Origin of the sequence: Cognatishimia sp. (genome assembly GCF_049116455.1) — a bacterium.
In the GTDB taxonomy this organism is placed as follows: Bacteria; Pseudomonadota; Alphaproteobacteria; order Rhodobacterales; family Rhodobacteraceae; genus Cognatishimia.
Window position 1 is genome coordinate 54,494 of the sequence record NZ_JAGDYW010000002.1, and the last position, 55,939, is coordinate 110,432.

The 55,939-nt window shown below is 52.3% G+C and carries 60 protein-coding genes and 1 tRNA gene (2 of these 61 cut by a window edge); 42 read left to right on the plus strand and 19 right to left on the minus strand.

All coding sequences use genetic code 11. The features are described from left to right. The 3 genes from secY to JXQ85_RS03790 all read left to right on the plus strand — a co-directional run. Positions 1-436, plus strand: partial view of a preprotein translocase subunit SecY gene (gene secY / locus JXQ85_RS03780; RefSeq protein WP_421747529.1) — the 3' end only. It extends 929 nt beyond the left edge of the window; 436 of the gene's 1,365 nt are visible here — the last part of the coding sequence; its start codon lies off the left edge, out of view; its stop codon occupies positions 434-436. Continuing rightward, the gene (locus JXQ85_RS03785; protein WP_421747530.1) at positions 433-1,008 is read left to right on the plus strand and encodes an adenylate kinase; all 576 of its coding nucleotides are present in this window, start codon (positions 433-435) and stop codon (positions 1,006-1,008) included. The genes secY and JXQ85_RS03785 overlap by 4 nt, the downstream gene beginning before the upstream one ends. Positions 1,009-1,158: 150 nt before the next feature. Further along, positions 1,159-3,051, plus strand: coding sequence for a cation:proton antiporter (locus JXQ85_RS03790; RefSeq protein WP_421747531.1), 1,893 nt, complete (start codon positions 1,159-1,161; stop codon positions 3,049-3,051). Positions 3,052-3,065: 14 nt separating this feature from the next. On the opposite strand, the gene JXQ85_RS03795 is transcribed toward JXQ85_RS03790, so the two are convergent. Then, positions 3,066-3,515, minus strand: a complete 450-nt coding sequence (locus JXQ85_RS03795; RefSeq protein ID WP_421747532.1) for a DUF3291 domain-containing protein — start codon at positions 3,513-3,515, stop codon at positions 3,066-3,068. 84 nt (positions 3,516-3,599) lie between these two features. On the opposite strand from JXQ85_RS03795, the gene JXQ85_RS03800 reads away from it, so the two are divergent. From JXQ85_RS03800 to rplQ, 5 genes are all read left to right on the plus strand, one after another. Then, on the plus strand, positions 3,600-4,142 hold the full coding sequence (locus tag JXQ85_RS03800; protein ID WP_421747533.1) for a CGNR zinc finger domain-containing protein: 543 nt from the start codon (positions 3,600-3,602) through the stop codon (positions 4,140-4,142). Between the two features lie 223 nt (positions 4,143-4,365). Beyond that, the gene (rpsM, locus tag JXQ85_RS03805; RefSeq protein ID WP_421747534.1) at positions 4,366-4,734 is read left to right on the plus strand and encodes a 30S ribosomal protein S13; all 369 of its coding nucleotides are present in this window, start codon (positions 4,366-4,368) and stop codon (positions 4,732-4,734) included. Positions 4,735-4,748: 14 nt separating this feature from the next. Then, complete coding sequence (gene rpsK, locus JXQ85_RS03810) at positions 4,749-5,138, plus strand: 30S ribosomal protein S11 (protein WP_421747535.1); 390 nt, start codon at positions 4,749-4,751, stop codon at positions 5,136-5,138. Between the two features lie 114 nt (positions 5,139-5,252). After that, positions 5,253-6,269 carry a DNA-directed RNA polymerase subunit alpha gene (locus tag JXQ85_RS03815; RefSeq protein ID WP_265019732.1) on the plus strand — a complete coding sequence of 339 codons (1,017 nt, stop codon included), beginning with the start codon at positions 5,253-5,255 and terminating at the stop codon, positions 6,267-6,269. Positions 6,270-6,431: 162 nt separating this feature from the next. Beyond that, entirely contained in the window at positions 6,432-6,851 is a 420-nt protein-coding gene (gene rplQ, locus JXQ85_RS03820) for a 50S ribosomal protein L17 (protein WP_421747536.1), read from the plus strand. Between the two features lie 62 nt (positions 6,852-6,913). On the opposite strand, the gene JXQ85_RS03825 is transcribed toward rplQ, so the two are convergent. Continuing rightward, positions 6,914-7,330, minus strand: coding sequence for a thiol-disulfide oxidoreductase DCC family protein (locus JXQ85_RS03825; protein ID WP_421747537.1), 417 nt, complete (start codon positions 7,328-7,330; stop codon positions 6,914-6,916). Between the two features lie 224 nt (positions 7,331-7,554). Between JXQ85_RS03825 and JXQ85_RS03830 the strand changes: the two genes are divergently transcribed. The 11 genes from JXQ85_RS03830 (at position 7,555) to JXQ85_RS03880 (ending at position 19,363) form a co-directional block, all read left to right on the plus strand. Next, a complete protein-coding gene (locus JXQ85_RS03830) occupies positions 7,555-8,883 on the plus strand; it encodes a ferric reductase-like transmembrane domain-containing protein (RefSeq protein ID WP_421747538.1) in 1,329 nt (442 codons plus the stop codon). 127 nt (positions 8,884-9,010) lie between these two features. Continuing rightward, the gene (locus tag JXQ85_RS03835) at positions 9,011-10,393 is read left to right on the plus strand and encodes a trypsin-like peptidase domain-containing protein (protein ID WP_421747539.1); all 1,383 of its coding nucleotides are present in this window, start codon (positions 9,011-9,013) and stop codon (positions 10,391-10,393) included. A gap of 2 nt (positions 10,394-10,395) precedes the next feature. Continuing rightward, positions 10,396-11,709 (plus strand): replication-associated recombination protein A, encoded by a 1,314-nt coding sequence (locus JXQ85_RS03840; RefSeq protein ID WP_421747540.1) that lies wholly within the window; start codon positions 10,396-10,398, stop codon positions 11,707-11,709. A 109-nt stretch (positions 11,710-11,818) separates the two neighbouring features. Further along, complete coding sequence (gene crcB / locus JXQ85_RS03845) at positions 11,819-12,196, plus strand: fluoride efflux transporter CrcB (protein WP_421747541.1); 378 nt, start codon at positions 11,819-11,821, stop codon at positions 12,194-12,196. Next, positions 12,193-13,239, plus strand: coding sequence for an RluA family pseudouridine synthase (locus tag JXQ85_RS03850; protein ID WP_421747542.1), 1,047 nt, complete (start codon positions 12,193-12,195; stop codon positions 13,237-13,239). Before crcB ends, JXQ85_RS03850 begins: the two co-directional genes overlap by 4 nt. Next, positions 13,236-13,910 carry an HAD-IA family hydrolase gene (locus tag JXQ85_RS03855; protein WP_421747543.1) on the plus strand — a complete coding sequence of 225 codons (675 nt, stop codon included), beginning with the start codon at positions 13,236-13,238 and terminating at the stop codon, positions 13,908-13,910. The genes JXQ85_RS03850 and JXQ85_RS03855 overlap by 4 nt, the downstream gene beginning before the upstream one ends. Before the next feature lie 3 nt (positions 13,911-13,913). Beyond that, the gene (locus JXQ85_RS03860) at positions 13,914-14,627 is read left to right on the plus strand and encodes an ATP12 family chaperone protein (protein ID WP_421747544.1); all 714 of its coding nucleotides are present in this window, start codon (positions 13,914-13,916) and stop codon (positions 14,625-14,627) included. A gap of 207 nt (positions 14,628-14,834) precedes the next feature. After that, positions 14,835-15,851 carry an amino acid ABC transporter substrate-binding protein gene (locus JXQ85_RS03865; protein WP_421747545.1) on the plus strand — a complete coding sequence of 339 codons (1,017 nt, stop codon included), beginning with the start codon at positions 14,835-14,837 and terminating at the stop codon, positions 15,849-15,851. Positions 15,852-15,982: 131 nt separating this feature from the next. Beyond that, positions 15,983-17,251: an amino acid ABC transporter permease gene (locus JXQ85_RS03870; protein ID WP_421747546.1), complete on the plus strand. Its 1,269-nt coding sequence runs from the start codon at positions 15,983-15,985 to the stop codon at positions 17,249-17,251. A gap of 1 nt (position 17,252) precedes the next feature. Next, positions 17,253-18,560, plus strand: coding sequence for an amino acid ABC transporter permease (locus JXQ85_RS03875; RefSeq protein ID WP_421747547.1), 1,308 nt, complete (start codon positions 17,253-17,255; stop codon positions 18,558-18,560). A gap of 11 nt (positions 18,561-18,571) precedes the next feature. Beyond that, on the plus strand, positions 18,572-19,363 hold the full coding sequence (locus JXQ85_RS03880; protein ID WP_421747548.1) for an amino acid ABC transporter ATP-binding protein: 792 nt from the start codon (positions 18,572-18,574) through the stop codon (positions 19,361-19,363). Positions 19,364-19,414: 51 nt separating this feature from the next. Here JXQ85_RS03880 and JXQ85_RS03885 read toward each other — a convergent pair whose 3' ends face one another. The 15 genes from JXQ85_RS03885 to rpmH form a co-directional block, all read right to left on the minus strand. After that, complete coding sequence (locus tag JXQ85_RS03885) at positions 19,415-19,843, minus strand: GNAT family N-acetyltransferase (RefSeq protein WP_421747549.1); 429 nt, start codon at positions 19,841-19,843, stop codon at positions 19,415-19,417. A 183-nt stretch (positions 19,844-20,026) separates the two neighbouring features. Then, entirely contained in the window at positions 20,027-20,515 is a 489-nt protein-coding gene (locus JXQ85_RS03890) for a SixA phosphatase family protein (protein ID WP_421747550.1), read from the minus strand. Further along, complete coding sequence (locus JXQ85_RS03895) at positions 20,512-21,114, minus strand: ferredoxin (protein ID WP_421747551.1); 603 nt, start codon at positions 21,112-21,114, stop codon at positions 20,512-20,514. The genes JXQ85_RS03890 and JXQ85_RS03895 overlap by 4 nt, the downstream gene beginning before the upstream one ends. Positions 21,115-21,140: 26 nt before the next feature. Beyond that, on the minus strand, positions 21,141-21,935 hold the full coding sequence (locus JXQ85_RS03900) for a sterol desaturase family protein (RefSeq protein ID WP_421747552.1): 795 nt from the start codon (positions 21,933-21,935) through the stop codon (positions 21,141-21,143). 56 nt (positions 21,936-21,991) lie between these two features. After that, positions 21,992-22,861, minus strand: a complete 870-nt coding sequence (argB, locus tag JXQ85_RS03905; RefSeq protein WP_421747553.1) for an acetylglutamate kinase — start codon at positions 22,859-22,861, stop codon at positions 21,992-21,994. 80 nt (positions 22,862-22,941) lie between these two features. Further along, positions 22,942-23,595, minus strand: a complete 654-nt coding sequence (gene yihA, locus JXQ85_RS03910; RefSeq protein ID WP_421747554.1) for a ribosome biogenesis GTP-binding protein YihA/YsxC — start codon at positions 23,593-23,595, stop codon at positions 22,942-22,944. Beyond that, positions 23,595-24,338, minus strand: coding sequence for an MOSC domain-containing protein (locus tag JXQ85_RS03915; protein WP_421747555.1), 744 nt, complete (start codon positions 24,336-24,338; stop codon positions 23,595-23,597). The genes yihA and JXQ85_RS03915 overlap by 1 nt, the downstream gene beginning before the upstream one ends. Further along, the gene (gene yidC, locus JXQ85_RS03920; RefSeq protein WP_421747556.1) at positions 24,338-26,152 is read right to left on the minus strand and encodes a membrane protein insertase YidC; all 1,815 of its coding nucleotides are present in this window, start codon (positions 26,150-26,152) and stop codon (positions 24,338-24,340) included. The genes JXQ85_RS03915 and yidC overlap by 1 nt, the downstream gene beginning before the upstream one ends. A gap of 203 nt (positions 26,153-26,355) precedes the next feature. Further along, positions 26,356-27,900, minus strand: coding sequence for a putative bifunctional diguanylate cyclase/phosphodiesterase (locus tag JXQ85_RS03925; protein WP_421747557.1), 1,545 nt, complete (start codon positions 27,898-27,900; stop codon positions 26,356-26,358). Positions 27,901-27,967: 67 nt separating this feature from the next. Next, positions 27,968-28,840 carry a tRNA 2-thiocytidine(32) synthetase TtcA gene (gene ttcA / locus JXQ85_RS03930; RefSeq protein WP_421747558.1) on the minus strand — a complete coding sequence of 291 codons (873 nt, stop codon included), beginning with the start codon at positions 28,838-28,840 and terminating at the stop codon, positions 27,968-27,970. A gap of 70 nt (positions 28,841-28,910) precedes the next feature. Beyond that, entirely contained in the window at positions 28,911-29,141 is a 231-nt protein-coding gene (locus JXQ85_RS03935) for a hypothetical protein (RefSeq protein ID WP_421747559.1), read from the minus strand. Between the two features lie 102 nt (positions 29,142-29,243). Next, positions 29,244-29,474, minus strand: coding sequence for a hypothetical protein (locus JXQ85_RS03940; protein ID WP_421747560.1), 231 nt, complete (start codon positions 29,472-29,474; stop codon positions 29,244-29,246). 301 nt (positions 29,475-29,775) lie between these two features. Continuing rightward, complete coding sequence (gene yidD / locus JXQ85_RS03945; RefSeq protein WP_421747561.1) at positions 29,776-30,045, minus strand: membrane protein insertion efficiency factor YidD; 270 nt, start codon at positions 30,043-30,045, stop codon at positions 29,776-29,778. Further along, entirely contained in the window at positions 30,042-30,515 is a 474-nt protein-coding gene (gene rnpA / locus JXQ85_RS03950; RefSeq protein WP_421747562.1) for a ribonuclease P protein component, read from the minus strand. The genes yidD and rnpA overlap by 4 nt, the downstream gene beginning before the upstream one ends. A gap of 26 nt (positions 30,516-30,541) precedes the next feature. Further along, positions 30,542-30,676, minus strand: a complete 135-nt coding sequence (gene rpmH, locus JXQ85_RS03955) for a 50S ribosomal protein L34 (RefSeq protein WP_037911188.1) — start codon at positions 30,674-30,676, stop codon at positions 30,542-30,544. Positions 30,677-30,966: 290 nt separating this feature from the next. On the opposite strand from rpmH, the gene JXQ85_RS03960 reads away from it, so the two are divergent. The 14 genes from JXQ85_RS03960 (at position 30,967) to proC (ending at position 44,580) form a co-directional block, all read left to right on the plus strand. Next, on the plus strand, positions 30,967-31,692 hold the full coding sequence (locus JXQ85_RS03960; protein ID WP_421747731.1) for a TVP38/TMEM64 family protein: 726 nt from the start codon (positions 30,967-30,969) through the stop codon (positions 31,690-31,692). Positions 31,693-31,704: 12 nt separating this feature from the next. Continuing rightward, positions 31,705-33,123 carry a dihydrolipoyl dehydrogenase family protein gene (locus JXQ85_RS03965; RefSeq protein WP_421747563.1) on the plus strand — a complete coding sequence of 473 codons (1,419 nt, stop codon included), beginning with the start codon at positions 31,705-31,707 and terminating at the stop codon, positions 33,121-33,123. Positions 33,124-33,151: 28 nt separating this feature from the next. Beyond that, on the plus strand, positions 33,152-34,540 hold the full coding sequence (locus JXQ85_RS03970) for a sensor histidine kinase (RefSeq protein ID WP_421747564.1): 1,389 nt from the start codon (positions 33,152-33,154) through the stop codon (positions 34,538-34,540). 64 nt (positions 34,541-34,604) lie between these two features. Further along, a tRNA-Arg gene (locus tag JXQ85_RS03975) sits at positions 34,605-34,681 on the plus strand. Positions 34,682-35,155: 474 nt separating this feature from the next. Next, positions 35,156-35,884, plus strand: coding sequence for a GntR family transcriptional regulator (locus JXQ85_RS03980; protein ID WP_421747565.1), 729 nt, complete (start codon positions 35,156-35,158; stop codon positions 35,882-35,884). Next, positions 35,881-37,005, plus strand: coding sequence for a mandelate racemase/muconate lactonizing enzyme family protein (locus tag JXQ85_RS03985; RefSeq protein ID WP_421747566.1), 1,125 nt, complete (start codon positions 35,881-35,883; stop codon positions 37,003-37,005). The genes JXQ85_RS03980 and JXQ85_RS03985 overlap by 4 nt, the downstream gene beginning before the upstream one ends. A 59-nt stretch (positions 37,006-37,064) precedes the next feature. Further along, a complete protein-coding gene (locus tag JXQ85_RS03990; protein WP_421747567.1) occupies positions 37,065-38,099 on the plus strand; it encodes a transporter substrate-binding domain-containing protein in 1,035 nt (344 codons plus the stop codon). Between the two features lie 54 nt (positions 38,100-38,153). Further along, positions 38,154-39,287, plus strand: a complete 1,134-nt coding sequence (locus tag JXQ85_RS03995; protein ID WP_421747568.1) for an amino acid ABC transporter permease — start codon at positions 38,154-38,156, stop codon at positions 39,285-39,287. A gap of 1 nt (position 39,288) precedes the next feature. Next, positions 39,289-40,368, plus strand: a complete 1,080-nt coding sequence (locus JXQ85_RS04000; protein WP_421747570.1) for an amino acid ABC transporter permease — start codon at positions 39,289-39,291, stop codon at positions 40,366-40,368. Then, positions 40,361-41,098, plus strand: a complete 738-nt coding sequence (locus tag JXQ85_RS04005) for an amino acid ABC transporter ATP-binding protein (protein ID WP_421747572.1) — start codon at positions 40,361-40,363, stop codon at positions 41,096-41,098. The genes JXQ85_RS04000 and JXQ85_RS04005 overlap by 8 nt, the downstream gene beginning before the upstream one ends. Next, the gene (locus JXQ85_RS04010) at positions 41,095-42,033 is read left to right on the plus strand and encodes an ornithine cyclodeaminase family protein (RefSeq protein ID WP_421747573.1); all 939 of its coding nucleotides are present in this window, start codon (positions 41,095-41,097) and stop codon (positions 42,031-42,033) included. The genes JXQ85_RS04005 and JXQ85_RS04010 overlap by 4 nt, the downstream gene beginning before the upstream one ends. 11 nt (positions 42,034-42,044) lie before the next feature. After that, positions 42,045-42,800 carry an amino acid ABC transporter ATP-binding protein gene (locus JXQ85_RS04015; protein ID WP_421747575.1) on the plus strand — a complete coding sequence of 252 codons (756 nt, stop codon included), beginning with the start codon at positions 42,045-42,047 and terminating at the stop codon, positions 42,798-42,800. A gap of 17 nt (positions 42,801-42,817) precedes the next feature. Further along, complete coding sequence (locus JXQ85_RS04020) at positions 42,818-43,771, plus strand: aminotransferase class IV (RefSeq protein ID WP_421747577.1); 954 nt, start codon at positions 42,818-42,820, stop codon at positions 43,769-43,771. Continuing rightward, positions 43,768-44,580: a pyrroline-5-carboxylate reductase gene (gene proC / locus JXQ85_RS04025; protein ID WP_421747579.1), complete on the plus strand. Its 813-nt coding sequence runs from the start codon at positions 43,768-43,770 to the stop codon at positions 44,578-44,580. The genes JXQ85_RS04020 and proC overlap by 4 nt, the downstream gene beginning before the upstream one ends. 387 nt (positions 44,581-44,967) lie before the next feature. On the opposite strand, the gene JXQ85_RS04030 is transcribed toward proC, so the two are convergent. Together JXQ85_RS04030 and JXQ85_RS04035 are read right to left on the minus strand one after the other, a co-directional pair. Next, positions 44,968-45,843: an amidohydrolase family protein gene (locus JXQ85_RS04030; protein WP_421747580.1), complete on the minus strand. Its 876-nt coding sequence runs from the start codon at positions 45,841-45,843 to the stop codon at positions 44,968-44,970. Beyond that, positions 45,840-46,856, minus strand: coding sequence for an ester cyclase (locus JXQ85_RS04035; RefSeq protein ID WP_421747582.1), 1,017 nt, complete (start codon positions 46,854-46,856; stop codon positions 45,840-45,842). Before JXQ85_RS04035 ends, JXQ85_RS04030 begins: the two co-directional genes overlap by 4 nt. 171 nt (positions 46,857-47,027) lie before the next feature. Here JXQ85_RS04035 and JXQ85_RS04040 point away from each other — a divergent pair, with 171 nt between their 5' ends. The 9 genes from JXQ85_RS04040 to JXQ85_RS04080 form a co-directional block, all read left to right on the plus strand. Continuing rightward, on the plus strand, positions 47,028-48,080 hold the full coding sequence (locus tag JXQ85_RS04040) for an ABC transporter ATP-binding protein (RefSeq protein ID WP_421747583.1): 1,053 nt from the start codon (positions 47,028-47,030) through the stop codon (positions 48,078-48,080). Between the two features lie 82 nt (positions 48,081-48,162). After that, a complete protein-coding gene (locus JXQ85_RS04045) occupies positions 48,163-49,398 on the plus strand; it encodes an ABC transporter substrate-binding protein (protein WP_421747584.1) in 1,236 nt (411 codons plus the stop codon). A gap of 73 nt (positions 49,399-49,471) precedes the next feature. Then, positions 49,472-50,500 carry a carbohydrate ABC transporter permease gene (locus JXQ85_RS04050; protein ID WP_421747585.1) on the plus strand — a complete coding sequence of 343 codons (1,029 nt, stop codon included), beginning with the start codon at positions 49,472-49,474 and terminating at the stop codon, positions 50,498-50,500. Further along, positions 50,500-51,381 carry a carbohydrate ABC transporter permease gene (locus JXQ85_RS04055; RefSeq protein ID WP_421747586.1) on the plus strand — a complete coding sequence of 294 codons (882 nt, stop codon included), beginning with the start codon at positions 50,500-50,502 and terminating at the stop codon, positions 51,379-51,381. The genes JXQ85_RS04050 and JXQ85_RS04055 overlap by 1 nt, the downstream gene beginning before the upstream one ends. A gap of 137 nt (positions 51,382-51,518) precedes the next feature. Then, positions 51,519-52,049, plus strand: a complete 531-nt coding sequence (locus JXQ85_RS04060; protein ID WP_421747587.1) for an ester cyclase — start codon at positions 51,519-51,521, stop codon at positions 52,047-52,049. A gap of 10 nt (positions 52,050-52,059) precedes the next feature. Then, positions 52,060-53,391: a histidinol dehydrogenase gene (gene hisD / locus JXQ85_RS04065; protein WP_421747588.1), complete on the plus strand. Its 1,332-nt coding sequence runs from the start codon at positions 52,060-52,062 to the stop codon at positions 53,389-53,391. Between the two features lie 13 nt (positions 53,392-53,404). Further along, on the plus strand, positions 53,405-54,457 hold the full coding sequence (locus tag JXQ85_RS04070; protein ID WP_421747732.1) for an ester cyclase: 1,053 nt from the start codon (positions 53,405-53,407) through the stop codon (positions 54,455-54,457). Continuing rightward, entirely contained in the window at positions 54,454-55,218 is a 765-nt protein-coding gene (locus tag JXQ85_RS04075) for an SDR family NAD(P)-dependent oxidoreductase (protein ID WP_421747589.1), read from the plus strand. Before JXQ85_RS04070 ends, JXQ85_RS04075 begins: the two co-directional genes overlap by 4 nt. After that, positions 55,218-55,939, plus strand: the 5' portion of a protein-coding gene (locus JXQ85_RS04080; RefSeq protein ID WP_421747590.1) for a LacI family DNA-binding transcriptional regulator. The gene runs 322 nt beyond the window's last position; the window shows 722 of its 1,044 coding nt (coding positions 1-722); its start codon is at positions 55,218-55,220; its stop codon lies beyond the right edge, outside the window. Before JXQ85_RS04075 ends, JXQ85_RS04080 begins: the two co-directional genes overlap by 1 nt.

The window sequence follows — 55,939 nt, forward strand, 5'->3', positions numbered from 1 at the left end:
TCCGGGTCAGCCGCTGTATCTGTTGTTCTTCACAGCGATGATCGTCTTCTTTGCTTTCTTCTATACGTTCAACGTGTCTTTCAAAGTCGACGAAGTGGCGGACAACCTGAAAAACCAAAACGGTTTTGTGCCGGGCATCCGTCCGGGCAAGAAAACTGCCGAGTATTTGGACTATGTTGTGACGCGCATTCTGGTGCTGGGTTCAGGTTACCTTGCGGCAGTTTGTCTCCTGCCTGAGATTCTCCGTGGCCAATTGGCAATTCCTTTCTATTTTGGCGGCACTTCGGTTCTGATCGTCGTCTCCGTGACGATGGATACGATCCAGCAAGTTCAGAGCCATCTGGTGGCACACCAATATGAAGGCCTGATTGAGAAATCGCAGCTGCGTGGAAAGGGTTCTAAGAAGCGCGGGAGAAAGGGAGCTGCTCGTCGATGAATATTATTATTCTAGGCCCTCCGGGGGCCGGTAAAGGAACGCAGGCCAGCCATTTGGTTGAGACCCGCGACATGATCCAACTTTCCACTGGAGACATGCTGCGCGCAGCAAAGACCTCTGGAACAGAAATGGGCAAAAAGGTTGCGGCCATCATGGACGCAGGCGAGCTGGTCACAGACGAGATCGTAATTGGTCTGATCCGTGAAAAACTGGAAGGCGACAAAAAGGGTGGTTTCATCTTTGACGGCTTCCCGCGGACTTTGACCCAAGCGGACGCTTTGGAAGAGCTGCTGGAAGAGACCGGTGAAAAACTGGACGCGGTGATTGCTTTAGCTGTGAACGACGAGGTGCTGGTGGACCGCATCGTTGGGCGCGCGGCAGAAGCGGTTGCAGCGGGTGGTACAGCCCGCGCAGACGATAACGAGGAAAGCCTCAAGATCCGTCTGATGGAATACTACAAAAAGACCAACGCCCTGATCGGCTATTACCATGCAAAAGGTAACCTGAGTTGGGTCGACGGTCTGGCAGAGATCGACGCTGTAAAAGCAGAGATCGCAGACGCTCTGAACTAACCGTCAGTAGTTTGTTTTCAAAGCGCCCCGCCTTTTGTGAAAGGCGGGGCGCTTTGCGTATGTGCATTCGCGCACCGATCATCCCCTTTACTTTCAGCCTTCCCCTGTAAATGCTGTGGCTTGGGAACTGCTTTAGGGGACGCGCAATCCATGACCGATTTTCTACTTTTGGCTTTTGTCTTTTTGATTGCAGGCGTGATTGCGGTGCCAATTGCCTCGCGACTGGGGCTTGGATCGGTTCTGGGCTATTTGATCGCCGGTATCATGATCAGCCCAATCCTTGCTTGGCTGCATGTGGATGTGGTTTCCATTCAGCATTTCGCCGAGTTTGGCGTGGTCATGATGCTGTTTCTGGTCGGTTTGGAACTTGAGCCAAAACTGTTGTGGTCCATGCGGGCCAAACTTTTAGGGCTCGGCGGTGGGCAGGTCGGAATAACAACCGGGTTGGTGATGACCGTGGCAATGCTGTTTGGTCAACCTTGGACCGTTTCCTTGGCCATTGGCCTCGTTTTCGCACTGTCCTCAACGGCGATTGTCTTACAGACCTTGGGTGAAAAGGGACTGATGAAAAGTGACGGCGGCCAGTCGAGCTTTTCTGTGTTGTTGTTTCAAGACATTGCCGTGATCCCCATGCTGGCTTTGGTGCCGCTACTGGCGATGCCTGAGATCATGGAGGCCATGAGCCATGCCGCTGATCACAGTGGTGACCATGGCGCCCACGGCGGCGATGATCATGGAGATGGTCACGGATCATCTATGAGTTTGGTAGACGGGCTACCGGGCTGGGGCGTTGCGCTTGTAACTTTGGGTTCGATTGCAGCCGTAGTCGGTGGCGGGATGTTCCTGACCAGCCCTATCTTCCGTTTTATCGCCGGAGCTAATCTGCGGGAGCTGTTTGTCGCGACCGCATTGATGATGGTGATCGGCATTGCATTGCTGATGTCTTTGGTTGGCCTTTCACCTGCGTTGGGTACTTTCCTTGCTGGTGTTGTTCTGGCCAACAGCGAATATCGGCATGAGCTCGAAAGCGATATTGATCCGTTTAAAGGTCTGCTTTTGGGTCTGTTCTTTATGACGGTTGGAGCAGGGATCAATTTTGGACTCTTGTTTGACAACCTTGCTTTGATCGTGGCTCTAACCTTGGGGTTGATGGTTCTGAAGTCTGCAGTGCTGTTGCTTTTGTCGTTCATTTTCAAAATTCAGGGTGCAGACCGTTGGCTCTTTGCCTTGGGGCTCGCGCAGGCCGGTGAGTTCGGCTTTGTGCTATTGTCGTTCACCGTTGCAAATGCCGTTATTCCTGCCGAGTTGGCGGATCGGCTGTTGCTAGTTGTGGCGCTGTCTATGCTGCTGACGCCTGCATTGTTCATCATCTACGACAAGGTCATCGCACCGCGGTTTTCTGAAGCTGAAGAGCGCGAGATGGATGAGATTTCAGAACGCAGCGATATCATCATTGCGGGGCACGGTCGTGTCGGCGGAATTGTCAGCCGTATTCTTGGGGGTTGTGGTCATAATCCGACGGTCATTGATTTCAGCTCAAAGCAGCTAGAGATGCTGAAAAAGTTTAGCGTGCAGGCCTATTACGGTGACGCAACGCGCCCTGATCTATTGCATGCGGCTGGCATTGCCGAAGCTAAGCTGTTTGTCGTTGCGATTGATGAAAAGGACCAGATCACTGAATTGGTCCACTACGTTCATCACCATTATCCTGACCTGCATATCGTGGCGCGCGCTGTTGATCGCCAACATGTGTATGACCTTTGGCACGCAGGCTGTAAGGACATTATTCGTGAAACCTATGACAGCTCGTTGCGCATGGGGCGCTCGGCGATTGAAGCTTTAGGCCAGTCGCGAGATCAGGCCGCGCGTATGGTGGATGCATTCAATGAATTGGATCGTCGCAGCATGTTGGCCTCTGCGGATCATTATGACCCGGCCATTCCGGCCCTTGAGAACGAAGCTTATCTGCAAAGCATTCGGGAGAGCCGAGGGGACTGGGAAGCCGAGCTTGAAAAGCGCATGAAAGGGATCATGGCTGAATAGTAAGCAGTCGAACTTTAGTCCGGCTGAGTGAATGTGTGTTTGAATATGAATGCACTTGGAGTTGGACCATGTTTCTCCAGATGTGCCAACCGGTTCTTGGCGTCGCTGATCGTCGGAAGTGTGCCCGCTTCGATCCACCACAAGGCAAATGAAATACGCTTAGGTTCAAACCACTCAGCACGGCGGCGCATTATTTGACGGTGTCCCAAAGACCGGTAGACGAAAGCACTTAGGGCTTCAATGTCGGTCCATACAGACATGTTGATGGCGATCTGTGGGTCGTTGTATGCATCGATATCCATCGCGCTGTTTCCATCACCCATCAAACGCCAGACAAAACCTGGTTGCGCTTCTGCAATTGTGTTCACTCGATCTAAATTGTTGATGAAATCGAGGTTTGCTGGATCCTCCACAGGGTGGGTGAAGCGAGCAATGTTTATTTGTGCGAGATGATAACGAGACATGTTTACCAATCTTTGTTTTGATTCTGTGCTCACCATGGTTTATAGAATGTAACGAGTCAAATTAGTTTAGATGGTTACATTGACGTGATCTTTATTGAGTTGATAAACAGCGAACATATTCATGGGCCGGATCATGTTGATGACCATCTGGACAAAGCTGAGTGGCTGTATGAGGCGCTGAAAGCCTGGGGTTTTGAAATTAGGGACATTGCGCCTTGGGTGGGCCCTTTACGGGAGCTTCGTATTGTTCTTAGGGCGGCGGTTGCGGAACTTATGGAGTTTGGTCAGCTGAACGAAGCTAACATTTCGCAGCTTAATTCGTTCTTAGGGCCAATCACGTACAGATACCGAGTTGATCTTGATGCCGAAGGGAAGACAGCATTACGGGGCACGTTTGAGGATCAATCACCCACTCACGTGATTGCCTTGGGGTTTTGCCGCTATCTTGAAAACGAAGATATGAAACGCTTAAAGCTTTGTGAAAACACTCGTTGCCGTGAAGCGTTTATTGACCCGACACGGAACAAATCTAAGAAATGGTGCGCGTCAAACGCCTGCGGTAACCTGACTAAAGTACGTGCTTTCCGAGCTCGAAAAGCTGTTCAGGTTAAGAATGAAAAATCTTAGAACGAAAGCCATAAGCTTCGTTGTGCAAGACCACTTGACCCACCCCTAAATCCCCCGTATTCACCCCTATCTCTATTAGAGAATCAAATTCTCGTTTTTCGGGTCGCACCCGCAAAACAGATCACCTGAATCAGCTACGGCCCGATGGCAGAAATGTCTCGGGCTTATGTTGTGAAAAAAGGTTCTGGAGCTACGGAACCGCAACTATGAAGGACTATGACACTTGGCACGTATCGCCGGCGTTAACATCCCGACCCACAAACGGGTCCCGATCGCCCTCACTTATATCACTGGCATTGGCCATACTTCTGCTGCCGCAATCTGCGAAGCAGTTGGTATTGAAGCCACTCGCCGCGTAAACGAACTGTCTGACGCCGAAGTTCTGGCTGTTCGTGAGCACATCGACGCAACTTACACCGTTGAAGGTGACCTGCGTCGTGAAGTTCAAATGAACATCAAACGTCTAATGGACCTGGGCTGCTACCGCGGTCTTCGTCACCGTCGTAACCTACCGGTTCGCGGTCAGCGTACCCACACTAACGCTCGTACTCGCAAAGGTCCTGCAAAGGCCATTGCTGGTAAGAAGAAATAAGGGGGTCTGATTAGATGGCACGCGATAAAAGAGCGCCTAAGCGCAAAGAACGTAAGAACATCGCCGCTGGCGTTGCTCACGTGAACTCCTCGTTCAACAACACCAAAATCCTGATCTCTGACGTTCAGGGTAACGCAATTTCTTGGTCCTCTGCCGGTACCATGGGTTTCAAAGGCTCTCGTAAGTCTACCCCATATGCGGCTCAGATGGCTGCAGAAGATGCCGGCAAAAAAGCACAAGACCACGGTGTGAAGACACTGGAAGTTGAAGTGCAAGGCCCAGGTGGTGGACGTGAATCCGCACTGCGCGCATTGGCTGCAATTGGTTTTAACATCACATCTATCCGTGACGTGACGCCAATGGCACACAACGGCTGCCGCCCACCAAAGCGCCGCCGCGTATAATTAAAGAATTAGTGCCTGGGGCCGCGTGTTTTTCACGGCCCCAGTTCGTCATTTTGAAACCTCGGGAGTCGAACCCTGATTGATCGTGGGGGTTTGACAAGAATGGAGGGACGCATGATCCACAAAAATTGGGCAGAACTGATCAAGCCAACCCAGCTTGAAATCAAGCCGGGCAATGATCCTGCACGCCAAGCAACTGTTGTTGCTGAGCCACTGGAACGTGGTTTTGGTCTGACAATGGGTAACGCGCTACGCCGCGTTCTGATGAGCTCGCTTCAAGGCGCAGCCATCACCTCTGTTCAGATCGACAACGTTCTGCACGAGTTCTCTTCTGTTGCGGGCGTTCGTGAAGACGTCACCGACATCATCCTGAACCTTAAGCAGGTCGCATTGCGCATGGAAGTGGAAGGCCCTAAGCGTCTTTCCATCAATGCAAAAGGTCCTGGTGCTGTAACTGCGGGTGATATCTCTGACTCTGCAGGAATCGAAGTTCTGAACAAAGATCTGGTTATCTGTCACCTTGACGATGGCGCAGACCTGTTCGTTGAACTGACTGTGAACACTGGTAAGGGCTATGTCTCTGCAGACAAGAACAAGCCAGAAGACGCACCAATTGGCCTGATGCCAATCGATGCGATCTACTCTCCGGTCAAGAAGGTCTCTTATGACGTTCAGCCGACCCGTGAAGGTCAGGTTCTGGATTATGACAAGCTGACCATGAAGATCGAAACAGATGGTTCAATCACACCAGAAGACGCGGTTGCTTTCGCTGCTCGTATTCTGCAGGACCAGCTGTCTATCTTCGTAAACTTCGACGAACCAGAAGCTGCTGGCCGTCAGGACGAAGACGATGGTCTCGAGTTCAACCCACTTCTGCTGAAGAAAGTGGACGAGCTGGAACTGTCTGTACGTTCTGCAAACTGCTTGAAGAACGACAACATTGTTTACATTGGCGATCTGATCCAGAAAACCGAAGCAGAAATGCTGCGTACACCAAACTTCGGCCGCAAGTCTTTGAACGAGATCAAAGAAGTGCTGTCCGGCATGGGTCTGCACCTTGGTATGGACGTCGAGGACTGGCCACCGGACAACATCGAAGATCTGGCGAAGAAATTCGAAGACGCGTTCTAAACACGTCTTGATAAATTCGAGCGGGGCGTTTATATGGCCCGCTCAAATGCTCGGAATGCCGAGGAAAACAAGGGCGATCCTGCCCCAAGGAGAGCGACCGACACGCATCGGAAGCCAGACAAAGCACCGGCCAACCAAGGCCACCAAAGAAGGATTGAAATTATGCGTCACGCACGTGGTTACCGCCGCCTGAACCGTACACACGAACACCGTAAAGCGATGTTCGCAAACATGGCAGGCTCTTTGATCGAACACGAACAGATCAAAACAACTTTGCCTAAAGCAAAAGAACTGCGCCCGATCATTGAAAAACTGATCACTCTGGCGAAAAAGGGTGACCTTCACTCTCGTCGCAACGCAGCGTCTCGTTTGAAGCAAGACAAATACGTTGCAAAACTGTTTGACGTTCTTGGCCCACGTATGGCTGAGCGTAACGGTGGTTATGTTCGCGTATTGAAAGCTGGCTTCCGCTATGGCGACATGGCACCAATGGCGATTATCGAATTCGTTGACCGCGACGTTGATGCAAAAGGCGCTGGCGACAAAGCCCGTCTGGTTGCTGAAGAAGCAGCTGCAGAATAAGAATTCTGATCCTTAGGATCGCGAAAGCCCGCCAGTTTGGCGGGCTTTTTTGTTGTTGGGGTTTATCTCTTATCCGTGGCCGCCTGTTCAGCAGTCTTTCCATTCAGGCCACGCGCTTTGCGCCGCAGATGACGTTCGTAGATCACGCGCGCGACGATGTGCTTGTATCCCAAGCTCGCCATGTGGCGAATGATGGGCCACCCCCCGATTTTGGCGGCCAGTGCGTAGCGGGGCATTTGCGCCCACAACACCAAAAACGCGTCCCATCCGACAAATAGCTCTCCATCGTGAATGACATGCAACAAGCGTGCGGCCTGATCTTCACTGACGCCCCAACGTGCAAGATCCACAGTGTTCAGATCATCAAATGCAATCGAAAGGTCTTGAGATTGAGCATAACCTTCGTAGCTGCACATTTCTGCATCGCATACAGGGCAATCGGCATTGTAAAGGGCACGGGTCTTGGCGGGCTCTGGCATCGGCTTACTCCTGATACATCTCAAAGATATGACCATGTCTGGCTTGGGCAAGAGCCTGTGGCGAAATGGAGCACGATCATCTGTTAGCGACTTTTAGACGGTGATAAACCTTTTGGTTTACTAAAGAAATATGCGCCTTCTGTGTGTCCAAGTCTTGACCCAGCCCCGTAGGGCAGACAGTACTGACGCCAACATAACCCGCTATTTATGACGGATGAGGACAAATGATGCGCGTGAACCCGATTGGACTTTTACTGACCATTGTTGCGATCCTCCTACCGATCATCTGGCTGCCAGCGCTGAACCACAAGGGCGATACTCTGGCGCTATTCAGCCAATACATGGGCATCGCGTCATTGATCGCGATGGCGATTGTTCAATTTATCTCCACCCGTTGGCGTCCGGTTGAATGGCTTTTTGGCGGTCTTGATCAAGGCTATGTGTTTCACAAATGGCTTGGCATTCTGTCGATGCTTTTCATTTTGATCCACGACACCGTTGATGCTGAGATGAATCATCTGGGTGGGCAAAATCTTCTAGAGGAATTCGCGGAAACGCTCGGGGAGCTCAGTCTTTACGGCCTGCTCATACTGGTGGTCATCACCATTGCGACCTTCATCCCCTATCATCTCTGGCGCTGGACCCACCGTTTGATGGGGCTCTTTTTCCTCGCAGGGGCAGCGCATTACTTGTTCATTCTAAAACCCTTTCAGAATGGTGATCCGATTGGGCTATATACGTCAGCCTTCTGTGTGCTTGGCATCATGTGCTTCAGCTATCGCCTGCTTCCTGCACGCATGCGCCCGGCGCGGGCCTATGTGGTCGACAGCACTGAAGTCACTGGAAACGTGCTTGCCGTAACGTTGAAGCCTGAAGGCCGTCCATTGCGCTACCGCGCGGGCCAATTTGCTTTCGCTAGCTTTGTTGGATCAGAACCACACCCGTTTACAATTTCCAAAGCCCCAACAGAGGATGGCTCTATCCGTATGTCGATCGCGCGACTGGGGGACTTCACAACTCGTCTGCATCGCAATCTTCAAGTTGGCTCTAAGCTGTCGCTTGAAGGGCCTTACGGGCATTTTGAACGTAAAAACACGGGTGGGCAGGAGTTGTGGATTGGTGCAGGTGTTGGCATCACGCCATTCTTGGCCTGGGCCCATGATTTGGCGCCTGAAGACGATGCTGCCCATTTGGTCTACTGCGTTAAATCGGAAGCGGCAGCTGCGCACCTTGAAGAATTGAAAGCACTGGCAGCGGTTAAACCCAAGTTGACACTGCATATTCACAGCTCCGCGACAGACGGGCGTGCAGATGCGGATAGCATTCTTGCAATTACCGACCAAAGCGCAGAAAGCCTAACGGTTGCTTTCTGTGGCCCCAAACAGATGCGACAGGCTCTCAAAGAGGGTTTCGCAAAAAATGGAGTTACCGGTCGCAAGTTTAAATACGAAGAGTTTGAAATCCGCACTGGTGTGGGCCTCAGAAAATTTGCGAACCTTCTTTTCAACCGGATTGCGATCCCAGAGCAGATCAAAGCCCAAGCGCGCCGCTAACCTAGTTTCATCGTTGCAAAAATACTTAGGGGTGCAAGCGCGCAGCGCTGAGGGGCAAAGCCCCTGACCCCGCTTGCAAAATCAGCGCAGCCTTCGCATATCAAACAAGAACGATTTCGGAGTACCTATGCTACGCGCCGCCTTGACTGTAGTCACAATCGCCCTTTCCAGCCTCGCACATGCCGAGACAAAAGTACCCTCCAGCCAAGCAGAGATTTCTCTTGGTTTTGCTCCTCTGGTGAAAGAGGCAGCGCCGGCTGTGGTCAATATTTATGCCAAGCGTGTAGTTGAAGTGCGCGAAAGCCCTTTTCAGGGCGACCCGTTCTTTCAAAACCTATTCCGCGATTTTGGCGCGGCTCGGCCACAGGTTCAAAATTCATTGGGCTCTGGGGTCATCTTGTCGGCAGATGGGATCGTCGTCTCGAACTATCACGTCGTTGGGATGGCCACGGACATACGCGTTGTGTTGAATGACCGACGTGAATTCACCGCAGAGGTGCTTTTGGCCGATGAGGCCAACGACCTAGCGATCCTGCAGTTGAACGACCCTGAGGAGATGCCCTACCTACCGTTACGAGATAGCGATAGCGTTGAAGTGGGGGAGCTGGTGTTGGCCATCGGCAACCCCTTCGGAGTGGGGCAAACCGTTTCAAGCGGTATTGTGTCTGGCCTTGCACGTTCGGGCGCGGCGGCAGGTACGGGGCAGGGATACTTTATTCAAACCGACGCGGCCATCAATCCCGGGAACTCTGGCGGTGCGTTGATTGATGTAAATGGGGATCTGATAGGGATCAACACGCGTATTTTGACGCGCTCAGGTGGCAGCAACGGGATTGGCTTTGCCATTCCGGCCAATCTGGTCGCAGAATTTGTGGATCAAGCCAAAGCAGGCAATACACAGTTCGAAAAGCCCTGGGCCGGTGCAACCGGTCAGCCTGTCGATGCGGATATTGCCGAGAGCCTTGGTCTGGATCGCCCCGGCGGTATTTTGATTTCAGCGCTACATCCAGAAAGCCCCTTCCTTGCCGCAGGTATTGCCCCCGGAGATGTGATCCTAGCAGTAGATGGCAACCCGATCACGAATGGGGCTGAAATGATCTTTCGCATGTCGGTCGCGGGGCTTGGCGGTACGGCTGAAATTTCCGGCATTCTAGGCGGTGAACCAGCGACGCGCGATGTTGCATTGATCGCACCGCCAGAAGTCCCAAGCCGAGAAACGGTGCAAACATCGGAGAGCACTGTGCTGCCGGGTGTCGTGGTTTCCAACATCAACCCGGCTTTGACGGCAGAGCTTGGCTTGCCGCTAAAAAGTGAAGGTGTTGTTGTGCACGGCCTCGGAGACTTCGGTGCCCGTGTGGGGCTTCGCCTTGGGGATGTGTTGTTGGCCATTGATGAGACGCAAATTGAAAGCCCTACCGATGTTGAGGAGGCCCTGCGGCAGGCGTCGCGTCGTGTCAGCATGTTGGTCGAACGAGGCTCGCGTCGGGTGACTTTGCGCTTTAGACTATAAGCATGAGTGATCTATTCGGAGAATCCGCACCCGCGGTAGTGGACAATGCACCACGCCCTTTGGCAGACCGGCTACGCCCCCAAACTTTGGCGGATGTGATTGGGCAATCTCAGGTCTTAGGGCCCGAAGCGCCCCTGGGTGTGATGCTCTCATCTGGTTCCTTGAGTTCGTTGGTTTTCTGGGGGCCGCCCGGTGTGGGGAAAACCACCATTGCTCGGCTTTTGGCACAGGAAACGGATCTGCATTTCGTGCAGATCAGCGCGATTTTCACAGGTGTGCCAGATCTGAAGAAGGTGTTTGAGGCCGCCAAGATACGGCGTCAGAACGGGCAGGGGACCTTGCTTTTCGTCGATGAAATTCATCGTTTTAACAAGGCGCAGCAGGATGGGTTTTTGCCGCATATGGAAGACGGCACCATTTTGCTTGTTGGGGCCACAACCGAGAACCCGAGTTTTGAGCTTAACGCCGCTGTATTGAGCCGTGCGCAGGTGTTGGTCCTCGAGCGGCTTTCGAGTGACGATTTGGAGCGGTTGATGGCGCGTGCCGAAGCTGAACTGGATGTCATCTTGCCATTGGATCAAACCGCGCGGGCGGCGTTGTTGGAAATGGCGGACGGCGACGGGCGCGCGTTGCTAAATTTGATCGAGCAAGTTGCCGCTTGGAAGGTCGTTGCTGATTTGACCTCAGAGCAGTTGTCTAAGCGTTTGATGAAGCGGGCCGCGAAATACGACAAGTCCGGCGAAGAGCATTACAATCTGATTTCGGCGCTACACAAATCGGTGCGTGGATCTGACCCAGATGCGGCGCTATATTGGTTTGCGCGGATGCTTGAGGGAGGTGAAGACCCTCGGTTTTTGGCGCGGCGTATCACGCGTATGGCTGTTGAAGATATTGGCCTTGCTGATCCGCAAGCGCAGTCAGTCTGTTTGCAAAGCTGGGAAACCTATGAACGACTTGGTTCCCCTGAAGGGGAGTTGGCGCTTGCACAGGCTTTGGTGTACCTCGCGCTCGCTCCGAAATCCAATGCGGTTTATGCGGCCTACAAAGCTGCGCGGCGTGGGGCCAAAAAGACTGGGTCTGAGATGCCCCCGAAACATATTCTGAATGCACCGACGCGCCTGATGGAAGATCAAGGTTATGGGTCTGGCTATGCCTATGATCACGATGCTGAGGATGGATTTTCAGGGCAGAATTACTTTCCCGGTGGTATGGCGCGACCTGATTACTACGCACCAGTCGAACGCGGTTTTGAACGTGATTTAAAGAAACGTGTGGAGTATTTTGCCAAGCTGCGGAGCAAACGAAACGTCGATTGAAGGGTGCTTTGACACCGAGGGGCGGCCGTTCCCGCTCCTGCAATGTATTTGGACAAGATGAGCTGGGGTTGCGCTTGACAAAGGCGTGGGGAGGGGTGAGAGACAGCCGATGGTTTTGAACCTTATATATGTGGCCTTGGGCGGGTCTTTGGGTGCTGTTTTGCGCTATCTGACCGGCCTTGGCGTATTGCGGCTGGTTGGCCCAGGGTTTCCCTTGGCGATTATCACCGTGAACATATTGGGGTCATTTTTGATGGGGTTTTTGGTCGTGATGGCGGCCAAGCGTGGGTTCGAACATTTGAACCTGTTGATCCTGACCGGGTTTCTTGGGGGCTTTACGACCTTTTCGGCGTTTTCCCTTGAAACCGTGACATTGTTTGAGCGCGGCCAGGTGATGGCGGCTTTGGCCTATGTGGCGATTTCGGTATTGGGATCTATATTTGCACTGGCGCTGGGCGTCTGGTTGGCACGAGGATTGTGGGCATGAGCGGCGTTCAGAATATTACAGTTTCAGCGGATGATGCAGAGATGCGTCTGGACCGTTGGTTGAAAGCGAAATTTCCGCAGATCAACCAGATCCGCATTGAAAAAATGTGCCGCAAGGGCGAGCTGCGTGTGGATGGCGGTCGGGTGAAACCGGCAACACGTTTGGAAGAAGGTCAGAATGTGCGCGTGCCGCCTTTGCCAGACAAGGCACCTGAACCCACTGGGCGCGGTGCGATCAAGATTTCAGCAGCAGATGAAAAACTGATCCGCAACTGCGTGATTTATCGTGATGACCACATCATCATTCTGAACAAGCCGGCTGGCCTGCCAACCCAAGGCGGTAGCAAACAAACGCGCCATGTGGATGGGCTGAGTGAAGCTTTGAAGTTCGGTTATGAGGAAAAACCGCGTTTGGTGCATCGTCTGGATAAAGACACCTCTGGCGTTCTCGTTCTGGCGCGCAGCCGAAAGATGGCGTCCGAGTTGACGACAGCCTTCCGGCATCACGCGACCCGTAAGATTTACTGGGCTGTGGTGGCAGGTGTGCCGACGCCCTATTTGGGCGAAATCAAATATGGACTGGTGAAAGCCGCAGGTCATGGCAAGCGCGGTGAAGGCGAAAAGATGATCGCTGTTCACCCGCGCGATGTTTCCAGTACGCCAGGTGCGAAACGCGCGATCACCCAATATGCGACGCTGTACCGTGTCGCGAGCCGCGCAGCCTGGGTGGCGATGGAGCCAATCACTGGTCGTACGCACCAATTGCGGGCGCATATGGCAGAGATCGGCCATCCGATCATTGGTGATGGCAAATACGGTGGCTCTGGTCAAGAAAATCTTGGCGACGGCTGGGGCGCTCAGCTTGGTGGGATCATTTCGAAAAAGCTGCATCTGCATGCGCGCACGATCAGCTTTGAGCATCCGGCGACCAAACAGGTATTGACGGTGCACGCGCCGTTGCCAGAGCATATCGCCCATACCTTTGAGACCTTTGACTGGACGCTAGATATGGCCGCCGAAGATCCGTTTGAGGAACTGCGATGAGCAACGACTTGCGGCTTGTGATCTTTGATGTCGACGGCACGCTAGTTGACAGTCAGGCACATATTCTGGCCGCGATGACAGGAGCTTTTAACGCGCAAGGGCTTAAGGTGCCTGACCGAGAGGCCGTTTTAGAACTGGTCGGCCTGTCGCTGGATGTTTTGATGCCACGTTTGGCGCCTAATGAAAGTCCCGATATCCATAAAGCTTTGGTAGAGGGCTACAAAAATGCATTTGTTGGCATTCGTCAGAGCAATCAAAGCGTTAGCCTAACACCACTTTTCCCCGGGGCCATGGGTGTGCTTGATCAATTACATGCTCAGCCAGAAACCCTGCTCGGCATTGCCACGGGCAAATCTCGCCGTGGGTTGGACAAAGTCTTGGAGAGCCATGATCTGGCGCGGCGGTTTGTAACTCAGCAAGTGGCGGATCATCACCCATCTAAACCGCATCCTGCTATGTTGCAGGCTTGTCTTTCTGATACAGGCGTAGCGCAACAGGACGCCGTCATGATCGGCGACACAAGCTATGACATGGAAATGGCAAAGGCCGCTGGGCTCTATGCCATTGGTGTCAGTTGGGGGTATCACGATCGCGCGCAATTGAGTGCTGCAGATGTGGTGATTGATCAATTTAAAGATTTGCACGACGTGCTGAACGACTACTGGGGTTAAACAATGGCCGGCTGGAATACCAAACGTAAATTTTGGACAGAAACCTCTGTTGAAGAGCAGGGTGACGGTTTTGCAGTATTACTAGATGGCAGAGGTGTGAAAACACCTGCGAAAACCGCGGTGATTGTACCTACCCGTGCGATTGCCGACGCGATTGCCAAGGAATGGGATGCGCAGGTAGAAGAAATTGATCCGCTGACTATGCCTGTTACGCGGTGGGCGAATGCGGCACTGGATAAGGTGGCGCTGCAACACGCTGAGGTTGCGGATATGTTGGCAGATTACGGTGGTACAGATTTGCTCTGTTACCGCGCTGATAACCCGCAGGAATTGATCGCCCGCCAAGCAGAGCTTTGGGATCCGGTGTTAGACTGGGCTGATGAGGTCCTAGATGCGCGGCTCAATCCTATCCATGGCGTGATGTTCCAAGCTCAGGACAAGGCCGCTCTGGAGCGATTGCGGCAACGTGTTCACGCCTTTAGCAATTTCGAATTGTCGGCTTTCCATGATCTCGTGTCGCTTTCTGGCTCCCTGATTCTGGGATTCGCTGCGGTGAAGAAATTGCAACCAATTGAAGACCTTTGGGCGCTGTCACGCGTGGATGAGCTTTGGCAGGAGGAACAGTGGGGTCCAGACGAAGAAGCTCAAATCCTTGCGGAAACAAAGAGAAATGCCTTTGTGCAAGCCTATTGCAATTTTAAATTATGCCATGTTTAAAGGCGTTTAGCGAATTTTGATGCCAAACCAGCTAAGCGCCGGGCTGCGTAATCAATTTCCTTGATCAACCCCTTGACCTTTATTGATATTTCGCTCCAAACTGGAGGCCGCTGAGGGGGCGAGAACCCAATTCAGCGAAAATGCTGATCGCGATGACGGTCGGTGCTTTGCCCCCAACGAGGGGTGGAAACTCAGGAAGAGGTAAATATGAATAAATCCGTAATTTTTGGCGCGGCGACTGTTGCTTGCATGTCCGCTGTCGCTGCTACAGCCGGTACTGTCGATGACGTAAAAGCGCGCGGCAAACTGAACTGTGGCGTTACAACTGGTCTGGTTGGCTTCGCGGCTCCAGATGCAAATGGTAACTGGGATGGTTTCGACGTTGGTGTATGTCGTGCCGTAGCTGCTGCAGTGCTGGGTGACGCATCTGCAGTTGAGTTCGTTCCTACCACAGGTAAGACACGCTTCACTGCGCTTGCTTCTGGTGAGATCGACGTGCTGGCACGTAACACCACTTGGACATTCTCCCGTGACGTTGACCTGAAGTTCACCTTTGTTGGTGTGAACTACTACGATGGTCAGGGTTTCCTTGTCCCTAAAGAACTGGGTGTTTCTTCTGCGAAGGAACTGGATGGCGCGACTGTATGTATCCAAACCGGTACAACAACCGAGCTGAACCTGGCGGACTTCTTCCGCATCAACGGTATCAGCTATGAGCCAGTGCCAATCGAAACCAATGCAGAAGCACAGCAGCAGTATCTTGCGGGCGCATGCGACGTTTACACCACAGACGCATCTGGTCTGGCGGCGACACGTGCAGCATTCGAAGATCCAACAGCGCACGCTCTGTTGCCAGAAATCATTTCCAAAGAACCACTTGGTCCACTTGTTCGCCACGGCGACAACGAGTGGGGCGACATTGTTCGTTGGACTTTGAACGCTCTGATCACTGCTGAAGAGCTGGGTGTGACATCTGCAAACGTTGCCGAAATGGCATCCGGCGCTGATAACCCAGAAGTCAGCCGCCTGCTGGGTACCGAAGGTAACCTGGGTGAGCAACTGGGTCTGTCTGCTGATTGGGCGAAAAACGCTATCATGGCGGGTGGTAACTACGGCGAGCTGTTCGAAAAGAACATCGGCGAGAACACTCCAATCGGTCTGGCGCGTGGTCTGAACGCACAGTGGACTGATGGCGGTCTGATCTACTCTCCACCATTCCGGTAAGAGCTAATTGCTTAGGGCGCGAGACTTCTCGCGCCCTTCGCCTTTTATTCGATACGAATAACGCGATCTGATCTCACAAAATGCGCAGAAAATAGCGCTGAGGCAAAGATCGAAAACGGGGAACATCCTTAATGACAACTCTCACCGACCCTCCGAAGGAGTCGTTTCGGCTATCTATGCTGATCTACGACACCCGGTATCGCTCGGCGACCATTCAAGTTGTAGCATTGATGGGGTTTATGTTGGCGGCCGCCTGGTTGATCAACAACGCTATCACCAACTTGAATACCCTTGGGAAACCGATTTCGCTGGCCTTTTTCACTGAGCCTGCGAGCTATGACATTAACCAGCGACTGCTAGACTACAACAGCCGCGACAGCCATCTGCGTGCTGCCTTCATCGGCCTGCTGAACACTTTGGTTGTTGCCGTTTTGGGCTGTATCACCGCCACCATACTCGGTGTGATCATCGGTGTGCTGCGTCTATCCAAGAACTGGCTCGTCGCCCGCATCATGACCGTTTATGTGGAAATGTTCCGCAACGTACCGGTTCTGCTGTGGATCGTTTTGGCGATGGCAATCTTGATCGAAAGCCTGCCAGCACCTCGCGCTTTCCGGGGCGAAAATCCCGAAGCCACCATGAGCTTCTTTGACACAATCGCGATCACCAATCGCGGGGTCTATATTCCAGAAGCTCTGTTCAGCAATTCCTTAGGCAATATCCACCTCTTTGGCGCAAGCTCGATGCGGTTTGATGTTTCTTTGGACCTAATTGCCTTCTTGGTCGTTCTGATCGGCGGCTTGTTTGTATCTCGTAAGATCAAACAAAGCGCTGACAAAGTTCAAGAAGAAACTGGTGTACGTCCAACCACTTGGTGGAAGCGCCTTGCTGTTGTTCTGGTTCCAATTGGCGTTCTATTTGCCATCTTGGGTTTCCATTTGGGTTATCCAGAACTGAAGGGATTCAACTTCACCGGCGGCACCCACATGCGGAACTCTTTGATTGCGCTTTGGTTGGCTCTGTCATTGTACACTGCAGCCTTCATCGCCGAAATCGTCCGTGGCGGTATCCTTGCGATTAGCCACGGTCAGACCGAAGCGGCTGGTGCGTTGGGTCTGCGTCCAGGGCGTATCATGAGCCTTGTGGTTCTGCCTCAGGCGCTACGCGTGATCATCCCGCCTATGATTTCCAACTATCTGAACCTAACCAAAAACTCGTCTCTGGCGATTGCGGTGGGCTACATGGACATCACGGGTACCTTGGGTGGCATCACCATGAACCAAACCGGTCGTGAACTTGAATGCGTTATTCTTCTGATGGCGGTTTACCTGCTGATCAGCCTGTCCATCTCCTTGGTGATGAACTGGTACAACAAACGCGTCGCATTGGTGGAGCGGTAATATGAGTGATCAATCTTTTGTCCGCACCGAAATGCTTCCAGAGCTCGATCCACCGGCATCAACCGTCGGTATCGTTGGCTGGGCGCGTGAAAACCTGTTTTCAGGTTGGGTGAATTCCGTTCTCACAGTGATCTCTTTAGGGTTCATTTATTATATTCTGGCTGGTCTGATCCCTTGGGTGTTCCAATCCTCTTGGGCTGCAGAATCCCTGACTGAATGTCGTGAAATCTTTAAGGAAAAGTACGGCACAACACACGGCCATGCCTGCTGGGGTGTTGTGAATGACCGTTGGCTGCAGCTGCTTTATGGGTTCTACCCTGATCATCTGTACTGGCGTGTTAACCTTGCACTGGTTCTAACATTGCTTGCTTTGGCACCGATCCTGTTTTCAGAACGGTCTCCGAAGCAGATGATCTATGTGACTGCGGCTTATCCCTTTGTGATGCCTTGGCTTCTTTGGGGTGGTGCCATTTGGGGTCCGATCACTGCAGCACTTGGTTTTGTGGTCGGTTACTATGCCTATCGCTTTTTCACCAACATGCTTGGCGGGCTCGCAGGCTTGATCATCGCAGTTTTGGCAACGCTGATCTGGTGGTTCGTACTTGCGTCACCTGTGGCTGACCTTTTGACATCGATTTTGAACATTGGAATTGAATCCGTTCAATCTCGTCAATTTGGTGGCTTCATGCTGGCGCTTCTGTTGGGTATTGTTGCGATTGGGTGTTCCTTGCCGCTCGGCATTCTGCTGGCACTGGGTCGTCAGTCGGATCTGTTGATCGTCAAGACCATCTGTGTGGGCTTTATCGAGTTCATTCGTGGTGTGCCTCTGATCACGCTGTTGTTCGTGGCATCCTTGCTGTTGAACGTCTTTTTGCCGCCGGGAACCAATTTCGACGTGATCTTGCGCGTTATGATTATGATGACCCTGTTCTCTGCAGCTTATATGGCTGAAGTTGTTCGGGGTGGTCTGGCTGCATTGCCAAAGGGCCAATACGAGGGTGCTGACTCTCTGGGCCTGAACTACTGGCAGGCGCAACAACTGATTATCATGCCACAGGCGTTGAAGATTTCGATCCCGGGCATCGTCTCGACCTTCATCGGTATCTTTAAAGATACGACGCTGGTTTCGATTATCGGCCTGTTCGACGTAATCGGTCTGTCCAACGCAATCCGCGCGGATACAGCCTGGAACGGTATCTATTGGGAACTCTTCGCGTTCATCGCGGTTCTGTTCTTCATCGTCTGCTTTTCCATGTCCCGCTATTCCATGTACCTGGAGCGTAAGCTTCAAACTGGTCATAAACGATAGGAGATCACGATATGTCTGATCTACAATCCGACCGCACGATTGATCGCTCCAAAATGGGCGTAAGCGACAACGTGGCGATTCAAATCACCAACATGAACAAGTGGTATGGTTCATTCCACGTGTTGCGTGACATCAACCTGACCGTCAATGAAGGCGAACGGATCGTTATCGCGGGCCCATCTGGTTCCGGTAAATCCACCATGATCCGCTGCATCAACCGTCTGGAAGAACACCAGCAGGGGCAGATCATCGTCGATGGCACAGAGTTGACGTCAGATTTGAAGAACATCGACAAGATCCGGTCAGAAGTTGGTATGTGCTTCCAGCACTTCAACCTCTTCCCGCATCTGACGGTTCTTGAGAACTTGACGCTGGCGCCTATCTGGGTGCGCAAAACACCTCAGAAAGAAGCCGTCGAAACTGCGATGCACTTCCTTGAGAAGGTGAAGATCCCTGAGCAGGCTGGCAAGTATCCTGGTCAGTTGTCTGGTGGTCAGCAGCAGCGTGTGGCGATCGCCCGTTCGCTTTGCATGAAGCCACGGATCATGCTGTTTGACGAACCTACATCTGCGCTTGACCCGGAGATGATCAAAGAGGTTCTAGATACCATGATCGAACTCGCTGAAGAGGGTATGACCATGCTCTGTGTGACCCACGAGATGGGCTTTGCCCGTCAGGTTGCAAACCGCGTGATCTTCATGGACGCAGGCCAGATCGTTGAACAGAACGAGCCGGAAGAGTTTTTTAACAATCCGAAGAGTGAACGGACTAAATTGTTCCTCAGCCAGATTTTGGGTCACTGACCAACTCTGTAAATTATGAGAGGCCGGGGATTTCTCCCCGGCCTTTTTCGTTTAAGGCTTGCACCAAAGCATGCGGATTTCTTCATGTCCAAAGAAGTCGCTGGTCAGCCGTTCCGTTTCCCGAAACCCATGATGTTGGTAAAAGCCTTGGGCTTTTGGGTTTTCGGTGAAAACGCTAAGGGTCAATTCTGCACGGGCCTCTTTGGCTTTGACCAAGAGTTTTTGACCAATGCCAAGGCCTTGATAGTCAGGCAGCACAAAAAGCCCGCCTATTTCATCACCAAGAAAGGCGATAAAGCCGACTTTTTGACCGGAATATTCCACCATCCAGACTTCGGCCATATCAAGCAATTGATCGCGGATCATAGCTTCGGCTTGATTGGTGACGTCTGCGGAAAGAAACGGATGCGCGATGGCGCTCGCTGCTTTCCAAATGTGAAGAACGGCATCTTTGTCAGAAGCGCTATAGGGTAAAATCATTTGATGTCCTTATGCCCGTTGCGGGCTTTGATTGAATCATGGCACATCCTTTGCTCCGCCAAGGCGGGTAAGTCATTTGGGATGTGTAGACTTGACGCGCAAATCGCGCCTCAATCAGCGGGACATAAAATCTCCTGTTTCACTGAAGTCAGTTAGGCGGAAAGTTGATGGGGAGGCAAGGCCTTAGGTGAGTTCGCGCGGGATAACAAAACCCTGCACATGCCCGGTGCCATATTTCAGCGCTTGCCAATCATCGATCGCAAAATCCATCACGGTCGTTGCGCAGGTCGGATAGTCAAAGAACCGACTGTGATCCGGCTGCTCTGCAACAAGCATCTCGGCGAAAGCTGCAATACCCGGGTTATGCCCAAGCATCAGGATCACCTCAGCAGACTCTTTCTTTAACTCATCCAGCATGGTTTCGGGATCCGCAAGATAGAGGCTACGCTCAAATCGTTTTGGCCCTTCGAATCCCAAGCCTTCATATGTTTCGCGAGTACGTTTTGCGCTGGAACTCAGGATCGCGTCGGGCAGAAATCCACTAAATCGCAACCACTGCCCAACAGCAGGTGCTGACTTAAATCCGCGAGCATTCAGCGGTCTGTCGTGGTCAGGGCCCACGTGATCCCAACTGGATTTAGCGTGGCGCATCAGAATAAGACGTTTGGTCATTCTCGAATAAATGCCTTCATATGGAATTCAGATTGTGCAGCAACCCTGCCAAATTTTTTTGACGCAGGGCAGCTTAGTCGAACTTTGCAGCCGGATCGGCAGGCCCGTCCTTCATCTGATCTAAGGTAGCTCTTGCACGCTTCTACATCGTAGCCTGAGGGGGTGAGTGCCCCTATGGGGCAAGCTGTCTCACAGGGGTGAGCCTGACAGGTGTCGCATGGGGTATATGGCAATCGGGGAAGGTCGAGCTTTTCCTTAAGGGCGAGAACGCCTCGGAAAGACGCGAACAAACCGGCATTGCTGTTCACCAGCAGGCCCACTGGAGATGAAAAGCAACCCGCTGCAAGCGCCCATTGGATAAAGGGCGGATAAGGCGGACCATCAGAAGGGAAGTAGGTCAGCGCGTCTAAATCAGCTGCAACATCTTGCAAGATCCGTTTGGAAAAGCGGTCCATTGCATCGGGCAGACCATCTAAAAATTCTTTCTGCGTTGTAAAATGTGGCCAGAATTGAGGCTCATCTGGGCCGATCATTAATGCAGTTTGATAGCCTTTAAACCATTCATCGTCTTCGGGGTGAAATCCTCCAACGATGGCCAACCCATGCGTCTTTAGCCTTGAATTGATCATTTCTTACGAAACGGCAATGCAAGGGACCAGACCAATTTGGCTGGGCGATCATCTTGCCATCTCAATCCGGTTGTCATGGCGTCATGCCCCGCCTCAGGCTGCGCGATATAGGTTCCAAAAATGCGGTCCCATATGGAAAGCGAAAACCCATAGTTGCTGTCATGTTCATGCCGATGCACTGAATGATGCACCCGGTGCATATCAGGGGTTACCAACACCCTACGCACCACAGCATCTAAACCCAATGGTAGACGAATGTTAGAATGGTTAAACATTGCCGTCCCATTCAGCATTATTTCAAACAAAACAATCGCAAAAACGCTTGGTCCAAGCGCATATACCAGCCCAATTTTCAGGAGCATCGAAAAGGCGATTTCGATGGGGTGAAAGCGAATGGCAGTCGTCACATCGATGTCGCGGTCAGCGTGGTGAACCTGATGCAGGCGCCACAAAAGTGGGACTTTGTGCGTGATCAAATGCTGCAACCAAATTGCGAAATCAAAGATCAGGATTGCAAGGATAACCTCTGCCCAAAGCAGGGCATCCAATAGATTAAACAGTCCCCAGCCATTTGTGGCTGCATCAAAGGCTGCCCCGGCTGCAAGTGCAGGAAGCAGGAAAGCCATCAGCTGTAAGGTACCAGAATTGAGAAGGGACATTGCCCAATTTGTAACCCAACGAGACGTCCGACTGTGTTGTCGCGGACGGCGTGGGATAAGCGTTTCAACGCCTGCTAAGACGATGAAAAGTCCGAAAAAAACACCAAGGCGTATCGCTGCTTCATATTCCATACGCCAACAGTAGGCGCGTGGAGGCGCAAGTCAAATGGCTTGCGCTCACATTTGGGTTAGTCGTCGTCGCCGCGGATCATCGAGCCGGCCCCGTGATCGGTGAACAGCTCCAGCAAAGTCGCGTTCGGCGCGCGGCCATCCAAAATAACCACAGCGCGCACACCGTCTTGAATGGCGTTCAAGGCTGTTTCGGTTTTTGGGATCATACCACCTGCAATTACGCCCTCGGCCGTCATGTCTTTAATCTGCTGGGCTTTCAGTTCCGTGACGACGTCACCTTCAGCGTTTTTCACACCCGCGACATCAGTCAATAGCAATAAGCGATCCGCGTTCAGTGAGGCTGCAATCGCGCCTGCTGCTGTGTCACCGTTGATGTTAAAGGTTTCGCCATTTTCACCAGCACCCAGAGGGGCGATGACTGGAATTGTGTTATTGGCAAACAGATCCTGCAGAACTTCTGGGTTCATTTTAGTGGGGGTGCCAACAAACCCAAGATCAGGATTGGTTTGCGTGCAAAGCATCAAGTTTGCATCTTTGCCAGAAAGACCTACCGCCTTACCGCCTTGACGGTTGATCGCTTGTACTATGCGCTTGTTTACGGTGCCCGACAGAACCATTTCAACGACTTCAACCGTCGCAGCATCGGTTACACGTTTACCATTTACAAACTCTGATTTGATCTGCAGCTTTTCGAGCATTGCGTTGATCATTGGGCCGCCGCCATGCACAACAACCGGGTGAATGCCAACCATTTGCATCAGCACAACATCGCGCGCGAATTCTTCCATCGCTTCATCGCTGCCCATGGCGTGACCGCCAAGCTTAATGACAACAATCGCACCTGTGTAGCGTTGCAGGTAAGGCAAGGCTTGTGACAGGGTGCGGGCGGTGGCGATCCAATCGCGGTTCATGTTTTGCTTCTTCATATTTTGGTCCCTTTGGCTGACCCTGTTAGCGGGTTTGCCAAAGGTTTGCCATGGGTTTTAAGGCCCCAAGTGCCGATGCCTTAGGTCAAATTGGCAATGAGCGCGCGCAAAGTGGGCAGTCCCCATTCTTTTTCGCTCGATGTGACAACCAATTCGGGGAAAGCGGCAGGGTGTTTGGACAGTGCCTGGCGCACCTGTTCCATAGTTTTTTCCCGGTCTTTCTCTTTAACCTTATCGGCCTTTGTCATCACAACCTGGAAAGTGACAGCAGAGCTATCCAGCAGTGACATGATCTCATCGTCGACAGCTTTCACACCATGACGGCTGTCGATCAGAACAAATGCACGGCGCAGGCTGACACGTCCAGACAGGTAGCGTTTTAGCAACCGTTGCCACTTTTCTTTGACTGGAATTGGCGCATTGGCAAACCCATAGCCGGGCAGGTCGACCAGATAGTGACTTTCAGCCAACGTGAAATAGTTGATTTCTTGTGTGCGTCCGGGCGTGTTCGACGCGCGCGCGAGGCCTTTTCGACCCGTTAGTGCGTTGATCAAGCTGGACTTACCGACATTGGATCGACCTGCAAAACAGACTTCAATCCGGTCATCTCCTGGCAGGCCATCCATCGCAACGACGCCTTTTAAGAAATCGGCATTGCTGCCAACAAACAATTTGCGGCCCTTTTCACGGCTCGCGTCATCTGGTTCTTCGACAAGGGGGAAGGGGAGTTGCATCAGAGCACCTCTGCTGTGTCGCCACGCGCGATTTCACCGGCTTTGCTCACATAGGCTTTTACGCCGAAATGCAAATGGCCGAAATTATCACGCAGGCTTTTGAGTGTATCATAATCATATGCGCCGGTCTCAGGGTCGACGGTGGTGGCTTTGCAACGTTCGATCCGTTCACACACCTCAAATTCAGCGGTGCCGATACGGATGGATTTGCCAACCCAGTCAAATTCCTGCCATGGCTGCAAACCGTCCAAGTGAATGTTGCCACGCCAACGATCCATCGACAAATCCGCATCCAGCGTAGCGCCTAGGGCCTTATTGGAAGCAAGGTTCAGAATACTAATGGATGGCCAGCTGGAATCCGTCAGCCCAACGCCTGGGACTTTCATTATACCCGTCGACTGCCGGCGCTCGGCAGGCATAATGGGCCGCACCCACTCGGTGAACTTCTGAGAGTCCCGTTCAGGGTCGATCGTCAAATCCCACAACTCAGGATGGCTGAGTGTCAACTTGCCTGAGGTCTCATCTAACTTGCAGACGATCGCCATCAGCTGCGGTGCACTTGCACCACGAGAAAAGTTGATGCAGCGGGCCCATTCGGACCCGTCCGCTTTGGTACCTTCATGTGTCACGGCCCAATGTCGATCCCAAGGCATGCATTTGCCGACCTCAAGCGCAATGCGCTCAAGAGGTTCGCGGCCATGAGCTTTGATAGGATGGCGCCAGAGGGCCGCGACCGAGATCATCACTTTTCGTCAGCCTTTTCTTTGCGTTTGAAGCCCGATTTGATGTTGCCAAAAACATCGGGCTTGTAGCCGTGAATACGCATGATCGAATATTGCTGGATGAAGGTGATCGTGTTGTTGGCGATCCAGTAGACAACCAGACCGGATGCAAACGTGCCCAGCATGAACATGAAGACCCACGGCATCCAAGCAAAAATCATCTTTTGCGTTGGATCTGTTGGAGCCGGGTTCAGTTTCTGTTGCAGCCACATGGAAATGCCCAGCAGGATCGGCAGGATACCAAGGGAGAAGAAGGAAAAGACCCCGAGTTCTGGCACTGTGTATGGCAGGGCGCCAAAAACGTTAAAGATCGATGTTGGATCAGGTGCTGACAGGTCTTTCAACCAACCAACCCAAGGGGCGTGGCGCAGTTCTAGCGTGACAAAAATCACCTTATAGAGCGAGAAAAAGATCGGAACCTGAAGCAGGATTGGCAGACAACCAGCCGCTGGGTTCACTTTTTCTTTCTTGTAAAGCTCCATCATGGATTGCTGCATTTTCTGGCGGTCATCGCCAGCCTTTTCCTTCAGCTTTTCCATTTCTGGCTGCAGTTCCTTCATCTTCGCCATGGAAGCATAAGATTTATAAGCCAGCGGGAAGACGATGATTTTGATCAAAACAGTCAGGCCAATGATCGCCCAACCCATATTGCCGATCAGCGTGTTCAGCCAATGCAGAACCGCGAACATCGGTTTCGTCAGGAAGAAGAACCAACCCCAGTCGATGCTGTCAAGGAAGCCTTTGACGCCACCTTCGTTTTGATAGTCACGGATTGCGGCCCAGTCTTTGGCGCCTGCAAAAAGTTGGCTATCGACGGTTACAGTCTGGCCATCTGCAAGCGTTTGCGTCGGCAACACAGCTTCGGTTTGAAAGATGTCGCGGCGTTCGTCGTATTTAGAAACTGATTTGAATGCGCTTGTTTGTGATGGGATCAAAGTCGCCATCCAGTAGTGGTCGGTAAACCCGATCCAGCCACTTTCAGTGACTTGAGTAACCTCAGCTTTTGCGCCTTCTGCGGCATTGAAGTCATAGTCCGCCAAGTCATCATAGCTTGCTTCACTCAACTCGCCGTCAGACATTGCAACCAGACCTTCATGCAGGATGAAGAAGTTCTTAAGATCCTGTGGCTCACCATGGCGGGCAAGAATCCCGTAAGGTGCCAAAGAAACGGTTCCGGCACCGTTGTTTGTTACGCCTTGCTTGACCGAGAACATGAAGTTCTCATCAACAGAGATCTCACGGGTAAAGACCAAGCCAGCGCCGTTGTCCCACGTCAATGTCACAGGTGTTTCTTCAGTCAAAGCGACGCCAGAGGAAACTGACCAAATTGTATTAGCGCTTGGAACCGCATCGGCGTTCAAGCCAGAACCAGGTGCCCAACCGTAAAGCGCATAATAGCTACCTTCTGTGCCGGTTGGCTTGAAGAGGTGTACAATGTCAGAGTCTTCGGACAGCGTTTCGCGGTAATTTTTCAGCGACAGATCGTCAATGCGGCCACCTTGCAGTGAAATCGAACCCTTCAAACGTGCTGTATCGATATCAACACGCGGGGCATCTGCATTGGATGTGGCTTCAGCAGCGATTGCGGTTGTTGTTTCAACAGCAGCGGATCCGACAGTTGGAGTGGCGGCAACAGGCGTTGTTTCAGTTGTTGTCGCAGCATTTGGGTCTTCGGTGATCGCCGGTTCCGGCGGCGGGAAGAAGTAAAACCACCCGATCAGTACGAGAACACTAAGTGCGGTTGCAAGAATGAGGTTCTTGTTATTGTCGTCCATTGCGCAGGGCCACCTGTCTTTGTCCTAGCTGGCTTACGAAAGGCCAGCTGACTTTATCTGTTTTCAAACCTGATCCACTTCAAGCCCTCGTCTAGGCGGGTACGTGGATCTGTTCATGGTGGTTCAACAGAGGTAGGCCCCAAAGGTCAAGTGAATTCCATACAAATAAGGGTTGCTTGGTTGCTGAGTTCAGGATTTCGCGCTTACTGAGCACGAATCTGGGGTGGGCCCATAAGCGTGGCTCTGTATTCCTTCATCCAAGGAATCGTTTTTTCAAATGGCATGGGGTGTGCGATGCCATATCCCTGCACATGGTGGCACCCAAGTTGCGCCAACATTGCGTGTTCGCCTGCGGTTTCAACGCCTTCGGCCAAGGTCTCCATGCCAAGGCGTTCCGCCATGGTAACAATTGCTGAAACAAGTTTCTGCTGTTCCGGATCTTGATCGACTTTCATAACAAAGGAGCGGTCGATTTTCAGGCGAGAAACAGCGAAGCGCCGGATTGAACTGATCGACGAATGACCTGTGCCAAAATCATCTAGGTCGATGAAACATCCAAGATTTGCCAGCCCATTAACATTGCGAGAGATCGCGCCATCGGCGGCATCGGCAATGACGGTTTCAAGGACTTCGATCGATATACGACTCGGAGAGAGGTTAAAACGGTCAAGCTCCCAGTGAATTTTTTCAACTAGCATGGGGTTGCGCAGCTCTTCGCCTGCAAAATTCACGCCGACATGCGGGATGACAAACCCGTTTTTTTCCCAGGTGGACTGCGCTTCTAACGATCGCTTCAGCATATAGTCTGCCAGCCGTTCTAATTGACCAGTTTTAGTGAGCGCTTCCATGAATTCAGCAGGCGACAAGATACCTCGCTCGGGATGTTTCCATCTTGCCAAAGCCTCAAATCCAGTAATTTTCCCCGTTTCATTTGAAATCTGAGGCTGAAACCACGCTTGAATTTGGTCAAGTTGCAAAGCATTTGTGGCTTCGTCATGCTGCTTGGAGCGGGTCTTTTCGCGCTCTTTTAGGTCGTCTGAATAGGATCGAATGGCAGAGGTTCCACTGCGCGTTGCTTCGCGCATAGCCATGGATGCGGCTTCGGCGATGTCCTGAAAGTGGTCCGCCTCAAGTTGGTCATTTCGGCAAAATCCAATTGACGCCGCCATGCGCAGTGTCGTCGCATCAAGAGGCATGGCGGCTTCGATGGCTGTTTTTAGGCGCGACGCCAGTTGGATGCAGTTTTCCAAATCAAGATGCCGAACAGGGGTGAGTATAAACATGAACTCGCCCTCTTCTGTGCGAGTCAAAATGTCGTCTTCGCGCAACCCTCGCAATATGCGTGAAGCAGTCATGCGTTGCACCTGCTGTGCCGCTGTATCACCATGTCGAGATTTGAAATCCTTAAAGTCATCCAAGCCGACTGAAAAACAGGCAAATTTCCTTTGGTTTTCTGTGGTCTCAATCCGCCAGCCTTCGCCGATTTCAAAAATCGTTTCCGGAATGCGCAGCCCTGTTAGGCCGTCTGCAGGTTGTTCGTTGTAGCTTTGAAAAATGAGATGGCGCAAAAGGAAGAGTGCGGCGGCAGGCGCAAGTAGCGCTGTGCCCATCAGCCAAGGATTGCCACCTGAAAAATAGATAGACATGCACAAGAGGCCATAGGCAAGCCCCACGATCTCGGGGCGTTTTTTCACCCATTTCAGCTGGGTCTGGATCAAAAAACGATCCGACGACTTTTGCGGCGACATCCTGGAACCTTTCTGGCAATCGGCACACCCGTTGCGCAGACCATATCCAACGATGCTAAGGTTTCGCTTAACGTAGATCCGGAATGTTCTCGTTTTTTTCTTCTAATTTTATCGTCTCGCGCGCAAGCCCAACAAAATCAAAGATTTTTGGATCCAGCATATGGCTCGGACGGATGTTCATAAGGGAGCGGAACATCACCTGACGCCGACCTGGGCTGTTCTGTTCCCATTGGTCTAGGATTTGCTTGACCTGCTGGCGTTGAAGCCCGTCCTGACTGCCACATAAATCGCAAGGAATAATGGGATAGTTCATCGCTTTTGCGAATTTCTCACAATCTGCTTCGGCGACATGTGCGAGCGGGCGATAGACAAAGAGGTCCTTCTCCTCATTTACCAGTTTTGGAGGCATCGTTGCGAGACGACCACCATGGAACAGGTTCATAAAGAAGGTTTCAAGGATATCATCGCGGTGATGACCCAATACAACTGCAGAACAGCCTTCTTCGCGGGCAATGCGGTATAGATTACCTCTGCGCAGGCGGGAACAGAGTGCACAATAGGTTCGGCCAGCGGGCACCTTGTCTTTCACAATAGAATAGGTGTCTTGATATTCGATCCGGTGCGGGACGCCCATTTTTTCTAGGAATGCAGGGAGGACTGTCGCCGGGAAATTCGGCTGGCCTTGATCCAGATTGCAGGCCAGAAGATCGACAGGCAAAAGCCCACGCCATTTCAGCTCATAAAGCACCGCGAGCAATGTATAGCTATCTTTGCCGCCGGACAGGCAGACCAACCAACGCGCGTCGCGTTCGATCATGCCATATTGTTCAATCGCCTCACGCGTATAGCGTACAATCCGCTTGCGCAGCTTTTTAAAGCTGGCGGTGGAAGGGGCACCGTGAAACAGCGGGTGGATATCGTCGAGATCATCATCAAGCATGCGCGTTCCTATGCCATCGAAACGACATTAGGAAAAGGGGCAAAGCGCTGATGCGCAATGCCCCTTTGGATTAACGTTTCATACCCCAAAAGAGATCAATCGGATCCGCCACGCGCTCGGGCAGGCCCATGTCGCGCCGCAGGCGGTTATCCAGTTGGTCAGCATCTGGTGGCCGTGATTTGACCCGGACAATCGCCTTTAACAGGGCCAGGAAAAGATTTGTGCGGCCAAATTGTTGTGCCAGATTTGCGATTTCACCATTCAGGTCGGGGATCGGGTTGTGTGTTTCGTTGTTTGTCATTGGATTTTCTGCAATTTTAAGTTGATTTTACGTAGGCCCTCAGGGCCGGCCGCAAATTGATTTGCGACCGGGTACCATCTGGTCAGCGATGGTGGTTTCGGGTTAGATCGTTTCAGATCGGTGCGCCGGGGGCGGCTCTTGAAACGGAGCGAGTCCGATGTCACTGCGTAAATGATTGCTCATTCTAAAGGCTGTGTCAGGCGGACGCCCTTTGCCCTTCCAATAGGTGAATAGGATCGCCAAAAGAGCTTTCCTTCGGCCGAATTTGGCGATCAGGTAAGAGATTTCAAAGGCAAGCTCTTTCTGAGCATTGTGATAAATGGCATGATTCATTGGGTTTCCACGCGCACAACGCAGTGGTCCTCAGGTTAGTTGGGTTTGAATGTTGACCAATGAGCAGACGGATTCCGCTTGCACGAAAGATATCAGATATTGATCAGGAAGCGTTCAGAGCGGAAACCTAAGTTTCCGGGTGCCAATCAAGAATGTCGAGGCAGCCAGATAGCTCGGAAGCAATTGGTTTCAAAATATTTCATCATTTGCCTCCTTTGTATTTGTTGAACGTGCGCGCACCTTAGCAGTGAATGTTGCTGCGCAAAGGTGATAAATCAATACCCGCAAAAGTTGTTGCACGTCAGCAACAATCCGACTTCTTCGCTTGGTCTTTCTTCTCGGCGCAGGCGCAGTCGGGAACTGGATCATAGCCATCCCCACCCAAAGGATGGCAGCGTCCCAGACGTTTGGCTGTGAGCACTGTACCTTTGATCGGACCGTGTTTTTCGAGCGCTTCAAGCGCATAGGCCGAACAGGTTGGTTGATAGCGACAATTAAAGCCAACCCAAGGGCTGAAAATCAGTCGATAGGCCCGGATGGGCAGGGCGACGATATGGGCGAGGGGGCTCATTTGGATTTTGGTCGGCCTTTGGACGGGGCGTTGCTCCGTGGTGCATGCAACTTCTTGAGTGCATACTTAAGGTCGTTCTTAAGATCTTCAAAGGGACGGGTGGCTGTTGTCTTAGCGCGGCCAATCAAAACGTAGTCCCAGCCCGGCTTGCCCAGAGTTGGCAAGATCGCTTGGGCCACTTCACGCATTCGGCGTTTTGCGTGATTGCGCGCTACTGCGTTGCCAACTTTCTTGGAACAGGTGTAGCCAACCCGGACTTCGTTAGCACAGGCTGATTCCTCAGCGCGGCGTTTTCGGGCCTGAACCATCATGGATCCAACACCCTGTTTGCGCGCCCGCGCGGCCAACAAGAAATCAGATCGTTTTTTCAGAACATGCAAAGGTGTACTGTGCTGTAAACACGACGAAGCCGCCGGAGGTATGTCCCTTCGGCTGGCTGTGCCATCCAATGGGGCCTCCGGCGGCGTCATGTCTTAACTCGCAGTGCTGCTGAGGCTTACGCGCTCAGAGACTTACGGCCTTGCGCGCGACGCGCATTGATGATCTTGCGACCAGCTTTTGTAGCCATGCGCGCACGGAAGCCGTGGCGGCGTTTGCGAACCAGGTTCGAGGGTTGATAGGTGCGTTTCATCGCTCCGTCTCCGTACTTTAGTTATTCGCTCCGCGACTCACGTCGGGTGCGTGTTCTATTCGAAGCCCTGCTAATAGGGCTGAGATTAAGAGAAGTCAAACGCCCAAAACTGCTTTTGCAACAAAAATCCCGCGAAACCGCATGATATGTTTCAAAACCGTCGTAAAACGGGCCTGGTGTTCACAGAAGTCGTGAAGATCATCAACCGCGCGTGAAGTCTATACCCATTTATTGCGCCCGTCCGCATCTTGGGGGAAACCGAATTAGACGAGAGACGAGAAATGAGTGATATGACCGATACCCCGAAAAGCGGCTTTGCCCAGACGATACTTCGAAACCTACCTTTGATTGCCATTCTGATTGTAGCGGTCGTAGGGGCTTTTACTCTGCGTGATTATCTGAGTTTTGAAACACTTAGGGACAACCGTGAGGCTTTGTTGGCATTTAGAGATGCGAATTATGCTCTGACGATTGGCGTCTTTATGTTGGCCTATATCACAATCGTTGCCTTTAGTTTGCCGGGTGCAACCATTGCCACACTGACGGGTGGCTTCTTGTTTGCCACCTTCCCAGGTGCTTTATTTAATGTCAGTGCCGCAACTGTTGGTGCCGTGTTGATCTTTCTAGCCGCCCGCTGGGGTCTTGGCGAAAAGCTTGCGGCCAAAATGGAAGGCTCTGAAGGCGCCGTGAAGAAGATCAAAGATGGTATTGATGAAAATCAATGGTCCATGCTGTTCCTGATCCGTTTGGTGCCTGCTGTTCCATTCTTTGTCGCAAACCTTGTGCCTGCTCTTGTTGGCGTGCCTCTGCGTCGTTTCTTGATCTCTACATTCGTCGGCATCATTCCGGGTGGTGTGGTTTATACCTCTGTTGGTGCGGGCTTGGGTGAAGTGTTTGAGCGCGGTGAAACGCCAAATCTTGGCATTATTTTTGAGCCTCAAATCCTGCTGCCTATCCTCGGCCTCTGCGCTCTTGCCGCTCTTCCAATCGTCATCAAAGCCGTTCGTGGCAAATAAGGACATTTTCCAATGAATAAGATCAAAACCGATTTGCTTGTCATTGGTGCAGGCTCTGGGGGGCTGTCAGTTGCGGCTGGTGCGGTGCAGATGGGGGCGGATGTCACCCTGCTGGAAGGCCATAAAATGGGCGGCGATTGCCTGAACTTTGGCTGTGTACCATCCAAAGCGTTGATAGCCTCCGGTAAAGCGGCTTGGGCGCAAAGCCATGCCAGTAAATACGGCGTTGCAGATGTCACTCCGAAAGTGGATTACGCGGCCGCCAAAGATCATGTTGCGGATGTCATCGCCGAAATTGAACCAAATGATTCCGTTGAGCGGTTCGAAGGACTGGGCGTGCGCGTCATTCAGGAATACGGCGAATTTATCTCTGCGACCGAAGTGAAGGCGGGCGATACTGTTATTACAGCGCGCCGGATTGTGATCTCTACGGGTTCTTCGCCGCTGGTCCCACTAATCCCCGGTTTGGAAAGCGTGCCTTATGAAACCAATGAAACCCTCTTTGAGCTGCGCGAACAGCCCAAGCATCTTTTGGTGATTGGCGGCGGGCCAATCGGATTGGAAATGGCCCAAGCACACCGTCGGCTGGGATCAGAGGTCACTGTGATTGAAGGCATGAAAGCGCTGGGCAAAGACGATCCGGAAATGGCTGCTGTTGTGCTTGAAAACCTTCGGGGCGAGGGCATCGAAATTGCCGAAGATGCTTTGGCGCAGGAAATTCGCGGGGAAGCAGGCGCGATTGAGGTCGAAACCAAAGATGGCCGCGTTTTCAAGGGCACGCATTTGCTGATGGCTGTCGGGCGGAAACCTAACATCGACAAGCTCAACCTCGAAGCCGCAGGCATTGAGAAAACACGCACCGGGATCAAAGTCGATGCTGGTATGCGCACCACCAACAAAAAGGTCTACGCGATTGGGGATGTTGCTGGCGGGCTGCAGTTTACCCATGTTGCAGGCTATCACGCTGGACTGATCATTCGCTCGGCGCTGTTTGGTCTGCCGGCCAAAGAACGCACCGATCATATTCCATGGGCGACCTATACCGACCCGGAATTGGCTCAGGTCGGCCTGACAGAAGCGCAAGCGCGCGACATTCATGGCGATAAGCTTGAAGTGGCGCGGTTCCATTTTAACCACAACGACCGCGCGATCGCCGACCGCAAAACAGCCGGTCTGATCAAAGTCATGGTGATTAAAGGACGACCGGTAGGGGCGTCGATTGCTGGATATCAGGCTGGCGAGCTGATTAACCTCTGGGCGCTTGTGATTGCGAATAAACTCAAGATGAGCGCAGTCGCCAATATGGTTGCGCCATATCCAACAGTGGGTGAGTTGAACAAACGGGCTGCTGGTGCATATTTCTCGCCAAGGCTGTTTGAGAACCCTAAGGTGAAACGTGTGGTTGGATTTGTCCAACGCTGGTTGCCGTGAGGGGACCGAGGTAATGGGGCGAGGGGCGATGTTTAAGACACTTTCAGGGCGGTTCCTGTTTCTGACCATCATTTTTGTGATGCTGGCAGAGATCTTGATCTTTGTTCCCTCAATTGCCCGATTCCGCGAGGACTATCTGCTATCACGCCTTGAGCGCGCTCAGATTGCGTCGTTGGCCTTGCTGGCGGATGACATGATCGCTGAAGAGCTCGAACAAGAGCTTCTGCGCAATGCCGAAGTGTATAACGTTGTTCTCAGGCGTGATGAGGTGCGTCAGCTGATGTTATCCTCTGAAATGCCTGCTCCGATTGATAGGACCTTCGATCTTAGGGACCGTAAGGCAACCACGCTGATCATGGATGCCATGTCGCGTTTGTTTAATCCCGAGCCAGAAGTCATTCGGGTGATCGGAGCGCCTGTACGGGATGCAGGCCTGCTGATTGAAGTCACGATTTGGACCAAAGATCTGCGCAGCGCGATGATTGATTACGGGCTCAACATTCTACTGCTATCAGCCGTGATCTCGATCTTCACAGCGACGCTGTTATTTATTGTGGTCAGGATGATTTTGGTGAAGCCAATCAAGGGCGTGGTTGGCTATATGCAAAGCTATGCCGCGGCCCCAGAGGATGCGCGCCGGATCATCCAGCCGTCCGCAGGCGTTATCGAGCTGCGTGAAGCCGAAGAAGCGCTGCAGACTTTGCAAACCGAGCTGACTTCCTCACTGCGCCAAAAAGAACGTCTGGCGCAACTTGGCGGCGCCGTTGCAAAAGTCAGCCACGATCTGCGCAATATCTTGACCTCAGCCCAGCTTTTCACCGACCGGATCGAAATGTCTGAAGACCCCACGGTGAAGCGCATGGCGCCAAAGCTGGTGAACTCGATCACGCGGGCCGTGCATCTCTGTGAAAGCACTCTGGCATATGGCAAGGCCGAAGAACCTGCACCGCGTCTAACCGAAGTGAACCTCTCGGATTTGGTCGAAGACGTCCTCGCCTCCGAACGCTTGGCTGTCGGCGACTTTGACCTGAGTCTTGCTGACAATGTGCCAAGTGACATGATGGTGCGTGCTGATTCCGAACAGCTATATCGCGTTCTCTCTAACCTTGTGCGCAATGCGCGTCAGGCGATTGTCACAGCTGGAAAGCCTGCAGAGATAATGGTGTCTGCTGAAGAACAGGATGAGACTTGGAGCATTCAAATTTCCGACACCGGTCCGGGCCTGCCGCCGAAAGCGAAAGAGTATTTGTTTCAGCCATTTCAAGGCGGTGCGCGAAAAGGAGGCACTGGTTTGGGGTTGGCGATTTCAGCTGAGTTGATCAAAGGTCATGGCGGTATGCTCGACCTTTTGAAGAGTGATGAGACTGGCACAAGTTTTGGAATCTGCCTGCCGAAGGGAGATATTGTAGAAATCTGAATCTTTTTTTGATTTTTGCTCTTGCGCCCATTTGGGGTTAACTTTAAACCGCCCCTCATACCGCGCTCTGGTAGCTCAGCTGGATAGAGTACTTGACTACGAATCAAGGGGTCGGGGGTTCGAATCCTCCCCAGAGCGCCATTACTCTCCAATAAGTCATTGTTAGTAAAAGACATTGAGTATTTGGAGAAAATTGGCCCCTCAATCTGAAATCATCATTTGTGTTTGCTTTCGAGATTGAAAGAGATTGTATTTCTGGTCAGACAGCAGTGCATACCACCATATTGCTTACGCCAGGATAGAACGTCTGTTCGGTTATCTGCCCTGTCTGATTGCATCAATGCGCGGCATCCCGTGGCTGCAGGCAGAAATCCAAATTTTATACGCAGTTTCATATAGAAGAATAGACACGCTTATCAACATCGCTGCTGGACATCTGACGAGTATGTAGGTGTCTCTCATTGTGGTGCGAGCGGCATAACCTTTTGTTAATATTATGTATAATTTCCCTCATGGAAATTGGTGGACATAGGTTCTTCGTTGCGCCATCTTGTATGCAAATTGTATACAAGGAATCAGGCGCGTGCTTAATGTAATCTTGGGGTTGGGAGAAAAATGACTGAAACCAAGTCTTATCAACGCGGCTCGGCTGCGACAGAGATTTGCAATGTGTTGCGCCGTGAGATTCTAACGTTAGCGTTGGAGCCAGGTACGCCTTTGGATGAAACAGGGCTTTCCAAGCGTTTCAACGTTTCTCGGTCGCCCATTCGCGAAGTTCTCAATCGATTGCTGGCCGAGCGTTTGGTGGAAGCGCTACCAAACCGCACCACCATTGTTGCACCCGTTGATTTGATGAATTTCTCCAACTTCATCGAAGCGTTGGATCTGCAACAGCGCTATGCGACTCGCCTTGCAGCCCGCAATCGCAGCACAGATGATTTGACTAACCTGCGAAATCTGTCGGATCAATATCGTGAAGCCGTTCACTCTGCAAAAGCGTTTGAAACCCTTCAGGCGAACTTTGAGTTTCACAACGCCGTCGCGCTTGCGGGAAAAAATCCATACGTCGTGCGTCAATATGGCGAGCTCCTATCAGAGGCGCGACGGTTGCTGCACATCCATATTAACTTTTTGGACGCACAGGGGCGTTGGGATGTCTTGGATGATCAACACGACGACTTTGTCGATGCCATCGAAGCGCAAGATGTTGCCTTGGCAGATCGCATTGCGCACGAACACACGGTTCAGTTCCACGACCGGTTCCTGAAGGCTTTGCAATATAGATCTGACGATGACTTTCAATTTGAAACGACAGATTTCCTTGGCGCAGGGGCGCGCTCGTGACCACAATCAGTCAAATTCGGGTCTCGTCTCATTGCAATGATCTGGGTGGCAAAATCTGGAACCCTGCAATTCGCTGGACCCAAAAGTACGCGGTCTTTGTCGAGATCGTTGATAGCAGTGGGCAAGTGGGCTTGGGTGAGTGCTGGTGTTTTGACACAGCGCCCGATGCACTGATGGCGTTCTTGCGCACCGAAGTAATTCCTCATTTCGTTGGCATTCCTGTCGAAGACGCATTTGATGTGGCGCAGCAACAAATTGTTCGGGCTACTTTGACGGCGCGACATGGCATGTTGATGTCTGCTTTGTCAGGCATTGATATCGCGATCTGGGATCTGAAAGCGCAAAGTTCAGACCTACCCCTTTGGCAAACCATCGATCCGAATGCGGGTGGGGAGTTCCAGCTGTATGGCAGTGGCGGCCTCTATGGTCAGCAGAAAACCCTTCAAGACTTACAGGTCGAAATGCGGTCGATGGCGGATGCAGGTTTTCAGATTTTGAAGATGAAGGTTGGCGCGCTTTCTATCGAGGACGACGTCAAACGGGTGATGGCTGCGTTGGACTCGTTGCCAGAACCTTACAAGCTGATTGTCGACGGGGTGTACAAGTACTCCGCAGACCAAGCTTTGCGGCTTTTTGATGCGTTGCCGCGCCATCGCATCGAGGCATTCCAGTCACCTGTTGCTGCACATGATTACGCAGGTATGGCAACGCTGGTCAAACATGGCGTACCGGTGATGGCCACCGAGGCAGAATACCGTGATGAGCTCCACCAAAAATTAGTTGAGGACGTTCGAGTTCCATTTCTTCAAACAGCGCCGGTTGCCGTGGGGGGGATCTCCCGTGTGCAAGAACTGCAGCGCCTTATCGCCAATAGCGAAACTCGCTTAACGCTCGAAGTTTCGTCAACCTCAGTTGCTCTGGTTGCTGCCTGCCACTTGGCAGCGGCGAGCAAAGACATTGCACATGTTGAACGCCACTACGTTCATCAAGTGTTCTTCGAGCAGCTCAACTTTGTATCGTCACCTGATTTTCCTGGACAGTTTTCACTCCCGAAAGTTTCAGGACTTGGGTGCTTCCTGCCCAAGGATCAGGTGACGGTGCATTTCGAAACCACCCACTGACAATTTGTCCAAGAGCCAACAAGGCCATTCCAAAATCCAAAATACCAACGGAGAGTTACATGCTTAATAAACTAATGAAACTTGCAACTGTTGCATCGCTGGCATTTGCCGGTGCAACCTCTGCTCAGGCACAAGACGAAGGTGTGCTGGGCGAGATCAAAGCACGCGACAGCCTGCTTTGTACAGGCCACAACGGCAGCTATCTTGGCTTTGCCGAAGTTGACGCACAGGGCGAATGGCAGGGTTTTGACATCGAAATGTGTCGTGCACTGGCAACCGCTATCTTGGGCAGCCCTGACAAAGCTCAGATCATCCCGATCAGCTGGGCACAGCGCTTCCCGGCGATCCAGTCTGGCGACATTGATGTCATCATCAAAGTGACCGGTTGGACGATGACACGCGATACCGAGTTGGGCCTGCAATACTCGCGCCCATACTTCATCGGACCATTCTATGTGATGTCCCGGTCTGATCTGGGTGCGGAAAGCATCTCTGATCTCGAAGGTGGTGTATTCTGCGTAAATGCGGGCACAACAGTCGAGCGTGTTCTTGCTGATTACATGGAAACCAACGGCATCGAATATCAGCCGCTGGCGTTTGAAAAAGGCGAAGAGCTGCGCGCTGCACTTTACGCTGGACGTTGTGACGCGATTGCCGGCTTTGGCCCGTTCCTGTCCTCTACTCGCGTCAATGCGCCAAACCCAGACGATTTCACTATCATCGGGGACGTGATCAAGCTTGAACCAGAAGGCATTGTTGTGCGTCAGGGCGAAGATGACTTCCTTGATGTCATCAACTGGATGGTGACAGCTCTGTTGCTGGCAGAAGAAAACGGAATCACATCTGAAAACGTTGACGACATGAAGGCCAACCCGCCATCCGCAACAGTAGAGCGTTTGCTGGGTGTGACGCCCGGTGTGGGCACGCGTCTTGGTTTGCAAGATGACTGGGCATACAACGTGATCAAAACCGTTGGTAACTATGGTCAGATCTATGACCGTACCGTGGGCGATGACTCTCGCTACAAACTCCCACGCGGCTTGAACAACCTTTGGAACAATGGCGGTCTGCTTTACCCGCTGGTTCTTGACTAATCCCCGAATGGGCGCGCCACGTGCGCGCCCTTTTTTCCAAAAAAAGGGGCCATCATGACCACGCTCTTTACGTCTCAAAAATTCAGAAGAACTGCAGTGCAGGTATTGTTCGTTGCTGCAGTGGTATTGTTTATTCTCGCAACGATCATCGTTGGACGCACGAATATTGCCGACCAAGGCATTGCGACTGGTTTTGGATTTCTAAATCAAACCACAGGTTGGCCCGTTAGTTTTTCCCTTACAGATGTCGGACCTAGATCCACCTACACAGAGGTGCTTTTTGCAGGTCTGCTGAATACGATGCTTGTTGGGTTCATGACCCTTTTCTTTGCAACGCTTCTCGGCTTGTTTCTGGCGTTGATGCGCATCTCGAGCAACAGCTTGTTGAAGCTCGTTGGCACGACCTACGTTGAAGTGTTCCGCAATGTGCCGGTCATTCTGCAAGTCTTTTTCTGGTACGCGATCCTCACACATTTGCCGGGGCCACGTCGGGCGTATTCGCTTGCCGACATAGCGTTCTTTTCCAACCGCGGTTTGATGCTGCCCGCTCCAAGCCTGTCTGGTTTGGATATCCTGATATTCTTGATTGGTTGTGTCGCGATCGGCTTTGGACTGAAATCTATTAAATCCAAAAAAACCGGATTGCGTCTGTCTCTGGCGATTATAGCCGCTGTCGCTCTTTTTGTGGTTTTGTTGGTCTCTGGGCGAGACGCTGATGTGCCTCTGTGGTCTGTACCAGAACTAAAAGGCCTGCGGTTTGTTGGTGGTGTTTCTCTGAAGCCTGAATTCTCGGCGCTTTTGATCGGTCTAACTCTATTTGGAGCGTCTTACATTGGTGAGATCATTCGCGGCGGGCTTATCTCTGTAGATAAGGGCAAGCTAGAAGCCGGATCCGCGCTGGGCATGTCGGCTTTCCAGATCAACCGCTACATCCGTATTCCTTTGGCCTTCCGAGCGATGCTGCCTTCGCTCTCCAATCAATACATCTGGCTTATGAAAGGGACCACCGTTGGGATTGCCATCGGGTACCCCGACTATTTTGCCATCGTGTCTACGTCGATCAACCAATCCGGCCAAACCATGGAGCTTTTGGCTCTGTTGATGGGGGGCTTCATTGTTGTGAACTACTCCATCGGGTTTGCAATGAACCTGTTGAATTCACGCCTAAAACTCAAAGGGAGAAGCTAGTATGTCTACTTCAGTTGTCCCTCCAATACCAAAACAAGGTTTTGGCAACTGGTTGAAGAAACACTTCTTCTCCACTTGGCTCAACTCAGTGTTTACCGTCCTGTTTGGTGCTGTTCTTATCTGGATGTGCATCAAGCTTTCCAATTGGGCCATCTTGGATGCCATTTGGACTGTCGATAACAAGGAACATTGCGGCCATGGGGCTGGTGCCTGCTGGGCAGTGATCCAAGACCGCGGTCGTTTGATCCTGTTTGGCCTCTATCCTTACGAGGAACAGTGGCGATCAACATTGGCCTGTTTGATTGTGATACTGACGATTGGCCTGTCTTGCTTGCCATCCTTTTGGTCCATCAAAAAACTGCCAGCCCTTTGGGTGATCGGTTTTGGAGCCTTTGTTTTGCTGATGCGCGGCGGCTTTGCTGGCTTGCCGTTGGTGACCTCAGAACAGTGGGGTGGATTGTCACTCACAATCTTCATCTTCTCTGCGGTTTTCGTCCTAGGTATGCCACTTGCTGTTGTCTTTGCATTGGCGCGGCGCTCCAGCCTGCCCGTGATCGCAAAGGGAACGGGGTTGTTCATCGATTTGGTCCGCTCACTACCGCTATTGACCATCTTGTTTGCTGCGGCGGTCGTTGTACCGTTGCTCGTGCCGGATTGGCTTGAGGGCAACAAACTAGGACGTGTCGTCGTTGCCTTTGCCGTTTTCTTTGCGGTCTACCAGGCCGAGATCATTCGTGCTGGCTTGCAGTCTACATCTCAGGGTCAGGAAGAAGCGGCTGCTGCGCTAGGCATGCCATACTGGTCACTAGTTGTAGATATCCTGCTGCCGCAAGCCTTTCGCAACACGCTGCCATCCACCATCAACCAAGCTGTGATCACCTTTAAAGAAACGTCGATCGTCACAATCATCGGGTTCTTTGAAGTCATGGCATCAGGCAATGCCGCCATTGGTGGCGGGGAATGGACCGAACAATTTGTCGAGGTCTACGTCTTCTTAGCCTTGGTGTATTTCGTCTTCGTCTTTGGTCTGTCGCGCTATGGCGCTTGGCTAGAAAACAGAATGAGGGTTGGTCATGCTTGATAATGCGATCTCGGTTAAATCCGTAAACAAATACTATGGCACGCATCACGCCCTGAAAGGGATCAACCTTGATGTGCCGCAAGGTCAAACTCTGGTGGTCTGTGGGCCTTCTGGATCAGGGAAATCAACCCTGATCCGGACGATGAACGGTCTTGAAAGTATTGCGTCAGGTCAGCTCGAAGTCCTTGGCTTAGACATTGCTGATGACGCCAGAAATCTGGAAGCGGTGCGCAAAAAAGTTGGTATGGTGTTTCAGAACTTCAATCTGTTCCCACATCTGACAATCTTGGAAAACTGTGTTCTCCCACAGATCCGTTCTGTTGGACGTGACCGGGCTGCGGCAACCGTCGAAGCCATGGATCAATTAAAAAAGATGCATGTCGACATTCATGCTGAAAAGTATCCAGACCAATTGTCGGGCGGTCAAAAACAACGTGTTGCTTTGGCGCGAGCCCTTTGTCTGAAGCCTGAGGTGATGCTTTTTGACGAGCCCACTTCGGCGCTTGATCCTGAAATGATCTCTGAAGTGTTGGATGTCATGCAGGAACTTGCCAAAGAAAACATGACTATAGTCTGTGTGACCCACGAAATGGGGTTTGCCCAAGCTGTTGCAGATTCCGTTCTGCTGATGGCTGACGGTGAAATAGTCGAACAGGGCACGCCAGACCAAATGTTCAACAACCCTCAGCATGCGGTCACACGTCAATTCATGGATGTGGTGAAAAAATGACCCACTCTGATCAACCACGCTATGTCTCTCGTGCCGATTTTAGCGCGCCGGTGGACTGGCTGAATTTGACCGAGGCACTGAAGGCAGGCCACCGCCTGCCCAAGGCGAAGGTCGAGGACGTTTTCTTGGGAGAGCCCGGTAGCTCTTTGCTTAGTCGATCTGCTTGGATCGAAGGCCTTGGATATGGCGTGAAAAGCGTGACGGTTTTTGCGCAAAACCCGGCGCAGGGTTTGCCATCAGTCCAAGGCGCCATGCTGTTGTTTGATCACTCTCAAGGCGGGCTACGTGCTGTGATCGATAGTGGTTTGGTCACTGATCTGAAAACCGCAGCCGATAGTGCGCTTGGCGCACGTTATTTGGCGCGGCCAGATAGTGAAACTTTGCTGGTGCTCGGCGCAGGTGCCGTGGCTGGAAATGTGATATCGGCTTATTCGCAATTGTTCCCATCCCTGCGGCAGATTCTGATATGGAACCGCACACATTCCAAAGCCGAAGCGCTGGCGCAATCTTTTGAAAGTGCCCAGGTTAACGTTCAGGCCATCACGGATCTGCCCGAGGCCGCATCGCACTCTGACATCATTGTGACCGCGACCATGTCCAGCACTCCGGTTCTGATGGGTGAGTGGGTGCAACCCGGTACGCACGTCGATCTAATTGGTGCCTTCCGCGCTGAGATGCGGGAAGCGGATGATGCATTGCTCCAGAAGGGGCGCATATTTGTGGACAGCCGAGATACCACCATCCACCACATTGGGGAATTGATGATTCCGATTTCTGCAGGAGTCATATCCGAAGCTGATATCCTTGCGGACTTCTATGATCTTGCTGCGGGCCATGCTGGGCGAACGTCTGAACAGGAAATTACCATTTTCAAAAACGGTGGCGGTGCTCACCTAGATGTAATGACGGCCGACGCCATTCTTGGCGCGATCTGAAGGGAGCAAATATGTCCGGAAATTCTCAACAAGAACCCGCCGTAAAAATTGCTGGAATGCACAAATTCTACGGCACCTTTCACGCGCTCAAAGATATTAACCTTAATGTAGCCAAGGGCGAGCGCCTGGTGATCTGTGGGCCATCAGGCTCGGGCAAATCTACGCTCATCCGCTGTATCAATGCACTCGAAGAGTTCCAGATTGGGTCCGTCAACGTTCTAGGGACAGAACTCGATGACGATCTGGAAAACATCGAAGCGATCCGCCGCGAAGCAGGGATGGTGTTTCAGCACTTTAACCTATTTCCTCATATGTCAATCTTGGAAAACTGCGTGCTCGCCCCAATGATCGTGCGCGACATTCCACGCGCTGAAGCGGAGGCAACGGCGCTTAAGCATCTTGAAAAAGTGCGCATTCTGGATCAAGCCCAGAAGTATCCGGGTGAGCTATCAGGTGGTCAGCAGCAACGTGTTGCCATCGCCCGTGCGCTTTGTATGGATCCAGAAATCCTATTGTTTGATGAACCAACTTCGGCCCTTGACCCCGAGATGATCGCCGAGGTTCTCGACGTGATGGTGAGCCTAGCAGAGGAAGGGATCACGATGCTTTGCGTGACCCATGAAATGGGTTTCGCCCGAGAGGTCGCAGATCGCGTTATCTTTATGGCCGACGGGGAAATCCTTGAAGAGGCCAAACCAGACACATTTTTTGACACCCCTCAGCATGACCGGGCCAAGACATTTCTTGAGCAGGTCATCGGGCACTAACTAAACGTGAGAATAGCATGATCGAAGAACAAGCCCCGAGTCACTCAACGCACGACGCCGAAAAAGACACGCGCAATGACACCATCAAAATCTATGTGAACGGGCAGATCGTGCCTAAGGCTGAAGCTGTTGTATCGGTGTATGACAGCGGCTTTATGCTCGGCGATGGTATGTGGGAAGGGATGCGGCTGTATGATGGGCAATGGGCCTTCTTTGATGAACATATGGATCGCTTGTTTAACTCCCTGAAATCCGTATCGATCCAATTGGACATGACGCCTGACGATATCAAAGACTTGCTAAACCGCACGGCAGAAGCAAATGAAATGACCTCAGATGCGCATTGCCGCCTGATGATCACCCGTGGCCGCAAAACCAAACCGTTTCAGCATCCGGGTCTCAGCAAATTCGGCCCAACCGTTGTGGCTATTATTGAACACTCAAAGCCTGCCGAAACGCTGCTAAACAGCGGCATCCGCCTGGCGACTGTCCCTCAGGTGCGTGGCCTGCCCATGAGCCAAGACGCTAAGTACAACAGCCACTCTAAATTGAATTGTGTAATTGGAAGCCTTCAAGCCGAGCAAGCCGGTGCAGATGAAGCACTGATGCTAGACCCGCATGGTTTTGTGAACACCACAAACGCATGCAACTTTTTCATTGTTCGACGCGGCGAGGTTTGGACCTCAACGGGTGACTATTGCATGAACGGTGTGACACGGCAAAAGGTCATCGACTTGTGCCTTGCGAACGATATTCCAGTCAAAGAAAAGAACTATTCCCTCTATGAAGCCTATGGTGCAGATGAGGCGTTTTTGACCGGAACCTTTGGGGCACAAACGCCCGTCGCAGAAATCGACGGAAGGCCTATTGGCACAACCGTTGGCGCAGGGCCAATGACGTTAAAAATCCGCGAACTTTATAAAAATCTGGTTGCTGAAAACGTTGCGGCGCAAAAGGCAGAACAGGCATGAATGTAGGCGATAACGGTGTTCTATTGCTGGGTTGTGGCAAGATGGGCAGCGCTCTTTTGCGCGGGTGGCTCGACGCAGGGTTTCTCTGTGAACAAGTCACCGTCATGGATCCCCGCCCCTCCGATTGGCTCTTGGGCCTTCAAGATAAGGGAGTAATCTTGAATAAGCTCCCTGAAAAGGCCCCAAGCGTTGCTGTTATCGCGACAAAACCACAAATCATGAGCGAGGCCATTCCAGATGTAAAAGCATATGGGAATGGCGTGACACTATTCATTTCAATCGCCGCAGGCACATTGATAGAAACCTTTGAAACCCTGCTTGGCGCAGAAACACCAATCGTGCGTGCTATGCCAAACACACCTGCAGCCGTTGGGAAAGGCATCACTGCGCTTGTCTCAAATGGAAATGTTGGTGCCTCACAGCTAGCGACCGCGGAAATGATCTTTGCAACGGTCGGGGAAACCGTGTTGTTGCAAAACGAAGAGCAACTACATGCGGTCACGGCGCTTAGTGGCTCTGGCCCCGCGTACGTGTTTGCCATGACAGAGGCATTAATTTCGGCAGGGATAGGTCTGGGCTTATCAACAGATATCAGCACCCGCCTTGCCACCTCCACCGTCGCTGGAGCTGGTGCGCTCATGAAAGAGCTTGATGAGCATCCAAGCCAGCTCCGGGAGCAAGTTACGTCACCGAATGGAACGACGGCAGCTGGGCTCGAGGTCCTTTTGGAGCAAGACAATGGATTGCCTGAGACCTTTAGGAGATGTCTATCAGCAGCTGCTGAGCGAAGTCGGGAGCTGGGAGAATGAGCAAAGTTCGCGGTGTGCCAATCTTCGTGCATGCATTTTTATGCGCCACCAACTCTACAGCAATTGACGCTGGCAGAACCTTTTCTCAGAGGTCGACCTGACTTGAGAAGTTTTTGATTAAATGGCCGAGCGTAGCTCGCTCAAAGAGTCATAATCAGGAGTTCGTGGCGGAGCAAACACTGGAATTACGCCTTCTCAAAAATGCATGATCGACGGTGGATGCGACCAAGTATGAGGTATACCGCATATGAAAAGTCGGAGATCTTAAGGCCGCTTAAGTGAGCAATCGGAGCGGCATCAATCCGTGACAGGTCCATAATGCGAATGAAGCTTAGCTGAGGCTAGGTTTTCTTTTGATCAACGTAGCTTACGGTGTCAAAAAAATGTTCAAGAACCTAGGCCATAGAAAACCTGAGCCGTTCGACCGAAGAATGCATCGTGTTGAGCATCCTTAAGGCTATTGGAATATGTCTCAAACAATTTTTCGTAGTTTGATGTCAGAGAATCTACGGGGAAGTTCGATCCGAACATTGTGCGTTCAAACGTGAATTGGTCAAATACGGTGTCAATGATTGGGCGCAGGCTGGTTTCGGTCCAATTGTGTTCAAACATGCCAAGCCCTGAGAGCTTGCAGTAAACATTTTGGAGGCCAGATAGTGTTCTAAGATTTGCGCTCCATAGTTTGATGCCGCTTACAGATCGATCATAAGGGGAGCCGGCATGACACAGCGCGACTTTGGTATTTGGTGCCGTCGCTAGGATTTCTGCAGTTTTCTCCATTAGCTCCGGCAACAGTTGCAGATCAAAGCTGAGGCCTCTGTTTGCAAGCGAGCGCAGCCTTTCCGCAAAAAGCGGATTATCCAAGACGTCATTGGTGCCTGTTTGCGTGTCCTCACCGGGTGCGCGTCCAATAATCTGACGGACACCTCGAACCGTAGAAAGGTTTTGCAAGGAGTCCAGTTGCTCGTCTGCGTCAGGAGCGGTTAGATCGCAAAAGGCAACTTGAACCATTGGCCAGCTCGGATTGGCGTCAGCAACTGATTGAACCCAAACAGCTTCTTCCAAAGGATCCGCAGCGCCTACCTGGATATGTACCGACCCTTCAAATCCATAGGCGCTTGCGTCAGCGGCAAATTCATCCAATAGGTAATCGCGCTGAATAGGCGTTGGGTCGCCAAAGAAACGCGGTTCGCCTTTAGCCATAACCCATGGATAATGGACTGCGTTCAAATCCCAGAGATGGTGATGGGCATCAATTCTCATGATGTCGCTCCAGACGGTGTCTCAATCTCTGTGGTGCGTTCCAGAATATCTACGCCTTGGCCTTTCCAGAAATGCAGCAGGTCAATGAATATCCAGTTTTCTTTCAGCTTGTCGCCCTCACGGCGGTAAAGGTCGATCACACGAAACTCGCCGGGTTTGCCGGTCGCAGGCATGCCCATAAAGCCTCCTCTTGGGGTGGCGACAAAATTGGGCCAGCCAAAGAAGGCCCCGTATTGCCCTTCGCCAATGCGGCAAAGGTGTTTGGTTTTGGAGCGTTCAGAGAAGGAGGCTCTGAAGGGGCGAGAATGTTGATCGGCATAACGCGGGATCGTGTATGTCGCGCCAATCCCTGCGGGGCCCCACCACAGCATGTCTTCATGCCATGTGCGGCGCAATTCTTCTTCCAAGGGCATCCCGGAGTCCCATTGACCCAAGTCGCGCGCCATTTGGTCGATGACATCCAGTGTCTTTTGACCTTCAGCTGGGTCGTGGTCGCCAAATAACAGGCCGTTGTGCATCAGCGGCCCGGGTTGAACAAGGTTTGCCCCGGTTTCAGGCGGGAAGGGGTTTTGGCCAGCCTGCATCATCAGATGAGGGATGTCGAAATACATCGCGGTTTCGGTGATCTTGCCATCTTCGATCTTATGAAAAGCCGAATAACGCAAGAAAGTGAGTTTGCCGGTCGGGCGGATTCCTAGCCATGGCATATCAAAGAGGCCCATCAGGTGACCCATTGAGCAGACCCAGACCCCGCCCGGATCAGAATAGACATTGTCGCCTGCAAAGAAGATATCCAGACGCCGCTGCATGCCTGTTAGGCTCTGTTTAAGGGGCTGCCAGAAGCGCACTGCAACCTCCTTTGCACCGCGAATCTCATTGAATGGATGGAAGCCGCGCCAGAGTGTTTCCTCGACACAATACTCCGTGACAGCGCTAACAACCTCAGACGGGGCCGCTGCATCCAGCGCTTTGTAATAGTCCAGGACGAGTCGCTTTTGCGTTTGGAAGGACACGGTTTTTCCTTTGTTATTCAGTGCTTGTATTACGTTTGTGTTTTAGATGACTCGCAAGCCTTCGTAATATTTGCATACGTATGCAAAAAAGTCTTGCCAGAAGTTACCTAGCGGCATTACCGTTTTGCAAACGTATGCAAGATGACCAAAAGAATCCATCAGGGGGATCACATGGCCGAAATTCAGTTGCGCAATGTTGGGAAACGTTGGGGATCCTTTGTTGGTGTTGATAATTTTGACCTGACCATTGCAGACAAGGAGTTCCTGGTTCTTCTCGGGCCATCGGGCTGCGGCAAGACCACCACGATGCGAATGATTGCGGGTCTTGAGGATGTCACCGAGGGCGAGATCCTTGTGGACGGTAAGGTCGTAAACGATCTGGAGCCGAAAGACCGTGACGTGGCGATGGTGTTCCAAAGTTACGCTCTATACCCAAACATGAATGTCTACGAAAACATCCGTTTCCCATTGCGGGTGCGCGGCATTGATCCTGCGACACATGAAGAAAAAGTGCGCCAGGCCTCGGCGATGGTTGAACTAGATGAGTTCTTGCACCGTAAACCAGCTGAACTTTCCGGCGGCCAGCGTCAGCGTGTGGCCTTGGCGCGTGCTATTGTGCGTGAGCCGAATGTGTTCTTGATGGACGAGCCGCTTTCGAACCTTGATGCCAAACTTCGAGTTTCGACGCGCGCGCAGATCAAAAACCTGAGCCATGAGTTGGCTGTAACCACCATCTATGTGACCCACGACCAGATCGAAGCCATGACATTGGCAGATCGCGTTGTTGTCATGAAGGGTGGTGTGGTGCAGCAGGTTGGCTCTCCGACAGATATTTATGACAAACCAGCGAACGCCTTTGTGGCTAGCTTTATTGGCTCCCCAGCCATGAACCTTATGGATGGTGAAATAAAGGACGGTGCCTTTGTGGCTGAAAACGTCCAAATCACTGGGCTGAACGCGCCGGATGGTCCGCTGACACTGGGCTACCGCGCCGAAGATGCGACCTTGTCGGCCGAAGGCTCGGGTCAGATCAACGCGCCGATCTATACGTTGGAGCTTTTGGGCGACGCGACGATGATTTCGGTGCGTGTGGGCTCTGCGCTGGTATCTGTAAAGGCAGACAAGACTTTCCGTGCCGAGATTGGCGATATGGTGTCAATCAACGTTCCAAAAGAGATTTGCCATCTGTTCAATGCAGCAGATGGTGCACGACTGGGGGACTAACCCCAACTAGCCGCCCTCGGCATGCAAAGAGGGCCAACCGGGTCATCTGTCCGGATTTTTGACCCAAAACAGGGAGACAAAAATGTCTATCAAAAAACTATCCATGATCGGCGCCGCGGCCATGTTTATGGGCACAACCGCCTACGCAGGCTGCGGAATTTCCGCGGGCAATGTGAATATCATCGGCAACGAATTTGAAGCGATTCAAGTCGTTGTTGACGGTGCGAAAGCTTGTGCGGGCGAAGGTGTGACTGTCGAAAGCAACCTGAACAAAGATTACCGTGATTTGCAAGTTGCCGCGCTGACACCAAACCCAGCGCAATACACATCCGTGATCACCAACAACGGCGCGATCGTACCTCTGCTGGGTGACAATCTGATCCGTCCGCTGGATGATCTGATTGCAAAGCACGGCCAGAGCCTGTCCAAAAACCAGTTCATCACCATCGATGGCAAGGTAATGGCGGTGGCCTTCATGGCGAACGCGCAGCACTTGTTTGTGCGCAAAGACATTCTGGAGCAAGCAGGTCTGGAAGTTCCAACCACTTATGAAGAAGTCGTTGCAGCGTCCCAAGCGATCAAAGATGCCGGCATCATGGAATATCCATTCGCCACAACCAGTAAAACAGGCTGGAACTTGGGCGAGGAGTTCGTGAACATGTTCCTCGGCCATGGCGGTGAGTTTTTCAAGCCAGGTTCTGCTGAGCCAAACATCAACAACGAAACCGGTGTCGCTGCGCTGAACAGTCTGAAAGCGCTGACAGAGCTATCCAACCCAGACTTCCTGACTTTTGACTCCAACGCGGTTCAAGCGAACTGGGAATCCGGTGATGTCGCGATTGCGCACCTCTGGGGCTCTCGCGGCACCGGCATTCTGGATGACGAAGGCTCTACAGCTGACATCGTGAACAACACCGTTCTTGTAGGTTCTCCAACTGTTGGCGGTGGCAGCACACCTGCGTCCACACTGTGGTGGGATGGTTTTGCAATCTCTAACAACATTAGCGACGAAGATGCGGAAGCGACCTTTATTGCGCTGGTGAATGGCATTTCGTCTAAAAACATCATGGCAAACAACGACGCAGCTGTTTGGCTTGTGGAAGGCTACCAGCCAACTTCGTCCTCTGCTGGCGTTGCCGGAACTGCACAGGGTGGTGCCAAGCCTTACCCAATGATCCCATTCATGGGGCTGATGCACAATGCGGCGGGTGCGGAACTGACTGAGTTCCTGCAAGGTCGTGAATCTGCAGAGCAAGCACTGGCAGATGTCGAAGCTGCTTATGTGGCTGCGGCAAAAGAAAAAGGCTTCCTGAACTAAGCGAAGCTGAACCTGGGCAAAGTCGGCAGCGCGCTGACTTTGCCTCACCCTAAACGAACCAGATGGGGCTCTCATGCGTAACAAAACGTTCTTTTGGTTTATTCTGCCCAGCTTGGCAGCAATGTTCCTATTCATTGCCTTGCCGCTGGTGTCGGTTGTTGTGCAGTCGATGTTCATCGAGCATGAGCAGGTGATCGTCGTCACTGAGAACTGCGGCCCGTTTGGGTGTGCACAAGAAAGCTCCGTTGACACCGAGGCCACTGCAAAGCTGAAAGAAGAAAGACCCCTTGGGCGGTTTGCTGGGCTTAGCACCTATATGGACCGCGGCCACCTTGCGACCAAAGAAATCGCAGAGGCTTGGCGGACTCAAGATAGTCTGGGTGGGTTCTTTTCAGAGATTTACAACCTGCCATTCTATAAGGCCCTGTTCTTTACCTTGGCCTATACATTTGTCGTCACACCGCTTGTGATTGTCTTTGGTCTGATGATCGCCCTTGGGGTGAACCGGATCACACCGATCCTCAAAGGCCCGACGATCTTTCTCTCGCTCTTGCCGATGATCATTACGCCCTTGATTGGCTCTTTGATCCTCTTCTGGATGATCGACGCCCAGGGCGTGATCGGGAAGACGCTGCAATGGATGTTTGACGACTCCAATCTGTCCCTGAAGGCCTCGCCTGCGCTGACTTGGATGACCGTGATGTTCTACGGCATCTGGAGCTCAGCGCCCTTCGCCTTCGTTGTTTTCTACGCTGGCCTGCAGACCGTGAACACGGATTCTTTGGAAGCAGCGATGATCGATGGGGCAACACGCTGGCAGCAAATTCGCTTTGTAGTCATTCCACACCTGATGCCGCTGGTGACATTTATCGCGCTGATCCAGTTGATGGATAACTTTAAGGTCTTTGAACCGGTCGTTGGCTTTTCGGCTCAGGCGAACGCTCCGTCGCTCTCATACATCATCTACGCAGATATGCGCAGCGACATCATTCGCTTTAACTCTGCCGCGGCAACTTCGGTTCTAACTGTCCTTGGCGTCATCATTATTTTGTTCCCTGTGCTCATGCGCACATGGCGCGACTTCAAAGGAAAGGCTGCTTGATGTCTACTGCACTTAATCGCTCCTCGCGTTCACTGGTCATCTTTTCCTCAGCCTTTGTTCTGCTCTGGTTGGTGATCGCAGCCTTCCCATTCGTCTGGACTCTTTGGGGCTCTTTCAAAGTCCAAGGCGACTTCTTTTCTAAGGCGGATTGGCGCAATGCCCTTTGGGGCACGCGCACTCTGGTCGAAACTGGAGGCACCTTTACTGGGGCAGGCTACGAAGGCGCTTGGATCAAAGAAGAGTTCTGGCGCGCGGCGATCAACACCTTCATTGTTGTGTTCTTCACCGTCATCATCTCCCTGACCTTTGGCACCTTGGGCGGCTATGCCCTTGCCCGATCCGGTAAAAAATACGCTTTCTGGCTTTTGATGATCGCTTTGGTTTTCCGCGCGATGCCGCATATCACGCTGGTCTCTGGCTACCTCTTGCCCTTCTTTGAGTGGAACCTCTGGGGCCACCTGCCAACTTCCATCATCGTCTTGGTGGCGATCAACCAGCCCTTTACCCTGTGGATGCTGCATTCCTTCTTTCTGAACATCCCGAAAGATCTGGACGAAAGCGCCAAGGTGGACGGTTGCAACCAATTCCAGGCCTTCCGTCATGTGATCATTCCAGTGATGTGGCCGGGGGTAATCACCACGGGGCTCTTTAGCTTCTTGCTGGCTTACAATGACTTTGCAGTGACCTCGATGCTGTTGAGTGAAGAGAACCGCACAATGGTACCTGCGATTGCAGCCTTCCTTGGCTCAACCTTGGAAGAGGGCAATGTGATGTTCGCCGTTGCCGCCGTTGTTTCAGCAACCGCACCGCTCTTTGTGTTGGTGATGTTCTTCCAGCGTCAGATCGTATCGGGCCTGACTGCCGGGGCTGTCAAAGGATGAGTTCAAATGCAAGACATGGCGCTCTGTCGCGCCATCCTGCACTGAACAGGATGCCAAGGGATTTTTTGAAGTAAGCCGGGTTTCCCCCTCTTTCTCCCCTCTACTTCATTTCTCTTGGCATTCTGAAAGGACAACACATGAAAGGCTCACGCCCTGAACAAGCGGTGCTGACACGCGACACCGACTTAAGCAAAACCGAAGAAACCCGCACCGTGATTGAAACCATGGTCGACGGTCTGAACGATCACCGTATTGACGATATTGGTGAATTTTTCAGCCAAGGGTTTCGCTGGATGGGCAACCAAGGCTGCGGCACAAAAACCGGCCTGCAAGAGTTTCAAGACAACTGGCAACGCCCCTTTCAGGCGGCGTTCTCAGACAAGACCTGTATCGACGAAGCGCGCCTTTATATGGGCGAGTGGGCCGCTGCATTTGGTCGCCAAGAGGCCACGCACAGTGGCGAATTTCTGGGGATCGCCCCAACCGGCAAGCGGGTGGAAATCCGCTACATGGACTTCTGGAAAGTTGTCGACGGCAAGATCGTGGACAACTGGGTGAATGTGGATTTCGCCCATGTCGCTGCCCAATTGGGTGTCGATCTTTTCAATGGCCATGGCTGGGAAGCATTTGATCGTGGAGAGAAAGTGGCTCCACGTCCTGAAAACTGAGGATCATAGGATGACCATCGAATATCTGAAACGCGGAAAACCTGAAGCTGATCGTGCTGAGGACGACGCAAAGACCCGCGCAGTCGTGGAAGCCACGCTGAAGGATATCGAAACCCGTGGTGATGCAGCAGTTCGAGAGTTGTCGGAGAAATTCGACAACTACTCACCCGAAAGCTTTCGTCTGAGCCAAGAGCAAATCGATACACTGATCGCGTCTTTGTCCGAGCGCGAGCTGGCAGATATTAAGTTCGCTCAAGAACAGGTGCGTAACTTCGCTCAGGCTCAGCGGGACTCGATGCTCGACATCGAAGTGGAAACCATGCCGGGTGTGATCTTGGGCCACAAGAACATCCCTGTGCAATCCGTGGGCTGTTACGTTCCGGGCGGTAAATTCCCGATGGTGGCCTCGGCGCATATGTCTGTTGCGACAGCATCTGTGGCGGGTGTTCCACGCATCATCGCCTGCACACCACCTTTCAAAGGCAAGCCTAATGCGGCTGTGATTGCAGCGATGCACCTTGGCGGCGCACATGAAATCTATGTTATGGGTGGCATACAAGCGATTGGCGCGATGGCTCTGGGGACTGAGACCATTGATCCGGTGCATATGCTTGTCGGTCCGGGCAACGCCTTTGTGGCAGAAGCAAAGCGTCAACTCTTTGGCCGCGTTGGCATTGACCTCTTTGCAGGTCCTACCGAGACCATGGTGATTGCAGATGAAACCGCAGCAGACGGTGAACTTTGTGCAACCGACCTCTTGGGGCAAGCGGAACACGGCTACAACAGCCCATGTGTCTTGTTGACCAACAGCAAAAAGCTCGCCGAAGAAACCCTTGCCGAGGTCGACCGAATTCTGGGCATTCTGCCAACCGCTGGGACCGCACGTGTGAGCTGGGAAGAATATGGTGAGGTCATCGTCTGCGACACTTATGATGAAATGCTGACTGTAGCTGACGACATCGCGTCAGAGCACGTCCAAGTCATGACGGATCGCGACGATTGGTTCCTTGAGAATATGACCTGTTATGGCGCGCTTTTCTTGGGTCCTCGCACCAACGTTTCAAATGGCGACAAGGTCATCGGCACAAACCACACGTTGCCAACCAAAAAGGCAGGCCGTTACACTGGTGGTCTTTGGGTTGGTAAGTATCTGAAAACCCACAGCTACCAGAAGGTCACAACCGACGAGGCGGCAACTTTGATTGGTGAATACGGTTCCCGCCTGTGTATGCTGGAAGGCTTTGTTGGTCATGCTGAGCAATGTAACGTTCGCGTGCGTCGTTACGGAGGTATGAATGTACCTTATGGCACTGGTGCGCCGTATCGCGACGCGGCGGAATAGGCGTATCAACTTTATGGATAGGCACTCTCATCACAAAGCACTCTTAGCTCCGTTTAGGCAGGCTTTGTATGATTTTGACACAAATTTTGTAAAGGCGGCGATGGCGGAAGTCATGGCCGCTGACGCTGAAGTGCATCTGTCTCACCCATTTGGAGATCTAAACGGTCCACAGGCTTTTTTTGACACAGCCTTTTCCGGTCTTGTCAAAGCTTGGCCGGACTTGGAACGCCGAGATTTTATTGTTGTCGCAGGCCCAGACGAGGGTGGCCTCGATTGGGTGGGCTGCGGGGGCTATTACACCGGCACGTCTTTGGCACCTTGGCTCGATATTCCACCAACGGGTCATCAGGTTTCCATGCGCTTTCACGAGTTCTATCGGTTTGAAAATGATAAAGTCGTCGAAGTGCAGGCCATCTGGGACATTCCAGACGTCATGATGCAAGCAAGTTCTTGGCCGCTTGCCCCATCTTTGGGAAGAGAGTGGTTAGTGCCGGGACCTGCGTTGCAAAACGGATTGGTTTCTGGTCCTCGCGATGACGCAAAAAGCCAAGCGTCTTGTGATTTGATCATGAAAATGATCCAGCATCTTATCAAATACCCGTCTCAGGGTGGGCCAGAGGTCATGGAGGCTGATCGGTTTTGGCACCCAAAGGTAAGCTGGTATGGCCCCGCTGGGATTGGAACAGCGCGGGGCATGTCTGGGTTTCGAAACTGGCATCAAATTCCGTTTCTGGCGGCGATGCCGGACCGAGGTCGATATGAGGATGAGATCACTCATCACTTCTTTGGAGATGGTGATTTCGCGGCGGTGACTGGCTGGCCCAATATGGCGCAGACCCATTCAGCGGATGGTTGGCTTGGCCTTCCACCAACAGGGAAAAAGATCACCCTGCGCTCGCTTGATTTCTGGCGCGTTGAGGCGGGTAAGATCCGGGAAAACTGGGTTTTGGTCGACCTCTTAGATATCTATAATCAACTGGGGTTGGATGTTTTTGCGCGGATGCGCGAATTCAACAAGTCCCGGAATATGGGGCCAATATCAGTGCCCTCAGGAATGGATGTATGACTGACCTACCGAAAACCCCTTCCTTTGACCTTAGCGGCAAAAAGGTTCTTGTCACCGGCGCCTCCTCAGGCATTGGCCTTGGTTGCGCTGTGGCTGTAGCCGAAGCAGGTGCGCAGACTTACTGCGCGGCTCGCGGGTTGGACCGGCTGGAAGGTGCAGTTTCCGCTATGACGGGCGCGGGCTATGACGTCAAAGCGCTCCCGTTGGATCAAGGCGATGTCACGTCCTTGGCAAAGACCATGGAAGAACATGCCTTCGATGTGGTGATAAACTCTGCTGGTTTGGCGCGCCATAGCGCCGCCGTAGATACGACACCTGACGATTATGATGCTGTCATGCATGTGAATCTGCGTTCTGCTTATTTCCTATCGGCCATGGCGGCCAAAGCGATGCTTGCGGCAGGAAAACCGGGTTCAATCATTCATATCTCTAGCCAGATGGGTCATACAGGTGGCATTGATCGTGCGCTTTATTGTGCCAGTAAGCATGGGCTTGAAGGCATGATCAAAGGCATGGCGATGGAATGGGGCAAGCAGCGCATCCGCATCAATTCGATCTGCCCGACCTTCATTCGCACGCCTCTAACGGAAAGCACCTTTGAAAACCCAGAGCGGTTTGAGTGGATTCTGAGCAAGATTAAATTGGACCGGGTGGGCGAAGTTGAAGACATCATGGGGGCAGTGCAATATTTGGCCTCGGATGCCTCGGCCATGGTCACTGGTACATCTCTATTGATAGACGGAGGTTGGACTGCGGGCTAATGGCAGAAAAGGTCACATCACTTCAGGTCGCGCAGTTAGCAGGGGTGAGCCAATCCGCAGTCTCGCGCGTTTTCACGCCCGGAGCTTCTGTGTCCAAAAAGACCGCTGACAAAGTGCGCGAGGCGGCTAAGGATTTGGGTTATCGGCCCAATGTTCTGGCCCGCGCCATGGTCAAAGGTAAAAGCCGCATCATCGGGTTGGTCGTCGCCTATCTAGAGAATTTCTTCTACCCGGAAACTTTGGAAAAACTGTCTAATGCTCTGCAGGAACAAGGCTATCACGTGCTGGTTTTCATGACCAAGCAAACAGCGCAAAACGTTGATGGCGTTATGGAAGAAATTCTGGATTATCAAGTGGATGGCATTGTGATGGCCTCGGTAGCCATGTCATCTGATATTGCCTCACGTTGCGCTCAGGCCGGTGTGCCGATTGTGCTCTTTAACCGGAGTCAGGACATTGAAGGCATCACGTCGATCACCTCTGACAACTACGCCGGAGGGCGCAAGATCGCTGAGTTCCTGCTGGCAGGAGGCCATGAACGCATTGGATATATTGCGGGCTGGGACGGGGCCTCGACGCAGCGAGATCGCGAGGCTGGGTTCCGCGCAGCGCTGCAGGATGCCGGACGCGATGTTTTTGCGCGTACCGTAGGTGATTTCCATAGCGACAGGGCGAAGGACGCTGCGCGCGAGATGTTTGACGTTCCAGCCGAGCAACGCCC

Excerpts from the sequence above, each read along its gene's own strand:
- JXQ85_RS03875 (WP_421747547.1), top strand. The coding sequence starts at position 17,253 with ATGAGTGATCAATCTTTTGTCCGCACCGAAATGCTTCCAGAGCTCGAT.
- JXQ85_RS03815 (WP_265019732.1), top strand. The coding sequence starts at position 5,253 with ATGATCCACAAAAATTGGGCAGAACTGATCAAGCCAACCCAGCTTGAA.
- crcB (WP_421747541.1), top strand. The coding sequence starts at position 11,819 with ATGGTTTTGAACCTTATATATGTGGCCTTGGGCGGGTCTTTGGGTGCT.
- JXQ85_RS03835 (WP_421747539.1), top strand. The coding sequence starts at position 9,011 with ATGCTACGCGCCGCCTTGACTGTAGTCACAATCGCCCTTTCCAGCCTC.
- JXQ85_RS04050 (WP_421747585.1), top strand. The coding sequence starts at position 49,472 with ATGCGTAACAAAACGTTCTTTTGGTTTATTCTGCCCAGCTTGGCAGCA.
- JXQ85_RS03970 (WP_421747564.1), top strand. The coding sequence starts at position 33,152 with ATGTTTAAGACACTTTCAGGGCGGTTCCTGTTTCTGACCATCATTTTT.
- JXQ85_RS04015 (WP_421747575.1), top strand. The coding sequence starts at position 42,045 with ATGTCCGGAAATTCTCAACAAGAACCCGCCGTAAAAATTGCTGGAATG.
- JXQ85_RS03790 (WP_421747531.1), top strand. The coding sequence starts at position 1,159 with ATGACCGATTTTCTACTTTTGGCTTTTGTCTTTTTGATTGCAGGCGTG.
- JXQ85_RS03795 (WP_421747532.1), bottom strand. The coding sequence starts at position 3,515 with ATGTCTCGTTATCATCTCGCACAAATAAACATTGCTCGCTTCACCCAC.
- yidD (WP_421747561.1), bottom strand. The coding sequence starts at position 30,045 with ATGAGCCCCCTCGCCCATATCGTCGCCCTGCCCATCCGGGCCTATCGA.
- JXQ85_RS03995 (WP_421747568.1), top strand. The coding sequence starts at position 38,154 with ATGACCACGCTCTTTACGTCTCAAAAATTCAGAAGAACTGCAGTGCAG.
- hisD (WP_421747588.1), top strand. The coding sequence starts at position 52,060 with ATGACCATCGAATATCTGAAACGCGGAAAACCTGAAGCTGATCGTGCT.
- JXQ85_RS04045 (WP_421747584.1), top strand. The coding sequence starts at position 48,163 with ATGTCTATCAAAAAACTATCCATGATCGGCGCCGCGGCCATGTTTATG.
- JXQ85_RS03890 (WP_421747550.1), bottom strand. The coding sequence starts at position 20,515 with ATGACCAAACGTCTTATTCTGATGCGCCACGCTAAATCCAGTTGGGAT.
- JXQ85_RS04040 (WP_421747583.1), top strand. The coding sequence starts at position 47,028 with ATGGCCGAAATTCAGTTGCGCAATGTTGGGAAACGTTGGGGATCCTTT.
- rplQ (WP_421747536.1), top strand. The coding sequence starts at position 6,432 with ATGCGTCACGCACGTGGTTACCGCCGCCTGAACCGTACACACGAACAC.
- JXQ85_RS04000 (WP_421747570.1), top strand. The coding sequence starts at position 39,289 with ATGTCTACTTCAGTTGTCCCTCCAATACCAAAACAAGGTTTTGGCAAC.
- JXQ85_RS03990 (WP_421747567.1), top strand. The coding sequence starts at position 37,065 with ATGCTTAATAAACTAATGAAACTTGCAACTGTTGCATCGCTGGCATTT.
- JXQ85_RS04070 (WP_421747732.1), top strand. The coding sequence starts at position 53,405 with ATGGATAGGCACTCTCATCACAAAGCACTCTTAGCTCCGTTTAGGCAG.
- JXQ85_RS03880 (WP_421747548.1), top strand. The coding sequence starts at position 18,572 with ATGTCTGATCTACAATCCGACCGCACGATTGATCGCTCCAAAATGGGC.
- proC (WP_421747579.1), top strand. The coding sequence starts at position 43,768 with ATGAATGTAGGCGATAACGGTGTTCTATTGCTGGGTTGTGGCAAGATG.
- rpsK (WP_421747535.1), top strand. The coding sequence starts at position 4,749 with ATGGCACGCGATAAAAGAGCGCCTAAGCGCAAAGAACGTAAGAACATC.
- JXQ85_RS03870 (WP_421747546.1), top strand. The coding sequence starts at position 15,983 with ATGACAACTCTCACCGACCCTCCGAAGGAGTCGTTTCGGCTATCTATG.
- JXQ85_RS04055 (WP_421747586.1), top strand. The coding sequence starts at position 50,500 with ATGTCTACTGCACTTAATCGCTCCTCGCGTTCACTGGTCATCTTTTCC.
- rnpA (WP_421747562.1), bottom strand. The coding sequence starts at position 30,515 with ATGACGCCGCCGGAGGCCCCATTGGATGGCACAGCCAGCCGAAGGGAC.
- JXQ85_RS03840 (WP_421747540.1), top strand. The coding sequence starts at position 10,396 with ATGAGTGATCTATTCGGAGAATCCGCACCCGCGGTAGTGGACAATGCA.
- JXQ85_RS04010 (WP_421747573.1), top strand. The coding sequence starts at position 41,095 with ATGACCCACTCTGATCAACCACGCTATGTCTCTCGTGCCGATTTTAGC.
- JXQ85_RS03960 (WP_421747731.1), top strand. The coding sequence starts at position 30,967 with ATGACCGATACCCCGAAAAGCGGCTTTGCCCAGACGATACTTCGAAAC.
- JXQ85_RS03965 (WP_421747563.1), top strand. The coding sequence starts at position 31,705 with ATGAATAAGATCAAAACCGATTTGCTTGTCATTGGTGCAGGCTCTGGG.
- ttcA (WP_421747558.1), bottom strand. The coding sequence starts at position 28,840 with ATGCTTGATGATGATCTCGACGATATCCACCCGCTGTTTCACGGTGCC.
- JXQ85_RS04060 (WP_421747587.1), top strand. The coding sequence starts at position 51,519 with ATGAAAGGCTCACGCCCTGAACAAGCGGTGCTGACACGCGACACCGAC.
- JXQ85_RS03915 (WP_421747555.1), bottom strand. The coding sequence starts at position 24,338 with ATGATCTCGGTCGCGGCCCTCTGGCGCCATCCTATCAAAGCTCATGGC.
- JXQ85_RS04075 (WP_421747589.1), top strand. The coding sequence starts at position 54,454 with ATGACTGACCTACCGAAAACCCCTTCCTTTGACCTTAGCGGCAAAAAG.
- JXQ85_RS03885 (WP_421747549.1), bottom strand. The coding sequence starts at position 19,843 with ATGATTTTACCCTATAGCGCTTCTGACAAAGATGCCGTTCTTCACATT.
- JXQ85_RS03935 (WP_421747559.1), bottom strand. The coding sequence starts at position 29,141 with ATGACAAACAACGAAACACACAACCCGATCCCCGACCTGAATGGTGAA.
- JXQ85_RS03940 (WP_421747560.1), bottom strand. The coding sequence starts at position 29,474 with ATGAATCATGCCATTTATCACAATGCTCAGAAAGAGCTTGCCTTTGAA.
- JXQ85_RS03980 (WP_421747565.1), top strand. The coding sequence starts at position 35,156 with ATGACTGAAACCAAGTCTTATCAACGCGGCTCGGCTGCGACAGAGATT.
- JXQ85_RS03785 (WP_421747530.1), top strand. The coding sequence starts at position 433 with ATGAATATTATTATTCTAGGCCCTCCGGGGGCCGGTAAAGGAACGCAG.
- JXQ85_RS04020 (WP_421747577.1), top strand. The coding sequence starts at position 42,818 with ATGATCGAAGAACAAGCCCCGAGTCACTCAACGCACGACGCCGAAAAA.
- argB (WP_421747553.1), bottom strand. The coding sequence starts at position 22,861 with ATGAAGAAGCAAAACATGAACCGCGATTGGATCGCCACCGCCCGCACC.
- rpmH (WP_037911188.1), bottom strand. The coding sequence starts at position 30,676 with ATGAAACGCACCTATCAACCCTCGAACCTGGTTCGCAAACGCCGCCAC.
- JXQ85_RS04005 (WP_421747572.1), top strand. The coding sequence starts at position 40,361 with ATGCTTGATAATGCGATCTCGGTTAAATCCGTAAACAAATACTATGGC.
- JXQ85_RS04030 (WP_421747580.1), bottom strand. The coding sequence starts at position 45,843 with ATGAGAATTGATGCCCATCACCATCTCTGGGATTTGAACGCAGTCCAT.
- JXQ85_RS03865 (WP_421747545.1), top strand. The coding sequence starts at position 14,835 with ATGAATAAATCCGTAATTTTTGGCGCGGCGACTGTTGCTTGCATGTCC.
- JXQ85_RS03850 (WP_421747542.1), top strand. The coding sequence starts at position 12,193 with ATGAGCGGCGTTCAGAATATTACAGTTTCAGCGGATGATGCAGAGATG.
- JXQ85_RS03860 (WP_421747544.1), top strand. The coding sequence starts at position 13,914 with ATGGCCGGCTGGAATACCAAACGTAAATTTTGGACAGAAACCTCTGTT.
- JXQ85_RS03925 (WP_421747557.1), bottom strand. The coding sequence starts at position 27,900 with ATGTCGCCGCAAAAGTCGTCGGATCGTTTTTTGATCCAGACCCAGCTG.
- JXQ85_RS03825 (WP_421747537.1), bottom strand. The coding sequence starts at position 7,330 with ATGCCAGAGCCCGCCAAGACCCGTGCCCTTTACAATGCCGATTGCCCT.
- JXQ85_RS03830 (WP_421747538.1), top strand. The coding sequence starts at position 7,555 with ATGATGCGCGTGAACCCGATTGGACTTTTACTGACCATTGTTGCGATC.
- yidC (WP_421747556.1), bottom strand. The coding sequence starts at position 26,152 with ATGGACGACAATAACAAGAACCTCATTCTTGCAACCGCACTTAGTGTT.
- yihA (WP_421747554.1), bottom strand. The coding sequence starts at position 23,595 with ATGCAACTCCCCTTCCCCCTTGTCGAAGAACCAGATGACGCGAGCCGT.
- JXQ85_RS03855 (WP_421747543.1), top strand. The coding sequence starts at position 13,236 with ATGAGCAACGACTTGCGGCTTGTGATCTTTGATGTCGACGGCACGCTA.
- JXQ85_RS03900 (WP_421747552.1), bottom strand. The coding sequence starts at position 21,935 with ATGGAATATGAAGCAGCGATACGCCTTGGTGTTTTTTTCGGACTTTTC.